The sequence below is a fragment of the Sphingopyxis soli genome, from assembly GCF_018682675.1.
GTDB lineage: Bacteria > Pseudomonadota > Alphaproteobacteria > Sphingomonadales > Sphingomonadaceae > Sphingopyxis > Sphingopyxis soli.
On the sequence record NZ_JAFMTR010000109.1, the window covers coordinates 1 to 57,671 of the forward strand.

Annotated in this window: 36 protein-coding genes (1 of these 36 running past the window's edge); 10 read left to right on the forward strand and 26 right to left on the reverse strand. The window is 66.8% G+C overall.

Features of this window, described 5'->3' with window-relative positions; genetic code table 11:
* Positions 1-73 precede the first annotated feature (73 nt).
* The 13 genes from J1N50_RS16185 to J1N50_RS16245 form a co-directional block, all read right to left on the reverse strand.
* A complete protein-coding gene (locus J1N50_RS16185) occupies positions 74-931 on the reverse strand; it encodes an ATP-grasp domain-containing protein (protein ID WP_215355605.1) in 858 nt (285 codons plus the stop codon).
* A complete protein-coding gene (locus J1N50_RS16190; RefSeq protein WP_215355608.1) occupies positions 931-5,622 on the reverse strand; it encodes an NAD-glutamate dehydrogenase in 4,692 nt (1,563 codons plus the stop codon). Before J1N50_RS16190 ends, J1N50_RS16185 begins: the two co-directional genes overlap by 1 nt.
* 242 nt (positions 5,623-5,864) lie before the next feature.
* On the reverse strand, positions 5,865-7,190 hold the full coding sequence (locus J1N50_RS16195) for a PAS domain-containing protein (protein ID WP_215355610.1): 1,326 nt from the start codon (positions 7,188-7,190) through the stop codon (positions 5,865-5,867).
* Between the two features lie 100 nt (positions 7,191-7,290).
* Positions 7,291-7,671 (reverse strand): OsmC family protein, encoded by a 381-nt coding sequence (locus J1N50_RS16200; protein WP_215355612.1) that lies wholly within the window; start codon positions 7,669-7,671, stop codon positions 7,291-7,293.
* A 157-nt stretch (positions 7,672-7,828) separates the two neighbouring features.
* Positions 7,829-9,106 carry a sugar MFS transporter gene (locus J1N50_RS16205; RefSeq protein WP_215355614.1) on the reverse strand — a complete coding sequence of 426 codons (1,278 nt, stop codon included), beginning with the start codon at positions 9,104-9,106 and terminating at the stop codon, positions 7,829-7,831.
* A gap of 85 nt (positions 9,107-9,191) precedes the next feature.
* On the reverse strand, positions 9,192-11,660 hold the full coding sequence (locus J1N50_RS16210; protein WP_246553663.1) for a glycoside hydrolase family 3 protein: 2,469 nt from the start codon (positions 11,658-11,660) through the stop codon (positions 9,192-9,194).
* A 112-nt stretch (positions 11,661-11,772) separates the two neighbouring features.
* On the reverse strand, positions 11,773-12,963 hold the full coding sequence (locus J1N50_RS16215; protein WP_215355616.1) for an MFS transporter: 1,191 nt from the start codon (positions 12,961-12,963) through the stop codon (positions 11,773-11,775).
* A complete protein-coding gene (locus J1N50_RS16220) occupies positions 12,953-14,005 on the reverse strand; it encodes a LacI family DNA-binding transcriptional regulator (RefSeq protein ID WP_215355713.1) in 1,053 nt (350 codons plus the stop codon). The genes J1N50_RS16215 and J1N50_RS16220 overlap by 11 nt, the downstream gene beginning before the upstream one ends.
* A 112-nt stretch (positions 14,006-14,117) precedes the next feature.
* On the reverse strand, positions 14,118-15,617 hold the full coding sequence (locus tag J1N50_RS16225; protein WP_215355618.1) for a tryptophan halogenase family protein: 1,500 nt from the start codon (positions 15,615-15,617) through the stop codon (positions 14,118-14,120).
* Positions 15,614-16,642 carry a cupin-like domain-containing protein gene (locus tag J1N50_RS16230; protein ID WP_215355620.1) on the reverse strand — a complete coding sequence of 343 codons (1,029 nt, stop codon included), beginning with the start codon at positions 16,640-16,642 and terminating at the stop codon, positions 15,614-15,616. Before J1N50_RS16230 ends, J1N50_RS16225 begins: the two co-directional genes overlap by 4 nt.
* Positions 16,635-17,354 (reverse strand): SapC family protein, encoded by a 720-nt coding sequence (locus tag J1N50_RS16235; RefSeq protein WP_215355622.1) that lies wholly within the window; start codon positions 17,352-17,354, stop codon positions 16,635-16,637. The genes J1N50_RS16230 and J1N50_RS16235 overlap by 8 nt, the downstream gene beginning before the upstream one ends.
* A gap of 10 nt (positions 17,355-17,364) precedes the next feature.
* Entirely contained in the window at positions 17,365-18,927 is a 1,563-nt protein-coding gene (locus J1N50_RS16240) for a tryptophan halogenase family protein (RefSeq protein WP_215355624.1), read from the reverse strand.
* 103 nt (positions 18,928-19,030) lie between these two features.
* The gene (locus tag J1N50_RS16245) at positions 19,031-22,036 is read right to left on the reverse strand and encodes a TonB-dependent receptor (RefSeq protein WP_215355626.1); all 3,006 of its coding nucleotides are present in this window, start codon (positions 22,034-22,036) and stop codon (positions 19,031-19,033) included.
* 348 nt (positions 22,037-22,384) lie between these two features.
* Between J1N50_RS16245 and J1N50_RS16250 the strand changes: the two genes are divergently transcribed.
* Together J1N50_RS16250 and J1N50_RS18040 are read left to right on the forward strand one after the other, a co-directional pair.
* Positions 22,385-23,530: a transglutaminase-like cysteine peptidase gene (locus J1N50_RS16250; protein WP_215355628.1), complete on the forward strand. Its 1,146-nt coding sequence runs from the start codon at positions 22,385-22,387 to the stop codon at positions 23,528-23,530.
* 629 nt (positions 23,531-24,159) lie between these two features.
* Positions 24,160-24,798 carry a LuxR C-terminal-related transcriptional regulator gene (locus tag J1N50_RS18040; RefSeq protein ID WP_215355630.1) on the forward strand — a complete coding sequence of 213 codons (639 nt, stop codon included), beginning with the start codon at positions 24,160-24,162 and terminating at the stop codon, positions 24,796-24,798.
* A gap of 121 nt (positions 24,799-24,919) precedes the next feature.
* Here the strand turns inward: J1N50_RS18040 and J1N50_RS16260 are convergent, their stop codons facing one another.
* The 8 genes from J1N50_RS16260 to J1N50_RS16295 all read right to left on the reverse strand — a co-directional run bounded on the left by J1N50_RS16260 (position 24,920) and on the right by J1N50_RS16295 (position 45,613).
* On the reverse strand, positions 24,920-26,191 hold the full coding sequence (locus J1N50_RS16260) for an HlyD family type I secretion periplasmic adaptor subunit (RefSeq protein WP_215355633.1): 1,272 nt from the start codon (positions 26,189-26,191) through the stop codon (positions 24,920-24,922).
* Complete coding sequence (locus J1N50_RS16265; RefSeq protein ID WP_215355635.1) at positions 26,188-27,252, reverse strand: cell wall hydrolase; 1,065 nt, start codon at positions 27,250-27,252, stop codon at positions 26,188-26,190. The genes J1N50_RS16260 and J1N50_RS16265 overlap by 4 nt, the downstream gene beginning before the upstream one ends.
* Complete coding sequence (locus J1N50_RS16270) at positions 27,249-29,417, reverse strand: type I secretion system permease/ATPase (protein WP_246553665.1); 2,169 nt, start codon at positions 29,415-29,417, stop codon at positions 27,249-27,251. Before J1N50_RS16270 ends, J1N50_RS16265 begins: the two co-directional genes overlap by 4 nt.
* Before the next feature lie 14 nt (positions 29,418-29,431).
* A complete protein-coding gene (locus J1N50_RS16275; RefSeq protein WP_215355637.1) occupies positions 29,432-30,829 on the reverse strand; it encodes a TolC family outer membrane protein in 1,398 nt (465 codons plus the stop codon).
* Positions 30,830-30,943: 114 nt separating this feature from the next.
* Positions 30,944-39,616 (reverse strand): DUF5801 repeats-in-toxin domain-containing protein, encoded by an 8,673-nt coding sequence (locus tag J1N50_RS16280; protein WP_215355639.1) that lies wholly within the window; start codon positions 39,614-39,616, stop codon positions 30,944-30,946.
* 487 nt (positions 39,617-40,103) lie between these two features.
* On the reverse strand, positions 40,104-41,087 hold the full coding sequence (locus J1N50_RS16285) for a M23 family metallopeptidase (RefSeq protein WP_215355641.1): 984 nt from the start codon (positions 41,085-41,087) through the stop codon (positions 40,104-40,106).
* A gap of 456 nt (positions 41,088-41,543) precedes the next feature.
* Complete coding sequence (locus J1N50_RS16290; protein WP_215355643.1) at positions 41,544-43,826, reverse strand: calcium-binding protein; 2,283 nt, start codon at positions 43,824-43,826, stop codon at positions 41,544-41,546.
* Positions 43,827-44,002: 176 nt separating this feature from the next.
* Positions 44,003-45,613, reverse strand: coding sequence for a TolC family protein (locus J1N50_RS16295; protein WP_215355645.1), 1,611 nt, complete (start codon positions 45,611-45,613; stop codon positions 44,003-44,005).
* 355 nt (positions 45,614-45,968) lie between these two features.
* Between J1N50_RS16295 and J1N50_RS16300 the strand changes: the two genes are divergently transcribed.
* The 5 genes from J1N50_RS16300 to J1N50_RS16320 all read left to right on the forward strand — a co-directional run bounded on the left by J1N50_RS16300 (position 45,969) and on the right by J1N50_RS16320 (position 53,377).
* Positions 45,969-47,171 carry a helix-turn-helix transcriptional regulator gene (locus J1N50_RS16300; protein ID WP_215355647.1) on the forward strand — a complete coding sequence of 401 codons (1,203 nt, stop codon included), beginning with the start codon at positions 45,969-45,971 and terminating at the stop codon, positions 47,169-47,171.
* Position 47,172: 1 nt separating this feature from the next.
* Entirely contained in the window at positions 47,173-48,960 is a 1,788-nt protein-coding gene (locus tag J1N50_RS16305) for a type I secretion system permease/ATPase (protein WP_215355650.1), read from the forward strand.
* Complete coding sequence (locus J1N50_RS16310; protein ID WP_215355652.1) at positions 48,957-50,321, forward strand: HlyD family type I secretion periplasmic adaptor subunit; 1,365 nt, start codon at positions 48,957-48,959, stop codon at positions 50,319-50,321. The genes J1N50_RS16305 and J1N50_RS16310 overlap by 4 nt, the downstream gene beginning before the upstream one ends.
* Before the next feature lie 55 nt (positions 50,322-50,376).
* Positions 50,377-52,443: a BamA/OMP85 family outer membrane protein gene (locus J1N50_RS16315; RefSeq protein WP_215355654.1), complete on the forward strand. Its 2,067-nt coding sequence runs from the start codon at positions 50,377-50,379 to the stop codon at positions 52,441-52,443.
* Positions 52,444-52,543: 100 nt separating this feature from the next.
* Positions 52,544-53,377 carry a ThuA domain-containing protein gene (locus J1N50_RS16320; protein ID WP_246553667.1) on the forward strand — a complete coding sequence of 278 codons (834 nt, stop codon included), beginning with the start codon at positions 52,544-52,546 and terminating at the stop codon, positions 53,375-53,377.
* A gap of 10 nt (positions 53,378-53,387) precedes the next feature.
* Here J1N50_RS16320 and J1N50_RS16325 read toward each other — a convergent pair whose 3' ends face one another.
* Entirely contained in the window at positions 53,388-54,296 is a 909-nt protein-coding gene (locus J1N50_RS16325; protein WP_246553669.1) for an arylamine N-acetyltransferase family protein, read from the reverse strand.
* 158 nt (positions 54,297-54,454) lie between these two features.
* Between J1N50_RS16325 and J1N50_RS16330 the strand changes: the two genes are divergently transcribed.
* The gene (locus J1N50_RS16330) at positions 54,455-55,300 is read left to right on the forward strand and encodes a hypothetical protein (RefSeq protein ID WP_215355656.1); all 846 of its coding nucleotides are present in this window, start codon (positions 54,455-54,457) and stop codon (positions 55,298-55,300) included.
* A gap of 58 nt (positions 55,301-55,358) precedes the next feature.
* Here the strand turns inward: J1N50_RS16330 and J1N50_RS16335 are convergent, their stop codons facing one another.
* Positions 55,359-55,766: a DUF1801 domain-containing protein gene (locus tag J1N50_RS16335; RefSeq protein WP_215355658.1), complete on the reverse strand. Its 408-nt coding sequence runs from the start codon at positions 55,764-55,766 to the stop codon at positions 55,359-55,361.
* A 12-nt stretch (positions 55,767-55,778) separates the two neighbouring features.
* The gene (locus tag J1N50_RS16340) at positions 55,779-55,937 is read right to left on the reverse strand and encodes a hypothetical protein (RefSeq protein ID WP_215355660.1); all 159 of its coding nucleotides are present in this window, start codon (positions 55,935-55,937) and stop codon (positions 55,779-55,781) included.
* Here J1N50_RS16340 and J1N50_RS16345 point away from each other — a divergent pair.
* Positions 55,936-56,490 carry a hypothetical protein gene (locus J1N50_RS16345; protein ID WP_215355662.1) on the forward strand — a complete coding sequence of 185 codons (555 nt, stop codon included), beginning with the start codon at positions 55,936-55,938 and terminating at the stop codon, positions 56,488-56,490. The genes J1N50_RS16340 and J1N50_RS16345 overlap by 2 nt on opposite strands.
* A gap of 78 nt (positions 56,491-56,568) precedes the next feature.
* Positions 56,569-57,153: a 2'-5' RNA ligase family protein gene (locus tag J1N50_RS16350; protein ID WP_215355665.1), complete on the forward strand. Its 585-nt coding sequence runs from the start codon at positions 56,569-56,571 to the stop codon at positions 57,151-57,153.
* Here the strand turns inward: J1N50_RS16350 and J1N50_RS16355 are convergent.
* The gene (locus J1N50_RS16355) at positions 57,150-57,578 is read right to left on the reverse strand and encodes an OsmC family protein (protein WP_215355667.1); all 429 of its coding nucleotides are present in this window, start codon (positions 57,576-57,578) and stop codon (positions 57,150-57,152) included. The two genes, J1N50_RS16350 and J1N50_RS16355, sit on opposite strands and share 4 nt — an antisense overlap.
* A gap of 45 nt (positions 57,579-57,623) precedes the next feature.
* Positions 57,624-57,671: the 3' portion of a DUF2061 domain-containing protein gene (locus J1N50_RS16360; RefSeq protein WP_215355669.1), read on the reverse strand. 156 nt of this gene lie beyond the right edge of the window; only the last 48 of its 204 coding nucleotides appear in the window; the start codon falls outside the window, past its right edge; the stop codon is at positions 57,624-57,626.

Sequence of the window (57,671 nt, forward strand, 5' to 3'; positions counted from 1 at the left end):
CCGGAAAACACTGAATCAGAACTCAAGCCGCTTGGGAATCCTGTTTATGGGTATGTGACCTAGGGTCGGAACCCTAGATCGCGGCGTAGATCGCCTTGCCGAACGCCGCGCCCTTGTCGGGCGCGTGGTGCAGGAACAGCGAGGGTTCGATCAGCTCCAGTTCCATGATGTGGAGCTTGCCCGTCGCATCGCCGACCATGTCGACGCGCGCATAGACGGGCGGCGCGGGTGCGGCGGCGAGCGCAGCGGCGGCGAGCGCCTGCGCCTCCGCGCTTGCATGCCAGTCGCTCTCGCGCCCGCCGAACTGTTCCTGCACGCGAAAGTCGCCCGAGGCGGGGCGCTTGACGATCGCGTGGCTGAACTTGCCGTCGAAGAAGAAGAGCGAAAATTCGCCCTCGGTCAGGATGCCGGGCATCAGGGGCTGGACGAGCCGGCGCTGTCCGAGCGCGTCGGCGGGAACGGCCGCGCCCGCCGCGATGCGGTGGGTGCCGTCGGCGCCGCCCGAGATCGCGGGCTTGATCACGACCTCTTCGGCATCGAGCTCGGCGCGCGCGGCGGCGAGAACTGCCTCGCCGAGCGCGGCGACCTCGATCGTCGGCACCACCGTGACGCCTTTCGCGCCCAGTTCGGCGAGATAGGCCTTGTCGCTGTTCCAGCGCAGCACCGGTACCGGATTGACCACCGGCAGGGCTTCGGATTCCAATCGGTCGAGCAGCGCGTACCAGACCGCCACATCGCGCTGATAGCCCCACGCGAAGAGCGGCAGGATCAGGTAGTATCCCGACAGGTCGCCCGGATCGGTCCACACACGCTGTTCGACGATCAGTCCGGCCGCGGTCAGCGCCGCCGCCTTGCGCGCAAAGGCGGGCTGCCATTGCTCGTAATAATCCGGTGCCGGGACGAGGATCGCGACGCGGGGCTGGAACGGCATTACCGCCCCAGCAGCCCGCGCGCCTGTCCCGCGATGTGCGACAGCATCGCGCCGTTCGGATTCGGGATCATCCGCGCGCGATCGACGGTGGCCCGGAATTGCGCGACGCGCTGGCTATTGTCGGCGAGCCATTTGATCACCGCCGCGTCGAGGTCGCCCTTCGGCAACCCGGCAAGGAAGGTCAGGCGCATCTGCTGGAAATCGCGCGCGAGGCTGTTGACGAGCAGGCGTTCCCACGGATCGGCGGGGCTCATATGCGCCGCGAGCGTTTGCGCCCAGTCGAGACCAAGCGCTTCGCCGAGGTGGGTGAAGGCGTGCGTCACGGCCACCTCGTCGTCGCCGCGCCGTGCCGCGAGATCGACGATCCCGATGGCGCCGTCGGTCTTGAACAGCCGCACGACCGCCGAGGTCAATGTCTCCGGCGCGCCCGCGTCGAGCAATTGCTGCGCCAGCATGTCCCACTGGCGCCGCACCGATGGACTGAGCAGGCTGTCGACGCCGCTCATCAGGCGCTCGACGCCGGGTTCGAGCCGCGCAACGACCGGTCCCGGCTGTGCGAGCGTCGATGTCACGCGCAGCAGGTCGGCCATCTGCGAGGTCATCGCCGACGCCGCCTGGCTGAAGAGCGAGAGGCGGATGCTTTCGTCGATCTTTGCACTGTCGAGCGCCGACCAGATTTCGTCCATCCCGAGCAGCCGTTCGACCGCGACGAACGCCGCCGCGACGTCGCCGAGCGAACAGCCTTCCTCTTCGACGAGCTCGAAGGGATGGGCAATCCCCATGCGGTTGATCATCCGGTTCGCGAGCTTGGTCGCGATGATCTCGCGGCGCAGCTGGTGATCGGCGATCGCCTGCGGAAAATCCCTCTGCATTTCGGCCGGGAAGGCCGACGCCAGATCGCTGCCGAGCGCGGGATCGTCAGGCAATTCGCTATCCTCGATCGCATCCTGCAGCGCAAGCTTCGCGGTCGAGAGCAGCACCGCGAGCTCGGGCCGCGTGAAGCCGCGTCCTTCTGCCGAGCGGCGGAGCAGTTCGTCGTTCGCGGCGAGCCCTTCGACCTTGCGGTCGAGGCGGCCCGTCGCTTCGAAATTCTCCATGATCCGCACGAGCGATGGCACCGCCGCGGCGCCGCCCTTTTCGGCGATCGACAGCGCGAGCGCCTGCAAGCGGTTGTCCTCGAGCACCAGCGCCGACACATCGTCGGTCATCCGCACGAGCAGCGCGTCGCGCGCTTCCTGCGGCAGACGCCCTTCGGCCATCTCGCGGTTCAGCGCGATCTTGATGTTGACCTCGTTATCCGAGCAGTCGACGCCCGCGCTGTTGTCGATGAAGTCGGTGTTGATCCGCCCGCCCCTCGCCGAGAAGGCGATGCGTGCAGCCTGCGTGACACCGAGGTTCGCGCCCTCGCCCACCGCGCGAACACGCAGATCCTCGGCATCGACGCGGAGCGCATCGTTTGCAGGATCGCCGACCTCGGCATTGTTCTGGCTCGCCGCCTTCACATAGGTGCCGATGCCGCCGAACCAGAGGAGGTCGGCGGGCGCCTTCAGGATCGCGGAGATCAGCGCGCCCGGCTCGATCTCCGCCTGCGACAGGCCGAGCACCGCCTGCACCTCGGGGGTCAGCGGGATGCTCTTCTGGCTGCGCGGGAAAACACCGCCGCCCTTCGAGATCAGCTTTTTGTCATAATCTTCCCAGCTCGACCGCGGGAGATTGAACATGCGTTCGCGTTCCTTCCAGCTTTTCGCCGGATCGGGATCGGGGTCGAGGAAGATGTGGCGGTGGTCGAACGCCGCGACGAGCTGGATCGCCTTCGACAGCAGCATGCCGTTGCCGAACACGTCGCCCGACATGTCGCCGCAGCCGACGACGCGGATGCTGTCGGTCTGCACGTCGACGCCCAATTCGGCAAAGTGGCGCTGGACCGAAACCCACGCACCCTTCGCGGTGATCCCCATCGCCTTGTGGTCATAGCCTTTCGACCCCCCGCTCGCGAAGGCGTCGCCAAGCCAGAAGTCACGCTCCATCGCGAGCGCATTGGCGACGTCGGAGAAGGTCGCGGTGCCCTTGTCCGCGGCTACGACGAAATAGGGATCCTCGCCGTCGCGGACAACGACGCCCTTCGGATGCACGACCTTGCCGCCGACAAGGTTGTCGGTAATCGACAGGAGCGAGCGGATGAAGATGCGATAGCATTCGGTGCCTTCGGCGAACCACGCATCGCGGTCTTCGGCCGGGCTCGGCAAGGCCTTAGGATAGAAGCCGCCCTTCGCGCCGGTCGGCACGATCACCGCGTTCTTCACGCGCTGCGCTTTCATCAGCCCGAGAATCTCGGTGCGGAAGTCGTCGCGGCGATCGGACCAGCGCAGCCCGCCGCGCGCGACCGGTCCGGCGCGCAGGTGGATGCCCTCGACGCGCGGGCTGTAAACCCAGATTTCGCGCCACGGCAGCGGTTTGGGGAGGCCGGGAACAAGGGCGCTGTCGATCTTGAATGCCAGCGCCTCGGCCGCAGCGGGTGCGAAAGCGTTGGTACGCAGCGTCGCGCCGATCACGGCATGGAACAGGCGCAGGATGCGGTCGTCGTCGATCGACTGGATGTCGGCGAAACCCGCAACGATATCGGCTTCGAGCGCCTCGGCGCGCGCGGCGTCCTTCGCTTTCGGATCGTGAAGCGCCCGGAAGCGGTCGATCAGCGCCGACGTGAGCGCCGGCGCATGACGGAGCGCCGCAACGACGGTGTCCATGCCGTAGCTCGCGCCGCCCTGACGCAGATAACGGAACCAGGCGCGCAGCCACACGATCGCCTGCGGATCGGTCTGGCTGACCAGGACGAGCTGGTTGAACGCGTCATTCTCTGCCTTGCCGTCGAGCACCGCGGCGATCGCCGTTTCGATGACCTCGGCAAAGGGAATCAGCCCGAGTTCGTCGACCGACGACGGCAGGCGCAACGAGAAATCGTGGATGAAGGCCGACCGGCCATCGTCGCCTTCGCCTTGCGCGCGCGCGACCTCGGTCGGGATTTCCTCGAGCACTTCGAAGCCGAAATGTTCGAGCGCGGGCACGACATCCGATAGCGCGAGCGGTCCCGCGGCGCTGTACACCTTCAGCCGCAGCTCGTCGTCGCCGTCCAGAGTCTGACGGACGATCCGGACCCCGCGTGGGCGATCCGCGTCGAGATCGCGAAGCTGGAGGATGTCGAGCGCCGCCTCCTCGGGGCTGTAGCTGTTGCGATAGTTCGCGGGGAACAGCGGCGCAAAGCGCGCGGCGAGCGCCGCCGCGCGGCCCGCGTCGCCATGGCGCGCGAGCGCAGCCTCGACCTCGGGCAGCCAGCCGCGGACCATCTGTTCGAGCTGCGCGTTGAGCGCGTCGATATCGGGAACGACGCCCTCGCCGCGCAGGTCGAGCGTGAAGCGCATCAGCGCCGCGCCCCCGTCTTCCAGCACCATCGTCCAGTTGATCACGCCGGCCTTCGCCGCGCGCACCAGCATCGCCTCGACATCCTTGCGGCGGCCGGTCGATACCTCGTCGCGCGGCAACCAGACGAAAACGAACAGGTGACGGCCGAGCGCACTTCGCACCGCGACAATCTTTGGCCGCGGGCGATCGGTGATCGACATCGAGGTGAGCACCAGATCCTCGAGCGCGGCGCTATCGAAGGCGATCAGCAGGTCATGCGGCAACGCGGTCAGCGCATGCGCGAGCGCCTTGCCCGCGTGCCCCGCCGGATCGAAGCCGAATTTCGCCATCAGCGCGTCGAGCTGCGCGCGCAGCATCGGCACTTTCGCCGGCGGGGTCGACAGCGCGGCGCTGGTCCACAGGCCCGCATGGATCGACAGGCGCTCGACCTTCTTGCCCTTGAATTCCGGGACGATGACGAGGTCGAGCAACACGCGGCGGTGAACCGACGACAGGCGGTTCGACTTGATCAGCAGCGGCGAGGGATGACCCTTGTCGAAATAGTCGAAGGCGGCGTCGAGTGCGGTCTGCGACAACAGTTGCTCGGTGCGCGAGGTCGAAATACCGAGCGCGTCCTGAACCGCTCCATCGCGGGTCCGCCACTCGTGACCAAGCTGTGTCAGGGCGCCGCCCTCGAACCAGCGCAGCAGTTCGGCGGCTTCGCCGTCGGCGCGCATCGCGGCGTCGGCAAGCATCGCGGCGCGCATCGCTTTCCAGTCGGTCACCGCGGCGCGCACGTCGGCGAGCGCGGCTTCGAGCGCATCGAGCAAGCGGCGGCGCGCGCGCGCATCGCCGCGTTCGAGTTCCATATAGATGACCGATTCCCGATCATCGCCCGTCCCCACGCCGGTCAGCTTGCCCTTCGCATCGCGGTCGACCGAGACGACGGGGTGAAGGATGCGGTGGATCGCAAGGCCTTGCGCGCCGACGATCTGCGAGGTCGAATCGACCAGGAAAGGCATGTCGTCGTTGACGACGACAAGGCGCATCCGCCGGTCGGTGCCGTCGGCGACCAAAGGCTCGAGCAGCAGCGAGGGCTTGCCTTCGCTCCGTTCCAGCGCCGCTCGCCCCGCAAATTCGCCCGCCGCCGCCAGCGCCCTGGTATCGAGGTCTTCGCCCTCGCCGGGAAGCGCACTCCCGTGCAGCGCGGCGGCGAAAGCCTTGGAAAATTTTGCCGGCACTTGCAGGGCCGGCGAGGCTTCGGCTTCGGCGGCGTGGGACAGGGTGGAAGTCATAGGGGGCAGCATCCCGAACCAAGAAAGGCGGGCCTCTGCGGGGGATTCGGCCAGCCCGTTTGCAGGGCTCTCCTATGCGCCTGTGGCGCGCGCGGCTCAAGACCCCGCGCAGCATTCACGTAAAATAATTTCAATTTTCAGTTTGACTATTACGCAGGGTCGCGGCGACGGGCCGGAGGCGACCGGCCCTCGCAGGAAGAACGCGCGCGCCGCACGCCCCATTCGACCTCACAGCACAATCTTTACGGCGTAATGGCAATCGCCTTTTTGGCCAGCTTGGCGATCAGCGCCGGATCGTCGGCCGCCTTGGCGACGATGCCGATATGTCCGCCGGGCATCGCGCGCGCGATCAGCACGACGAATTCGGCCTCGCCCGCATCATGTTCGAGAATCAGGGCGGGATGCGCATGGCGCAGCGCCTCGACCGCCTCCTCGCCCTTGCCGACGCCCTCGCCATCGGGTTTGCGACGTGCGCGCGCGTCCTTGACCAGTCCCTTGAGGCCGCCCGGATAGCGGTCGAGATAGGCGGCGAGTTCGCCGCGCGCCACGCCCTCTTGCCTCGCATGGCTCAGAACGCAGGCATATTCGGCAAGCCGCGTCTTGTCGTAATTCGCCCCGAACACGAGCTTGACGACGGGGGTCATCGGCGCGCGGTCCTGCGCCTGCAGCCCGGCGTCCTCCAGCATTTCGGCAAAGGCTTCGGGCTGGGCCTCGGCCGCGAGCGCGAAGTCCCACGCCTTGCCCACCGCCTGATAGAGCGCGGAGCGGCTGCGGCTGTCGGCGGCGATCGCACGCTCGGCCGTCTCGCGCGCCAGCGCCAGCCAGTCGGCGAGTTCGGCGTCGGTGCCCGGATCGGCCGAGACGGGCATGTCTTCGTCGGCGGTCTCGGTCAGCAGCATTTCGTCCTCGTCGCCAAGCGCCGCGAAGCCGGGCGCCGCGCCATCGTCGATATGCTCGGAATCGGGACCATCGGCCCATACCGGAACCGGCGCGGTCAGCGGCGCGGCGGTGCGCAGCGCCTGCTCGACCGAAAGCTGCAGTTCGGCCTCCTGCTCGGCGGGAACGCCTTCCTTCCAGTTGATCACGCCCATGATGAAATCGATCGTGTCGTCGTCGGACGAGAAGGGCAGCAGGATGCCGCGATACATGATCGTCACCCCGCGATCGTTGACGAATTCGGCCTCGAAGCCGATCGGCGCACGGTTGGCGATGATCTGCAGATAATGGTCGGTCAGCCGCGACAGCAGCGAGCGGCCGGGGATCTGGTTGATATAGTGGACGTCCTCGCCGATCTCCGACTCCTCGCGCAGTTTTTCGCCAAGGAAGGAAATGCCCGGATTCTCGATGCCGGTGGTGAAGTCGAGCAACACCGCGTGCGGCCCGAAATCGGCGCCCTCGAGGTCGACATCCTCGACCGACGGATAGGCGCGGTCGGCCAGCAGCGAAGCCCAGTAATTATAGGCCCTGACCTGCATCCGCCGTTCGTCGACCCCGACCACCGGCGGCGCGTCGATCGCGCCATCGTCCTGGTCGTGGCTGCCCGAAAGCAGTCCGCGCAAGCTGTCCATCACATGTCCCCAGTCGCAAACATCGCCCGATGTCATGCAACAAGAGTGGTAAAGGCCGCGTAAACGATGCCTTGCGGACCGCCCGCCGCGCTAGGGCCGGTCAGGCGAGGCGGGTCTCGATCGGCAGGCCGTTCTTGAGCGTCAGCGTCACCGGCGTGCGCTCGGCAATGTCGGCCATCCGCGCGCGCTGCTCGTCGTCGAGACCGACGATGGTCAGCGTGCGATCGATCTTCTTCTCCTCGATCCCGTGCAGCCGCAGCCCGACCTCGAGCGACTCCATCGGCCAGCCCTTGCGGTCGGCATACATGCGCAGCGTGATCGCGGTGCAGGCGCCAAGGCTGGCGAGCAGCAGATCATATGGCGCGAACCCCGCGCCCTGCCCGCCGAGAGCGGGCGGCTCGTCGGCGACGATGTCGCGGCCGCCGACGCTGATCTGGGTCCGATATTTGTCCTTGCCGATACGGGCGGTGCCTTGAGCCATGGCGTGTCTCCTTCGTGCGCGCCGGCCCTGATAGCAAAGCGCGGCACGGAAAGGAGGTTAATCTGCGCCCCGCCGCGGCATGGTCGAGCCGACGGAAACGGATCGCCGCGCCCCGAAACCCGCCCCCCTTGCGGGCGGGCGGGTCCCCCTTTTCGGGTCAGGCGAAGTGATCGACCGGGTCGGGCGCCGGCCGGCGGGCGTAGACGCCGAAGGCAGCAATAACCGCATAGCAGGCGGCCGGCAGCAACAGCGCGAGGCCGAGGTGCCCCGTAAGGTCGGCCAGCGCACCGGTAGCGAGCGGAACGACCGCGCCGCCGAAGATCGCGACATTGATGATCCCCGACCCGTCGGCCGCGCGCGGTCCGAGCTTTTCGGACGCGAGGCTGAAGATCGTCGGGAACATGATCGAGTTCATCAGGCCGATGGCAAGCAGGCTGTAGCCCGACACGCTTCCCGTCGTGCCGATCGAGACCAGGATCAGCGTGATCGCTCCAACCGCGACGCACGCAAGCAGCCTGCCGGGGCTGATGACGCGCATGGCCGCCGAACCGATGAAGCGGCCGATCATTGCGCCACCCCAATAAAGGCCGATCAACTTGCCAGCCGCCTGTTCCTGCAGCCCCATCACGCCCGGCTGCATGAGATAGCTGACGATCAGCGAGCCGATCGACACTTCGGCGCCGACATAAAGAAAGATGCAGAGCGCCCCGAAACCGAAGCGCGGGCGCCCCAGCAGGTCGAAGCCGGCCAGCCCGGCGCTCGCCTCATGCCTCTCGCCCTGCAGGCGGTTGCGGAACAGCCATACCGCGCCCGCCACCACCGCCAGCGCGACCGCGATGCCAAGATAGCCATGAACGATCGCCTGGCTCTCGGCCGTGCGATAGGCATCGAGTTCGGCGCCCGACAGCTGGTCGGCGCTCACTTTTGCCAGGCTGCCCAGGATCAGCGCCGACCCCGCGATCGGGAAGATCGTCGTGCCGAGCGAATTGAATGCCTGCGCAAAGGTCAGGCGGCTGTGCGCCGTCTCGGGCTTGCCGAGCATCGAAATGAGCGGATTGGCCACGACCTGCACAACGACCACACCGCTTGCCAAGACGAAGAGCGCGAGCAGGAACAGGCCGTAGGTCGCGGTCTGCGACGCCGGGATGAAGAGCAGGCAGCCGATCATCATCGTCAAAAGGCCTGCGACCGCTCCACGCATATATCCGATCTTCTTGACCAGCTTCGCACCGGGAATCCCGATCAGAAGATAGGCGGTGAAGAAACAGAACTGCACGAGCATCGCCTGCGTGTAGTTCAGCGTGAACAGTTCCTTCAGCTTCGGAATGATCACATCGTTGAGCGAGGTGATGCCGCCGAAGATGAAGAACAGCCCCATGACGAACAGACGCAGCTCGGGGGCATCGACATGCTGCCCGGCGCCCCCGCGGGCCATGGAATCATTATTGGTCAGATCTGGCGTGACGGCCACGATATCTCTCCCCGGAGAAGCTGCTCCGCCAACCCGTGCGCGGGTTTGGCTATTTCACGGTCGGCGGGCAAGCAAGATTTTCGCCTACCGCCTCGATCCGCGCCGACAGCAACGTCAGCGCGAGTCCCTTGTCGCCGTGCACCGTCGTCGCGTAGCCGACCTTGGTGAGGTCGGCACCCGCGTCGGCGAAGCAGCGCAGCGGAATCTTGATCGTCGAAACCTGCCCGGCCGGCGCGGCCATGACCCAGCCGCTGACGTCGAAGGGCTTGCCGCCAAGTTCGACTTGGGTCGGGCCGCTGCCGACGGCATCGATCCGCCAGTCGATGCGCAACGCGAAGCTGTTGTTCAGCTGGCGCGACATGTCGGCATTGGGGCCGGTCAGATGGAACGACGCCGGCCCGCTCCACACGAAGCTCTTGCCGTCCTCCTGCGCCGCGACATCGACCGAACGCGTCTTGAGCAGGCCATAGCTGCTCTCGACCGGCGCCGATTCGACCTGCCGCGACCCGCCCGCGTCGGTGACCGACAACAGCCACGGCGCGCGCGCACGGCCGCCCGAAAAGAAATTCTCGACGTTGAGAATTCCCTTGAGGTCGAGGCCGAGCTTTTCGGAAAGCGGCGGAACCTTCGTCTTGTCGCCATAGGCGAGGCCGTAGCCGACCGGGAACTGCGCCTTCTCGACCGGCGAGCGCGCGTCCGAGGGCCAGGGGAAGGGCAGCTTGCCGGTGAAGCCGCGCGCCGTCTTGCCGTCCTTGCCCGCAACCAGCACGTCGGCGACCCCGGCGCCCTGCGACCCCGGCAGCCACGCCGCGACGAAGGCGTCGGCGGCGTTGATCTCGGGGTTGGTAAACATCGGGCGCCCCGACAGGAAGACCGCGACGACCGGAATGCCCGCCGCCTTCAGCTTCTTGAGCGTCGCGAGGTCTTTCGCCTCGGCCGGCTGGTAGTCGAGCGTCGGGACGTCGCCCTGAAATTCGGCATAGGGTTGCTCGCCGAACACCACGACCGCGACGTCGGGCTTCTCCTTGTAAAAGCCGTCGTCGGACAGCGTCGCGATGCCGCCTGCTTCGCGCACCGCCTTGTCCATTCCCTCCCAGATCGTCTGACCGTTCGGGAAATCGGCGTGAGTCACATCGGTGCCCTGCCAGCTGATCGTCCAGCCGCCCGACTGGATCGCCATGCTGTTCGCGCCGGGACCGGTGACGAGTACGCGCGCGCCTGCCTTGATCGGCAGAACGCTGCCGTTGTTCTTGAGGAGGACGAGCGACTTCGCCACCGCTTCGCGCGCGACGGCAAGATGGTCGGGGGCGCCGACGGCGGCAAAATTGCCGCGATCGACATGCTCGACGTCGAACAGGCCGAGCTTGTATTTGACGCGCAGGATGCGGCGCACCGCGTCGTCGAGACGCGCGGCAGATATCGTTCCGTCTTTCGCCTGACGAACGGTGGTTTCGTAAAGACCCTTCCAGCTGTCGGGCGCCATGAACATGTCGAGCCCGGCGTTGATCGACTGCGGACAGTCGGTGACGGTGCAGCCCGCGACCTGTCCGTGGCCGTTCCAGTCGCCGACGACGAAGCCCTCGAAGCCCATCTTGCCCTTGAGCGCGTCGGTGAGCAGCCCCTTGTTGCCGTGGTTCTTCACCCCGTTCCAGCTCGAAAAGCTGGCCATCACGGTCAGCGCACCGGCGTCGATCGCGGCGGGATAGCCCTGGGCATGCCTGGCGACCAGTTCGGCCTCGCCGATCTTCGCATCGCCCTGGTCCTTGCCCTCGAAAGTGCCGCCGTCGGCAAGGAAATGCTTCGCGGTCGCGGCGACGTGGGTCGCATCGACCGAGCGGCCTGCGACGAGCACCCCCTGCAGGCCGATGACCATCGCCTTCGCATAGGCGGCGACGAGCGCCGGATCCGACGAATAGCCTTCGTAGCTGCGGCCCCAGCGCAGATCCTGCGGAACCGCGAGCGTCGGGGCGAAGGTCCATTCGATCCCGCTACCCGCAATCTCGGCCGCGGTGACCGCACCGATCCGTTGGATCAGCTCGGGATCGCGCGCCGCGCCGAGCCCGATATTGTGCGGGAACAGCGTCGCGCCCGGAATATTGTTATGGCCATGGACCGCATCGACGCCGAAGATGATCGGAATCGCGACGCCGTTCGCCTGCGGGCGCTGCGACACGGCGCGAAATTCGCCGACCAGCCTCGCCCAATCGGCAGCGCTCGACCGTTCGTTGCCGTTCGGGCCGCTGTTGCCGCCGGCAAGGATCGATCCGAGCGGATAGGTTTCGAGATCCTTCGGCGTGATCGTGCTGATGTCGGCCTGGACGATCTGGCCGACCTTCTGCTCGACCGTCATTTTCGCCAGCATCGCATCGATGCGCGCCTCGGTCGCCGGGTCGGTGATCGCGGCGGGACTCTTCGCGGCGGGCCAGAGATCGGGGTGGACGGCAGCAGACGCCGCCTCGTCCGGGGCCTGCGCAATTGCGGTCGCGGCGGTTCCTGCCAGCAGCAGCGCGGTCGCCATCGCTATCGCCTGTCGACGCATCTTCACTCCCATCCCATTTTTATGTGAACGTTATCAATCCATCTGTCGCACACGCCCCTCACGAAATCAAGGGGCCACGACGGAATTGCGATCAGGCGCGGCGCGGCAAGGTTGCGAGCAGCAGCACCGCGCACCCTGCGAGCCCCGCAAGCAACAGGAAAAGCGTACCGAATCCGAAGCTGGGGACGAGCGAGATCGTCAACCAGGGCATGATCAGCGACGGGATGGTGTTGGTGAGGTTGAAGAAGCCAAGATCGCGCCCGCGCCGTTCGGGACGCGGCAGGACGCGGAGCATCTGCCCAGAATGGAGCGACAGGAAAGCGGTGGTCGCGATCCCGAAGCCCAGATAGGCGGCCTTTGCCGATGCCGCGTCGCCCGCGACCGCCATGCCGAAGAGGCCGACCGAGGACAGGGCGGCGGCAAGGATGAGGGGCGCGAACGGCCGGTTGTTGCGGTCTGCCCAGCGTCCGGCGAGCAGCGCGACAGGGACCGCGATCGTCAGCGCGAGACTGAAGATGCCGGCCTTTTCATTATCTCCCATCGCGGGATCGATCGAGCGGAACCAGAAATAGAGATAGGCGAAGAGAGCGGCCTCGGCGATCTGGACGAGCAACCGGGCGAGCCACATGCGCACCGCGGGCTGGACCGGCCGTCGAGCCACTTCGCCGTCCGCCTCGCGTCGCATCAGTTCGGGAAAGGGCTGCGGACGCCCGGCCAGCAGCGCGGGCAGGATCGCAAGCGCCATCAGCGCGGCGATGAGAACGAGCCGCTGCTCGAGCGACGCGACCGCCGGCAGCGTCACCAGCGCTCCCGACCAGGCGCCGAGTGCGGGCGAGAAGGCAAGCAGCCCGCCGAGCAGGCCTTTCTGCCCGTCGGGCACGAGGTCGCCGCCCCACGCCGCAAGCGGGCCGAGCATCATGTTGAGCGCCAATTGCCACGCAACGATGATCGCGACCAGCGCCGTAACATCCTTCGCCAGCGGCACCGCGAGCAGCAGCAGGATGGCGAGCAGCAATCCCGCCGCGATCCAGCCGCGCCGGCCGCCCGTCCGGTCGCTGAGCCAGCCGAAGACGATGCCGCCGACGCTCGCCGCGACCGCGCCGAGGAAGGTCGAATAGCCGAGCCATTCGACATCGGCGGCGCCCGCGAGCTCGGCCATGCGCGCGGGCAGCAGCAGGGTCAGGAAGGGAACATAGGCGATCGCGCCGCCCGCCGAAGCGAGCGCATAGAGCAGCAGGAAGCGGGTCGACTGGCGCCGCGACGCCGCTTCGTCAGCCGCCATGCGGAGCCGTCGATCCGCGTTCGACCAGGCTGCCGCTGACCACCGTCGGACCATCGGGCTGCTTCTCGCCGCGCTGCGCGGCGATGATCAGTTCGACCGCGCGCGCGACCGTCGCCGCCACCGGCTGGTCGACTGCGGTCAGCGGCGGTTGGCTGAAATGGACGATCGGCGTGTTGTCGAAGCTGACGATCGACAGGTCGCGCGGCACGTCGAGCCCCAGTTCGCGCGCGACCTCGAGCGTCGCGAGCGACATCTGGTCGTTGCTGGCGATGATCGCGCTCGGCGGGTTCGGTCCGGCAAGCAGCGCGCGTGCGCCCGCCTCGCCCGAGGCATAGCTGAAATCGCCCTCGGCGAGCAGGCCGTCCACAGGCAGCCCGGCCGCCGCCATCTCGCCCCTCCAGCCGTCGATGCGCCAGTGGCTGAGGTCATATTCGACCGAGCCCGAGATGAAGCCGATGCGCCGGTGACCGAGGTCGATCAGGTGGCGCGTCGCGCGCGCCGCCGACCCCTCGTCGTCCATCGTCAGCGCGATCCCCGCCTCACCGCCGTGCGAGCCGATGCGCGCGAAGGGGATGCGCTGGTGATGAAGCAGGTTCACGATCAGCGGATTGTCCGAATGCGGCGGAGTCAGGATCACGCCATCGGGCTGCAGCGCGGCGATCGTCGCGCGCAGTTCGCGCTCGACATGGTCGCTGTGCGTGTCGACCAGCTCGAAGATCATGCGATAGCCATATTCGGCGCATTTCAGCATCCCGCCGAACAGCATCTGGTCGACCCAGTCGGTACCCTGCCGCGCCTTCCAGTCGGCGATCGTGCGCTCGCGGTCGTTGATTGCCAGGATCAGGTAGGATCGCGATCCGCTCATCCGCTGCGCGGCGATCGACGGGACATAGCCCAGCTTGTCGATCGACGCCTGCACCCGCTCCTTCATCTCCGCGCGAACATTGGGTTCGTTGTTGATGACACGGCTTACCGTCTGCAGCGACACGCCCGCGTCGGCCGCCACATGTTTGATCGTCACCGACTGCCGCCGCCGCCCCATCAGTCCTGCTGGCCCCTCGCTTCGCTGCATCGCAAACCGCTAGCGCTCCCGTCGGCGCATTGCCAGACGCGAACCCGATCAATTTCCATCTTTTTCATCGCGGGGAACCCGATCACGCCGCCTGCGGCTCCTCGGCGCCGCAATAGCGCGCGACATAGAGGTGATGCTCGGGCAGCGTCGCGGCGGTGCGCGCGACATTTTCGCGCAGGCCCGCCATGAATTTCTCGAGCTCGTCGTCGCCGAACTTCTCGGCGATCGGGTGCCAGCTTTGGGGGTCGACCCCCTGCCCCATCATCACCTGCACCCAGCTGTTCTCGGCGAACAATTCCTCATTCTTGCGAAAGGTGCGGCCGGTTTCGCGGAACAGCTCGATCTTCTGTTGCAGGCTGTCGGGGACTGGCATCGCTGCGACGTGGCGCCAGAAGGGGCTGTCGCGGCGCTCGGTCGCCTTGTAATGCAGGATCACGAAGTCGCGGATCTGTTCGATATCCTGGCGCTGCTGCTCGTTGAACTCGATCGCGTCGCGCTCGCTCACGCGCCCGTTCGGCATCAGGCGGATGAAGCGCAGCACCGCGCGCTGGATGAGGTGGACCGTGGTCGCCTCGAGCGGCTCGACGAAGCCGCCCGCCAGCCCGACCGCGACGCAGTTGCGATACCATTGCTTGCGCCGCACCCCACCCTTGAACTTGATGTCGAAGGGTTCGATCCGCGGCGTCCCGACGCTCGACATCAGGCGGTTGAGCGCCTCGTCGCGCGACAGATAGCCGCTCGAATAGACGATCCCCGCGCCCATCCGGTGCTGGAGCGGAATGCGCCATTGCCAGCCGGCATCGTGCGCGATCGCCTGCGTATAGGGCATCGGCGGGCCGAGATGGTCCGACTGCACCGCGATCGCGCTGTCGTTGGGCAGCCAGTGCGACCAGTCCTCGAACCCCGCATGCAGCGCGCCGTCGATCAGTAGCCCGCGAAAGCCGGTGCAGTCGACGAACATGTCGCCCTCGATCCGGCGGTCGCCGTCCAGCAGCAGCGCGGCGATATTGCCGGTCTCGCCGTCGAGTTCGACCTTCTCGATCCTGCCCTCGACGCGCTTCGCGCCATCGGCCTCGGCGAGCTTGCGCAGGTAGCGGCCATAGAGCGTTGCATCGACGTGATAAGCGTAATTCATCCGGTCTTCGGGCAGATGCGCGAACTTGCCCTGCAGCCCGGCGACGAGCTCGAGACAATAGTCGTCGTAGCTGTGCGGACAGCCCTTCGCGCGCGCCGCGAGCCAGAAATGCTGGAAACCTGCCGACCAATGGTCCTTCCCGCTGAGGCCGAAGCTGTGGAAATAGCTGTGTCCGTCATATTTCCAATTGTCGAACAGGATGCCGAGCTTGAAGGTCGCCTGCGCCGCGCGCATGAATTCGGGCTCGGCTATGCCGAGGATGCGATTGAAATTGACCAGCGGCGGGATGGTCGATTCGCCGACGCCGATCGTGCCGATCTGTTCGGACTCGACCAGCGTCAGGTCGACGGTGTGCCCCAGCGTGCGCGCGATCGCCGCCGCCATCATCCAGCCCGATGTTCCCCCGCCCGCGATCACGACGCGGCGGAGCGGCTTGGTATCGTTCATCGGCTGAGTGTCCTTAACAAGAAAGCGCGCAGCCGGCCCGCCGTCTCGGGGGTGAGCGGGGCGAGAATGCTGCGCGCGGATTCGGGAATATGGTCGGTCACGCCGCCATCATTTTCGAAGACATAATGGTCGAACAGGTCGCGCCAGATCGCCTTGTCCTCGGGCGGCAGATCGCGGATCGCGAGGATCGCGTGGTTGAGCGCCTCCTGCGGCTGGCCGAGCCAGGCCGGTGTGCGCCGCCACCAGTAATTGACGAGGATGTTGAAGTCGGCGAGCCCCTCGACATGGTGCCACCACATCGACGGGATGAAGATCGCATCGCCCGGCTCGAGCTCGACCGTCAGCGCGTGCGCCATCGCGAGGGCGAAGCGCGGATGGGCGGCGAGATCGGGGGTCGCGAAATCGACCATGCTGACCACGCGGCCCGCGGGGGTATGGTCGATCGGCCCGAGATAGAGGTTGCGGAACTGGTCGGGCGGGAAGAGCGTGAAGCGCCGTCGTCCCGCCGCGCAGCAGGCGAGATTGTCGGGGAAGTCATTGTGCGCGGCGATCCGCGTGCGCGTCCCGATCCAGATGCTCTTCAGCGGATCGCGCGCGCCGAGATCGAGCGGATTGGCCTCGTCGAGCCCGTCGAAATGCGTCGGGATGTCGATCGAGGCGAGATAGACGGTCCGAATGTCGCCAAGCTGTTCGCCCTTGTCGATTCCGGCGAAGATGTCGGCGAGCTTGCCCGTCCCGGACCGGAAATTCATCGCCATATCGTGGTCGTAGAACAGCCGCCCGTCGTGTCCGGGCGGCCCGATCGACACCATGAACGGACGGTCGCGCGCATGGTCGACCAGATAGCCGCGCACGTCGCGCGCCGAACGTCTCGCCGCCGCGACGAGCGGCCAGTCGGCGACGAGTCCGCGCAGCACGAAGGGTTCGCGCGCATCGTCGAGCAGCGAATCGAGCCCGGCGCCGCGCCATTCGCGCTCGGGTACGCGGGCTAGGCGGTCGTAGATCGGGCCGTCGCGGTCAGCCATGGCGCCGCCTGCGGTTCTTGCGGTCGACGAGCGGACGAATCTGCGACAGCGAGGCGAGCGCCATGAAGATCGGCATCAAATGGCCGTCTTCGTGGAGCTTGCCGACCGCCGCTGCGTCGAGCGCGCGCAGCTTCGGCTCGTTGATGATGTGAAAGCCGACGAGCGAATTGACCGACCCGTCGTCGAGCGTCACCTCGAGCGTGAAGGGTTCGAGCAGCTCATGCGCGGCGAGCGCGTCGAAGAAAGCGGCGCTCTGGCGATAGCCGAGGTCGAGGTCGCCGAGCTTGCCCGCGATCTCCTCCAGATACGGCGTCGCGAGCCCCGCCGTGTCGAACAGCCGCACCCCCTCGTCGCCCGACGCGATGCGCGGGTGGGCAAGGTCGACATGCACCTGCGCGGGGCCGTCGCCGCCCGCGGGCCGGCCGACGAGGAAGGGCTGGATCGCGAGCGACAGCGGCCGGTATCCGGCATCCCAGCGCGCGCCGTCGAGGAACAGATTCTCGCCCGATTCGAAACCGAGCAGCGCGACCGCGAAAAACTGGTCCTGTCCGGCCTCGCGGCGGAACAGAATCGGGAAATGGCCCTGAATGTTGCGGAATTCGGACGGCACGGTCAGCGTCGCCATCACCCCGTCGCCAAGGTCGGCCCCTGCATCGACACGCACTCGCAGATCCTGGTGGACAGTCTGGTCGAGGATGGCGTGGTTGGTCATGCGGGTCTTTCTATTCGGCGGCAGCTTCTGCTGCGGCGGGGCGCTCGGCGGCGAGCGCGTCGAGATAGGCGCGGTTGGTCGGCAGACCGGCGGCGAGCGTGCGGGCGCGCTGGCGCATCTCGGCAAGCGCGGCCACCGCGCCGTCGCTGGCGGGCCAGCCCGCGGGCGGCGGGAAGCCCATGCCGTAGAGGATATATTGATGGCTCTGCGCCGAGAAAATCTCGTCGATGTAGGGGAAATCCGACGATGACGGCGGCTGGTCGCGCCACAGCGTCAAAAGATCGGCGAGGTGCGGCGGAATATGGTCGGGGTCGCGGTGGGCGCGCCAATAGGGCTCCTCGCGGCGGCTCAGCACATAGTGGAGCTTCAGAAACTCGATGATGCGATCCCAGCGATAGCGGAACAGCTTGTTGAAGCGCCCGGCATGGATATCCATCGCGGCGCGGTCGGCCGGGAAATTGTCGGTCAGCGCGCGCAGCGACAGTTCGATCAGGACGATCGCCGAGGCTTCGAGCGGTTCGATGAACCCCGCCGCCAACCCGATCGACAGGCAGTTCTTTTCCCAGAAGCGCGCGCGGTGTCCGGTGCGAAAGCTGATATGCTTGAACGGCACGCCGAACGCCTTGGTCTCCGGAACCGCACCGGGCAGTTCGCGCGCGATATAGTCGCGCAGGATCGTCTCGGCGCGTTCGTCATCGATGAAGCGGCTCGAATAGACGCAGCCGATGCCACGCCGCGACGGCAGCCCGATGTCCCAGATCCATCCCGCCTCGTGCGCGGTCGCGATCGTCTGCGAGGCGATCGGGCTGCCCGGTGGCACCGGCACTTGCGATGCGATCGCGCGGTCGTTGAAGGCATGATCGCTGCGGTCGACCCACTCGACCCCCAGCGCACCGTCGATCAGCAGCCCCTTGAAGCCGCTACAGTCGATGAACAGATCGCCTTCGATCTCGCGGCCGCTGCGTGTCGTCAGGGCTGCGATATCGCCATTTTCGGCGTGCCGGACGCCGGTCACATGGTCGAGGATATGGGTAATCAGCGGGTTCCGCTTCGCATGGGCGCCGAGCAGCGCGCCGAATTTCTCGGTCGCGAAATGATAGGCATAGTTGGTCGCGCCCTGATAGCCGGGCATCGCGCGCTGGCGCGGCGCGAGGTGGAGGTCGCAGACCGCGGCCTGCGCGCTCATCGCCGCCGCGAAGGGCTGGTCGGGCGCGGTCGCCTGCCAGGCCGCGAGCAGTTCGCCCATCGGCAGCGGCGGCGGGGTGGTGAAGGGATGGAGATAGCTGTCACCCACCGAGCCGTCGACCCAGCCGTCGAAGCGCGACGCCTGCTTGAACGCCCCGTCGCACGCCGCCAGAAATTCGGCCTCGTCGAGCCCGATGGTCTGGAGCGTCGTGCGCATCGTCGGCCAGGTGCCTTCGCCGACCCCGACGATCGGCACATCGGGCGCCTCGACCACCGTCACCGACAGCGGCGCGGCCTTGGCGCGGCGCGACGTCGCGATCAGCGACGCCGCCAGCCACCCGGCGGTGCCGCCGCCCACGATCACAACCCTCTCGACCTTTTGCGTCATTGGGAACGTTCCTAAGCCACTCGCGGCGATCCGTCACGCAAAAGAGCCGCACCCCGTGGGAGGCGCGGCTCTCTCGCCAACGGGCGGACGGGGGACGCCGCGCCTAGAAGGTGAACCGGACCCCGGCGGCGTAGCGGGCGTAGCCCGGCGACACGAAGCTCACGTTGTTCTTGCTGCGGAGATGCCCGCGGCGTCCTTCGCCCGTCAGGTTGATCGCCTCGACGAAGCCCGTAAGGCCGGGGATGAACTCGTAGCTCGCACTGGCGTCGATCTGCCAATAATCCTCCACATAGAAGGGGTTGGGACCGGTGCCCGAGAGATATTCGTCGCGCCAGTTCCACGCCACACGGCCCTGGAGCGGCCCCTTGTCGTAGAAGAGCACGGCGTTCGCGCTGTCGCTGAGCCCGGTCAGCGCGAACTGCGGAACCGACGATGGCTGCGTATTGTCGTAGGTCGCATCGCCGTTGACGATCGTATAGTTCAGGATGACGCCGAAGCCGGTGTCCCAGAAACTGTGCTGGAGCGCGAATTCCCAGCCGTTCAGCGACGCGGTCTGGTCGCTGTTGATCGGGGTCGTGATCTCGAAATTCAGCAACGGATCGCCAGGGGCGCTGTTGATGATGTTTCCGGTCACCGTGCTCGGGAAGTTGGTGATGATATATTGGCGGATCTGCGCCACCGTCGCGTTGGCGCCGAGCGCGGCGATCGCCGCGTTCCAGCGCGGGCCGCCGACCGGGGTCGTCAGTCCGAACGCATTGGTGTCGATCCGCGTCGACGAGATGAAATTGCTGACATCCTTGTGGAAATAACCGACCGACAGATAGCTTGCCGGGGCGTAATACCATTCCGCCGACAGGTCGATATTCTTCGACTTGTACGGGATCAGGCCCGGGTTACCCTGCGCGCCGGTGCCGCCGCCGACGCGGAACAGCGTATCGATGGTGCGGCCGCCCTGCATACTGGCATAGTCGGGACGCGTGATCGTGTGGCTGTACGACGCGCGCAGCTTCACATTCTCCATCGGCGAGACGTCGAGGTCGAACGCCGGCAGCCAATTGTCATACGAGCCCTTGAAGCGCGTGAACTGGCTGTCGCCCGAATAGACGACGTTGAACTCGTTGTCGCCGACCCAGCGCGTGTCGACCGGGACCGGAACAAGCGCCGCCGACGAAATGTCGGTCGTCTCGTAGCGGATGCCGGCGACGAAGTGACCGGGGTTGCCAAACAGGTCGAACACCGCCGCAGCCTGCAAATAGGGCGCCAGCGTCTTCTCGGTGATACGGCGATCGGTGTTGAACTTCGCAAGGCAGGTGCCGGGCACGCCCTGCGCCCCCGTCTGCGGGCTGCTGCAGGTGCCGTAGAGTCCCTCGATCAGGTCGACCATCCGCTCGAAATCGAACTTGTAGAAGCTCTGGATCATCCCCGGCTGCGCCAGACCCGGGAATTTGTCGGGAAGGGTTTCGAGCTCGAAGATGTCGTCGGGAATGTCCGACGCCGGACCCGCGCCGCCCCAGGTGTCGTTCTGGATCGTGCCGAATGCCGAGCGGACCTTGTTCTCGACATAGGAGACGCCGAAGTCGATGCTGTCGAGCAGACCATTGTCATGATCGTAGCGGCCGCGCAGCTGGACCTGGTTGATCTCGTCCCGGAAATAGGCGTTGCGGAAGGCGTTGCCCGTCGGGGTGATCAACGCACGGTTCAGCGGGTCGATTCCGGGATGCATGTTGTACGAGATGACCGGCAGGTCATTCTCGAAATTGACCGTCTGGTTGGCGACGCCGAACACCGCATTGCCGACCGAGATGCTCGACCCATAGTCGTTGACCGGCTTCACCGTCGCGGTCGAATGATGCGCGTCGAGCTCGAAGCTGACGCCATCGGGACCTTCCCAGTTCACATTGAAACCAAGCGACTTGTTCTCGGCGCGCGTCTCGGTGAGCGCGCCGCTGTACGACAGATCCTTGCCGATCGCGCACTGGTTCGGCGGCGGCGGCGACGGCGCGGCGCAGCCCGGTCCCGGGGGACCGAAGCGTTCGGTGTAGAAGATCGGGCCCGCCACCGGACCATCGGTCCACGCGCTCGACGTATCCTCATGGTTGAACCAGACGCCGACGTTGCTGTTGCGGGTCTGAACCGTGTTGCGCGAATAGGTATAGTCGATCGTCGCGGTCAGCCCGTCGGTCGGGCGGAATTGCAACACGGCCTGGCCGTTGATACGCTCGCGATCGATATCGTTGAGGTCGTAGGACGCGTTCTGCGGCACCTGATAGACGTCGGTCGCGTCGGGACGATTGGTGATGTTCGGGAAGCGCGGATCGCCCGGCTGGGCGAGCGAACCCCAGTTGTTTTCGCTGCCCAGATAGCCGTCGCGCCAGCCGACGTTCGCGGTGTTCGTGCTCGACTTGCGCTTCTGGTAGGAACCGCTGATCGCGAAACCGATGGTGTCATCGGCAAAGGTCGTGCTGAAGATGCCCGACACTTCGGGGGTGACCGAATCGCCGCTGTTGCGGGAGGAATCGACCACCGCCTTCGCCGACAGGCTGCCGTACATGCCCGGCTTGTCGAGCGGGCGCGGTGTGCGGATGTTGATCGACGAGCCGATGCCGCCCGATTCGATCGTCGCGCGGCCGCTCTTGTAGACCTCGACCCCCGAGATCGATTCCGAGGCGAGGTTGGCGAAGTCGAACGAACGCGACGAAGGCGCGCTGCCGCCGTCGCCGATGAAGGCGGTCGGCATCTGGCGCCCGTTGAGCGTCACGAGGTTGAATTCGGGTCCGAAGCCGCGAACGGTGACCAGCGAGCCTTCGCCGTTCGACCGGTCGATCGAGACACCGGTGATGCGCTGAAGCGATTCGGCGAGGTTGGTGTCGGGGAATTTGCCGATGTCTTCGGCCGAGATCGCGTCGACCACGCCCTGCGCATTGCGCTTGATATCGGCCGACGCCTCGAGGCTGGCGCGAATACCGGTGACGACGATCTCGTCGCCCACGCTGTCGCTGCTGTCCGCCGGAGCTTCCTGCGCCATAGCTGCCTGGGCCGCGCCCATCAGCGACAGCGCCGACGTGCCGACCAAAAATTTGGCGAGCCAATGCTTATGCGAAGCCTGCATCCCGTAACCCTCCCAAATGCGCCGTTCTGGTGACGGCATTCGAAAAATGTGAACGTTCACCTAGATGATAACGTTCTCTTTGTCAATGCACATGCGGGCATTTCTTCTGTTCGACACCGATCCCGACAAGAGGGTTCCGCAGCGACGCCCCGCCCGGTTTCCGGCCGGAAACAGCGGGAAATGCGATGGGCCGGAGCAGCGGGAGATACCGGCTGCTCTCGGGTGCGAAGCTCCATTGACTACGAATTCCATCCCGCCCGTGCACCACTGCCGCCCGGCATTCGCAAGACGCGATCGCAGGGTCCATTAAGCCAATCCTTACCTTGTTCGGGCACCTGTCGCAGCATGATGAGCCGGCTTCTCTCATCCTGCCCGACGCTGACTCGCGCCGCAATCGCGGCGGCGGCAATGCTCGCGGCGACCGCCGCGCAAGCCGCGATCGACACCGACGTCGCGAAAACCGGCAACCGAAAACCGGTCTGGTTCGAAGCCACGGCATGCGGCGACCTCGCCAATGCCGCCATCCCGGCGTCGATCGCTCGGCCGGCCGGCGAGCCCTACCGGCAATTGAGCGCGCTCGACCGGATGCGCCTGCGCCAGGAGGGCGCCTTGCTGGAGCCCGCCGCGGCAGACCGCGCTTCGTCGACCGGCCCGACGCTGGCGATGTCGCCGGCAAGTCCGGCCACCTGCTCCGGGCGTTCGGCCGTACCCGGTCGGCTCTCGGACTCCGCGACCTTCGAACCCGCTGCGAACGACCGGGAGTCCGAACTCGGCACGGTGGCGCTCCCGGTCGCTCATACCCGCTTCGACGCCCGCTGGGACCGCGTCCGGCGGGCGGCCCCGGCGCCGCTGATGCGCGCCGAACTGCGCAAGGCCGGAGTGACCGCCGGGATCGACGAGCGCGATTTGCTCCAGCGTGTGAACCAGGGAGTCAATCGCAGCCTCACCTATGTCGAGGACGAGCGCAATTACGGCCAGCGTGATTTCTGGGCGACCGCCGGGGAAACGATCGCGCGCCGCCGCGGCGATTGCGAGGATTTCGCGATCCTGAAAATGCAGATGCTGCGCGCCGCCGGGATCGACGACGCCCACATGAAACTCGTCCTGCTGCGCGATCTCGCGCTGGGCGCCGACCATGCGGTGTTGCTCGTCCGGTCGAAGGATGGCTGGTTGGCACTCGATAATATGACCGACCGTCTCTATGGCGGCCCGCAAGCCGACGAGATGCGGCCGATGCTGTCGTTCAGCGGCGCGCAGCGCTGGGTCCACGGCTATGCCGACCGCCAGCCCGCGCCAGCGCGGCTCGCTGTTCCGGGACATTCCGATGCCGCGTCGGCGCGGATAGGAAATTGGACGATGGCGAGGCTTGACCGACGGCCCGAAAAGACCGCAGCAACGCGCGACGCCGCGACCGGCTTCGTGCTGGCCAGCCTCACGGCCGCGCGGACCGTGCGCGACATGGTCGGTCGGCGGCGGCTGTTCGAAACGCGATAGCAAGGCACGCGGCCACCCTAACGATACGGGCCGCAATATCGTGCCAGTTCGGCAGTATCGCGCGCGACGCGACTCGCCGCGTATCGACTCTGCGCGCGACTCGGGCCATGGCCTAAATGATTAAGGATTGCGCCCGAACCGATCATATTCTGGGACACTTAGCCCGCACGTCGGCGGCGGGCGTTCTATCCATAGGGGTAGCACCGCATTGCTCGGTCCCGCACCCATGCATCATTTAACATTCTGCATTTCATGTGTTAAGCAGAGCCCACTCGCCGGAAGGGCCGGCAGGGGAGAAGGGGAGCGGGAACCGGCGCTACCTCTTTGGGGGTAGAGGGCTGAATCCCGATGGAATCCCTAAGCAAATTGTATAACCATATTTGCAGTAAATCGATCACGAATCGAAAAAGTTAACGCGATTTAACAAAACAAACGATCCGGGTTTGATGATCGTCGGGGACATGCGGTTCGAGTGAGGTTGAAAAACAAAATGGGTTGCCTTGACTGAACTTTCAGGGAGGCGGGTGATGTTGGAGGTGGTTCAAATTTCGCTGGTGGCGAAAAACGAAATCGCAAGGGAGGGTTTGCGAAACATACTTTCGAGTGACAATTTTCGGATCGAAGCCTCGGTGTCGGATGTATCGGCGCTTCTCGATCCGGACGGGAATATCGAACGCGACGACGACCATCATGTGATCGTCATCGACAGTGGAAACGCAGGTTTCGGGCTCGACGCGTGCCGCAGGCTCGCCGCGAAGCGAAGCAGGACGCGGCTGGCGCTGCTCATGGACCATTATTCCTTCGAGGACGTGGTCGAAGCGTTCCAGATCGGCGCCGACGGCGTCATCATCAAGGAAATTTCCTGCGCGCCGCTCACCGAATCGATCCGGCTGGTGGCGCTTGGCGAAAAGGTTTTCCCGTCGCAGCTGGTCAACAATCTGACGAGCTGGATTCCGACCGCGATGGCGGGCGACTGGAAGGTCAGCGCGGCGTCGGTCGGCCTTTCCGACCGCGAGATCGAGATTCTCGAAAGCATCATGGCGGGCATGGCGAACAAGGTCATCGCGCGGCAGTTCGGGATCTGCGAAGCCACGGTGAAGGTGCATGTGAAGGCGATCCTCCGCAAGCTGGGGGTCGAGAACCGCACCCAGGCCGCGACGTGGGGAGTGAAAAACGGTTTAGGTGAACCGGTGCAGCTCAATTTGCGGGAGGTACGGCCGGCGCGGGCTCTCCCCAAGCTGTCACCGGTCACGGGACGGTCGGCCTGATCGCCCCGAAAAGCCGAACGGGACGACGCGCAGCCTCCCGTAGCTTGCGACAAGCACAACAAAAGCGGGCTCCGGATCGAAATCCGGAGCCCGCTTTCATTCCGGTCCCGACCGGCGGCGATCAGCGTTCGGTAAAGGCTTCCGAGCGCGCCCGCAGGAAAGGCTTGAACAAGTAGCTGAGCACGCTCTTCTTGCCCGTGATCACCTCGACGTCGCAGATCATGCCGGGGCTGATCGGCAGCTTGCGCTGCCCGCTCTTGAGATAAGCGACGTCGGTCTCGACGACGACGGTGAAATAGGCCTCCTTCGCGACCTCGTCATAGATGCTGTCGGCCGAGACCTGCACGACGCGGCCCGACAAGGCGCCATAGATGGCGAAGTCATAGGCCGTGACCTTCACGTTCGCGCGGTCGCCGACCTTGATGAACGCGATGTCGCGCGGCGCGACGCGCGCCTCGACGAGCAATTTGTCGCCGACGGGCACGACCTGCATGATCTTCTGCCCTGCCTGGACGAAGCCGCCGACCGTCGTGACCTGCACGTCGTTGACGATCCCGTTGACCGGCGAGCGGATTTCGCTGCGATCCCGGCGCCCGGCGGCCCCGCGCAGCGATTCCGAATTCACCGCCATCTTGGCGATCAGCTGGTTGCGTTCGTTGAGCGCCTCCTGCCGGAACTGCAGTCCCGCCTCGGACATCTGCGCGCGCGCCTCGCTGATCGCCGCCGAGGCGCGCGAGGCCGCCTGTTCGGCGGCGGCGAGCTTGCCGCGGATTTCGGTCGCCTCGCGCCGGGCGTTGAGCAATTCGGTCTGCGGAACGATCGATTTGGCCGCGAGCGGTTCGAGCAGGTCGACCTGATTCTGCGCAAGGCCGAGGCTGGACTTCAGCGACGCGATCGTCGCCTGCGCCTCGTCATAATCGCGGCGGCGCTGCTCGACCGCGGCCGCAAGCGCGGCCTGCCGGCTCTTCAGCGCCGCAGCGCGCACCGATTGCAGGTCGGCCTCCTGGCTGCATTCGGCCTGGCTTTGCCCGGGGCCGCAAGCGGCGCCCGCGCCGCTGCCGCTCCCCTCGCGCCCCAGCCGCGCCGCGCGCGCGGCAAGCGAGCGGTTCTCGGCCTCGATCTGGCCGAGCTGCGACGAGGATTCGGTGTCGTCGAGCCGGACCAGCAACTGGCCCCGGCGCACCGGCTGACCCGGCCGGACGACGATGTCGAGGATCGTCGCCGGTTCCGACGACTGGACGACCTGCGCCTTGCTGGAGGGGATGACGCGGCCCTGTCCGCGCGTCACCTCCTCGACCTTGGCGAAGCTCGCCCAACTCACGAAAACGAACAGCCCGACAGCCGACGCCAGGATCACCCGGCGGGTTCCCACATAGGAGCGCGCCCTGATCACAAACCGCTCTCCTTCAATCCGATGTCATAGTCGCCGCCCTGTTGCGCCGCGATCATCCGCGACGCGCGGCTCGCTTCCTCGGGCGCCGGGATCGCGAGCTCCCAGCCCTTGGCGGTGTCGAGACGGCCGCCATTGTCGTTTTCGGCGCGCCGGTCCTGCAGCGCGGCGGTCGGGTCGCCCGCCGCCGCGAGCGTCCGCCCGTCGCCACCTGCGCCCCCGCCGTCCTTCGCCAGCGACGCGCGCGGCAGGATTGCCGGGATCGCCTCCATTCCGCTGTAGCGGCCCGAAAAGGCGCCCGGCGTGCCCCAGCGGCCCGGCCAGCGATAGAAGATATGCGCGCCGATCTGCGCGAGCTTGACCAGCTTGGGCGCCCAATAGGGCGACACATAATTGGCGTGATAATGGGTCGCATAGCCGACCGCGGGCTCGACATAGCCGTTGAGGGCGGCAAGCGCGACCTCCTCGGCTTCCTTCCACGCCTCGGCATTGGGGCGCCGCTTCAGCGAGCCGTCGCAGGTGAAGCTGAACTGGCACACCGGCCGGTTCACGCCCTGATAGACGACGCCGCACACCGATTTCGGGAAAGCGGGATGCATCATGCGATTGAGCACGACCTGCGCGACCGCGCGCCGTCCCTTGACCGGTTCGAACCCGGCCTCGAAATAGACCGCCTGCGTCAGGCATTTGAGCGCGGTCAGCCGCGCGATCTGGTCGGCGGCCACCGGCTCGAAGGGCCGCGCCTTCACGACCGGGCCGTGGGCGAAGGGAATCGCCTCGTTGCGCGTGATCGCGGTTTCGGGCGCCTCGACGATCATCTGCGCGGGGTCTTCGGTCAGCTTGATCAGCTCGACCATCTCGCGATCGAGCTTGGGCGGCGGCGCCGCGTCCTGCGCATGATAGTCGGCATCGCCGACGCCAAACAGATCACCGAGCTGCGCCCACAGCGCGTTCGAAGTCAGCAGCGACACGACGACGACGATCCCGACGAGCCATAACGCCGTGCGACGATTGTCGTCGGCAGCGACGGTGCCATAGCGGCGGGGGGCGACGACTGCGCTCATGGCAGCGTCCGCTGTGCGAGGATTTCGTCGCGCGGGCCGTCGGCGACGATCCGGCCATTGTCCATCACGATCAGCCGGTCGACGAGGTTCAGCACCGCCATCCGGTGCGTCGCGAGGATCAGTGTCTGGCCGGCGGGGATCGCGGTCCGCAACCGGTCGACGAACATTTGCTCGGTCTGGCTGTCCATTGCCCCGGTCGGCTCGTCGAGGAAGAGCAGATGCGCCGGGGTCACCAGCGCACGCGCCAGCACCAGAAAGCTGCGCTGGCCGCCCGACAGGCGCGAGCCGCGTTCGCCGATGTGGAAATCGAACCCGGTGGCGTCGCGGCCGATGAAAGCATCGGCGCCCGACCGCTTCACCGCCTCGATGATCGCGGCGTCGTTCGCTTCGTTCGCGCCGACGAGCAGATTCTCCCGCACCGTGCCGCTGAACAGCTCGGCGTCCTGCCCGACGAAGCGCAGCGTTTCGCGAAGGTCGTGCGGATCATATTGTCGGCTTTCGAGGCCGTCGATGCGATAGCTGCCGGCGGTGGGGTCATAGAGACCGCAAAGCAGGCGGCCGAGCGTCGATTTGCCCGACGCGACGCGGCCGATCAGCCCGATGCGCTCGCCGGGCTCGATCGTCAGGCTGATGTCGGCGAGCGCCTCGCGCTCGGTCTCGGGATAGCAGAACCCCGCATGGTCGAGCTGCAGGCGCCCGTCGCGAATTGCCGGCGTGATCGAGCGGCTGCCTTTCTCGCGCTCGTCCTCCTGGTCCATCAGCAATTGCAGGCTGTTCAGCGTGACGAAGGCTTGCCGCCCGCGCGTCATCAGGAAGGCGAGCTGTCCGACCGGCGCGAGCGAGCGGCTGGCGAGCATGACGATGGCGATGATCGCGCCCATCGAGATGATGCCGGCGTTGAACAGATAGAAGCCGCCGATGATCAGCGCGATGCTCGTTCCCTGCTGACAGAGCGTGGCGAGGTTGACCGCGGTCGCGGTCAGCTTGCGCATCTCCTCCTGCGTATAGGCGTTCGAGGCCGAGAGCCGCCGCCACTTGCCGAGCATTCGCCCTTCGGCGCGGCACGCCTTCACCGTTTCGAGGCTGCCGATCGATTCGATCAGCGTCGTCTGGAGCAGGCTGGCGTCGACCTGCGCGTCGGCGACCGCAAGGCTCATCCGCCGCTGGAGCACCCAGCCCATGACGAGCATGATCGCCATCGAAACGATCGGAATCACCGCCAGCCAGCCGCCCAGCAGCGCGATCAGGCCGACGAAGACGAAGAGGAAGAGGATGTCGGTGACCAGCACCACGGTGGTCGAGGCGAAGAAATCGCGCACCTGCTCATATTCGGTCACGCGCCGCGCGAGCGCGCCGGTGCTGCCGCGCTGTGTCGCGAGCGGCAGGTTCAATACCTTGTCGAGCAGGCGCTGCGACAGCCGCGCGTCGATCCCGCGTCCGACCTCGTCGATCAGCCCGGTGCGGGCGAGCCGCAACCCATATTCGACCGCGATCGCGAACATCGCGCCGAGCGCGAGCACCCACAGGCTCGACGCCGCCTTGTTCGGGATGATGCGGTCATAGACGTTCATCGTGAACAGCGGCATCGCGAAGGCGAGCAGGCTGATCAGGAACGACGCGAGCATGACATAGGCATATTGCCCGCGCTCCTTCCACACCTCGCTCCAGAACCAGTGGTGCTTCGCCGCCTCGTCCCACGGCCGCTCGCGCGCCGCCTCGCTCGACGGATCGTGGCGCACGATCACGCCCTGCCCCGAATAGGCGGCCTCGAGCTGCGCCCGGTCGACGCCGATATCGACGCTTGCCCCCGGCAGGCGCACCGAACAGGCATCGCCATCGAGATCGGTGAGGATCAGCGGCCGTTCGCCATCGACGAGCAGAATCGCGGGCACGTCCTGCGTGTTCCAGCCCGCCAGCGGCCGGCGCACGAGATGGCAGCGCAGCCCGACGGCGTCGAGCGCATGGTCGATCTGGTCGAGCGGGACGAACCCGTCCTCGTCGAGCGCCAGCCCCTTCTTGACGCGTCCCTCGGCGAAGGGGCGCTCGAACATCGCCGCGATGCCGGCGACCGTATCGAGCAGCTCGTCACCCGCGGCAGATTCCGCCCGCCAGCTTTCGAACCCCGTCATCAGCGAAACGTCGCGAAGGCGGCGGGCTCCACGCATATGACCCGGAAAATTCACCGCGGTTCCCGCATCGACGCCGGGTCGGTCTGCGGCGCGGTCCGGACCTTGAAACGCTCGCGCGCGTTCGCAGTCGCGGCCTTCGGCGGCGCGACCTCCATCGCGGCGAGCAGGTCATTGAGCGCCGCCAGCAATTTGAACTCGGCATAGAATTGCGCGAATTTGGCGGTCTCGGCGCGCACCTGGACATTGTAGCGCGTGTTTTGCGCATCCAGCACGTCGAGCAGCGAGCGGCGGCCGACGTTGAACTGGGCGCGGTACGACCGCAGCAGTTCGTCCGAGACGCGGCTCTGCTCCTCCAGCTCCTTGACCAGCCTGCCCTGCGCGTCCCACGTATTCCAAGCGACGCGCACATCCTCCTCGGCCTCGCGCACCATCTGGTCGACGCGGAAGCGCGCTTCGCGCTCGCGGCGGTACATCTCCTGCACCTTCGCCTTCTTGATCCCGCCGTTGAATATGTCCCAGCGCATCACGACGCCCGCCTGCAGGTCGTTGGTTTCGCCGCGGAAGCCGTCGATATCGTCGCCGATCCGCGCATTGCCCTCGAGCGCGAGCGTCGGCATCTGCTCGGCCTTCGCCTTGCCGACCATCGCGTGCGCTGCGTCGAGATCGGCCTGCGCCTCGCGCACCCGGGGGTTGCGTTCGCGCGCGCGGGCGAGCGCTTCTTCGAGCGAGGCGGGGATATTGCCCGCGAGCGACGGCGGCAACGAGGCACCGTCGACGAGTTCGAGCCCGGTCAGCGTGCGAAACGACGCCCCGGTGTTGACGAGGTCGAGGTTGGACTCGGTCAATCGCGCCTGCGCCGCCTGCTGGCGCTCCTCGGCCTGCTGCTGGTCGGCGATGCTGAGCGAGCCCTTGGCGACACCCTCACGCAGGTCTGCCACGAGCCTGGAGTGGAAATCGATATTGTCCTGCGACGCCGCGACGATGCGTTGCTGCAGCAGATAGTCGAGATATTGGCGCGTCACCTGCAGCGCGATGAACTGCGAGCGTTCCTCGACGCGAAAGGCGGCGCCGTCGGTGCGCGATGCCTGGCGCTTCACCTCCTTGCTCCGCACGCCGCCGTCGAACAGCATCTGTTCGATGCGCAGGCTGCCCTCGACCGGATAAAGCTTGTCGTCGGCGATGCCGAGGTTGCGCCGGGTGCCGTTTTCAAGCCGGCGGATTCCCGCCGATCCCTCGACCGAAACGCGCGGCAGGAACAGGCCTTGCGCCTGTTCGCGCTCGAACTCGATCGCGGTGCGGTTTTCGACCGCCTGGTTGATCTCGGGGTTGGTCTGCATCGCCGTTTCGACCGCGGTCTTGAGCTCGACACGCTGCGCGCGCGCTGGTCCCGATATCGCGACGACAGCGACGGCGGTGAGCAACAAGGCTGCTGTACGGATGTTCGGCATCTTACTTCCCCTGCATTTCCCTCGGCTGTCTTCGGAGGATCGCGGTGCCTGCCCTTTCGGCCTGCGTTGCTTCCCCCATTGCGCCCTTTTTCTTTTGGTCCGTCTTCCCTTTGGTCACGCGTGAACCGCCGCCGCCTGTTCAAGCTGCGCGGCGATATGCTGTTCGGCGAGACCCGCCATGAAACCGTGCCCCGTGCCGATCATGCCGCCGTCGCCGAGCAGCCCCTCGGTTGCGCTCGCGAGCACGGGCACCTGCGGGAGCGCCTGGTTCGACGCCGGCGCCGCGCCAAGCAGCGCGTCGAGATCGACCTGCGCCCCTTCGAGCGCCCCGGCGACGATCGCCTTGACGTCGTGGGCTCCCGCGTCGGGCGCGACGGCCTGCGCGGGCAGCGCCATCTGGACCTGATCGACCGACGGCGCCGCATCGGCCCTGGGCGCCGCAGCCTCGGCGCGGTCGACCTGCGTCTCCTCGAGCAGGCTTGCATAGCTGCGCTCGGGCGCCGGATCGGCGGCATGGCTCGCCGGCGCGCCGTCCTCACCGCCACGATCGATCGCCTGCCGCGTCGGGGCGTCATCATGGTGGCGGTCGCTGTCCGCTTCATCCGACGCGAGATGCGTGGAGAGGTCGGCCTTGCTCGCCGGTTCGATGTCCCGCTGATACGGCGCGGCACCGACGGGTGCCTCGCCATCGAGGCTGGCCGCGAGCGGTTGCTCGGCCGGTGCCGGCGCCGGCTCTTCGGCGGCGAGCGGGGTCGCCGCGGCGAGCCCAGCGACGAGCATCGCGGTCGACAGGCCCGCCGCGCTCCGCTGCTGGTCGGCGGCGAAATTCGTCGCGAAGGCGGCGTCGGCGAGCTTGCCGGTGCTGCCGTCGGCGCGGGTATAGGTCGCCTCCCCGCGCACGACGACCTGGCCGTCCGCAGCCGTGTAGCCACGATTGTCGGAGGCCAGCGCTATGCTGACGATCCCGGCATCGATCAGCGAGCGATACTCGCCGGGGTCGGTGACACCATTGCCGTTGGCGTCCTGCCAGACGCCGAACTTCGCGAAATCCTTGTCGGCCGCGTCGAGCTTGCCGTCGCCATTGCTGTCGTAGGCCGCGGCGAGTCCCTGCAGGTCGGACAATCCCTTGCCGCCGAAAACGAGCTCGGACCCGTCATTGACCTTCCCGTCGCCATTCTTGTCGATCGCGAGCAGTGCGTCGTCGCGGCCGACCCATGCGGTCGTCTCCGCCACCCCGTCGCCGTCATAGTCGAAGCGGACCGCCGCATCGGACGACACGAACTCGACCCCGTCGCCATCGAGATCGAGCGCGATCGGCGGCGCGAGCGCGTTGATCGTGACCGACAGGTTCGCGGTCGCAGTGTCGCCGTCGCGGTCGGTCAGCACATAGGAGAAGACTTCGGTTGCGGTGACGGTGATCGGCGTCGGCGGCTGGTAGGTATATTGGCCGGTCGCAAAGTCGAGTGTCAGCGTGCCGCCCATCGGGGTGGCCACGGCGTTGAGACTGGTGCCCGCGATCGACCCGCCGGTGGACACCGATATGCTCGATGCGCCGTCCCAGCTGTAGGTGGTCGTCCCGATCGTGATCGACAGCAAGCGGCCGCCGTCGGCACCGAACGCATCGTTGACGTCGAGATCGCCGACCACCGCCGACGGCACGATGACCGACAGCAAGGTACCGACCAGATCCTGGAAATCGTCGACGAGGATCGGCTGGTTGTTGGGCGCGTCATTGACGTCGACGTCGCGCAGCCGCTGGATATTGAGCGGCTGAAGCGGGTTGTTGTCGATCCCGATCGCCGTGACGTTGACGTGGTTGCTGTCGACGAAGCTGTTCCACGCCGCCGCGGTGGACGCGGCCAGCGAATTGACGACCTGCGGCGGGATGCCGCCGAACTGCACGCCCTGGTTCGGGTTGCCGTCGCTCAGGAAGAAGACCTGGTTGCTGGCGCCCGAAATCGCCGTGAAATTGGCGAGCGCAGTCTGGATCGCGCCGGTATAGTTGGTGTTGAGCCCGATCTCCTCGTTCGACGGACGTTCGCCGCCCGCCGCCGGGTTGAGCGAGTCGAGATAGGCGTTCGCATCGGCGGCGCTCGCAAAGGACGGCGAGGCGAAGGAGCCCGACGAGAAGATCACGAAGCGGATCGTCATCACGCCCGACGCCGCGTTGTCGAGCTGGCTGAGCGCGCCCTGCACCGCGCTTATCATCGTGTTCAGCTCGCCATTGTCGATGCTGTCGCTGAAATCGAGGATGAAGAGCGTGTTCACATCCTGCGTCGGCTGCGAGGTCGATCCGGCTTCGCCGACCGCGTTCGGCGCATCATCCTCGATCACGACCTGGATCGCCGAGGCGTTGGTTGTCGTCGTCGTCCCGTCGGAGACCGAAACGGGAACCGAGAAGCTCTTGAGATCCTCGATCGCGACGGTCGGGTGGTCGACCGCGTGCGACAGCGTCACCGTATAGGCGCCGTTCGGCGCCAGCGTGACGCGGATGACTTCCGCACCCGCCGCCGAACCGATCAACGTTCCGGTGCCGACGCCTGTCCAGGTCACCGGCACCCCGCCCGCCGTCAGCACGGCGCCGGGATCGCCCAGCATCGCGGTCAGCGTCTCGCCGGCGTCGGCATCGCCGATCGCAAGCGTGCCGCTGGCCATGGTGCTGTTCGTGGTATCGAGCGTCGCGTCGGGCAGCGCATCGGGGATCCCGCCGACCAATCCCTCTTCCGACACGCGCGCGATCGCCGTGCCGATTGTCGGCGCGTCGTTGGTCCCGAACACGGTGACCGACAATGTCGAGGCGACCGAAAGCGCGCCGTCGCTGATCATGTAGGGGAAGGTGTCGACCAGCGTCTGGCCCGCGTCGAGCGCGTTGACCGCCGCCTTGTCCTCGTCGAGCGTATAGGTGTAGCTGCCGTCGGCGGCGATCACCAGCGTGCCGTAGAGGCCGACATAGGTGCCGGCCGAGGTGACGGTAATCGGCTCGAGGTCGGGGTCATTGTCGGCGACATCGGCGAAGAGCCCGAAGGGCGCGCCGGGGTGCGCGATATCCTGCAGCACATTGCCGCTCGCGCTCGGGTCCGACCCGCTCGGACCGTCGATCACCCAGTTGGTGTCGGCGCGCGCGACGGGGAAGTCGTTGGCGCCGGTGATCGTGATCGTGATCGTCGCGGTCGCGCTGTCGCCGTCGGCGTCCTGCACGGTGTAATGGAAGGTCTCGGTCAGCGTCTCGTTCGCGCCGAGCGCGATGACCGCCGGGTCGGCCGGGTCGAGGTCATAACGATAGCTGCCGTCGGCGGCGATGGTGATCGCACCATAGTCGCCTGCCAGCGCCGCGCCGATCGAGCCCGTCGTCGCGCCGAAGGCGACGCCCGTGACGTGCAGCCCGCCGTCGGCGCCCCCGTTGTCGGCCGATCCGTCCATGCCGTTCTCGTCGGTGCCGCCAATACCGGTGAGCAGGTTGCCATCGGCAAAGTTCTGGCCGTCGCGTGCGACATTGTCATCGTCATGGACGGCAAGCGGAGCGTCGTCGCGGATCGCGAACCGGCCGGTAATGTCGGCGGTTGTCCGCGCGGTATCGCCGTCGCCGTCGGTGACGATCGCGGTCAGCGTGATCAGATTGCTGCCCTGAAGGAACAGCGTCTGGTCGGGTCCGCTGTCGGGCGTATGAAGCACCGCGCGCGACTGGTCGAAGGTGACGAGGCCGCCGGCGTCGACGGAAATGCGGAACACCTCGTGCGTCGCGGTGCGGCCATAGACCACGCCGCCGACGATCGAGAGGATCACCGGCTCGCCCGTCAGCGAGTCGATCAGCCCGCTCGGTCCGGCGGTCACCCCCAGCTCATAGGCGGTGGCGCCGGGGCCGTCGGCGCCGAAATCGGTCGTTGGCGCAAACAGGCTCGACAGGTCGGCCGTCGCATCCACCGCGAGATTGCTCTCGTCGAGCACCAGCACCGGTGCGCTGCCGCCTGCCGATACGGTCGGACCATCGTCGGCAAAGCGGATGTTGCCGCCCAGATCGACGGCGACCGTGTCCGATGCGCTGTCGCCATCGCGGTCGGTGATCGTCGCGGTGCCGCGCAGCTCGATCAGGTTCGCACCCAGTTCGACGAGCTGCGCCGCATAATTGGCCGGAGACCCGGGCAACGGATGGTCGATCTCGGCGAACTGGGTGAGCGTGACGATCCCCGTCGCCGCATTCACCGCCACCGAAAAGACCGGCGTGCCGCCCGCGCTGCCTACAATCTGTCCGGATACAAGGGCAAGCGTGACCGGCACGCCATTGCTGGTCAAGGCGGTGGTCGCAGCCGCCGTGCCCAGCGCAAGCGCATAACTCCATGTGACCTGACCCGCACCGGCGGGGCCGTCGGCGCCGAATTGCACCGATGCCGCCGAGAAGGCCGATGACAGGTCTGCGGTCGCGGTGTCGAAGGCCGCGCCGCGCGTGTCGGCATCCTGTGTGGTGAGCAGGACGCTGTTGGTGTCGACGTTCGTCGCGTCGATCGCCGGGCCGTCGTCCCGGAACGCCAGCGTGTTGCCGACGAACGCGATCGCCGTCGCCTGGTCGCCATCGCCGTCGGTGATGGTCGCGACGAGACGGATCAGCGTCGACGACAGCGTTGCAATGTCATCGGGATTGGTCGCATCGCCATGTTTGATCGCGCGCATCTGGTCGAGCGTCGCCTGCCCGTTGGCGTCGATCGTCAGCCGGAAGGCAACGGTCGAGAGCGAGTCCTGCAGCCGGCCTTCGACGACATTGCCGTTCGCCTGGAGGATGATCTTCGATCCCGTCGCGACGTCGACCAGCCCCGAAGCCGTAGTGACCTCGAAGGCATAGCTGACCTTGCTCCCCGAGGCGTCGGCCCCGGTGACGACGTGGAAGAAGGTCGCGAAATCGGCTGTCGCATCGACCGCGAGATTGGTCTCGTCGACCATCAGCGCGCCGGTGGAAGAGGTCACGGCCATGATCGAGGGAACATCGTCGGACACCGAAAGATCGACCGTGCCCGACACCTTGTCGCCGTCGGCGTCGGTCGCAATCACCTCGACCGAGCCCAGTTCGGCAAGGTCGTCGGCGAGCGTGTCGGGGTGCATGCCATAGTTGGACTCGAGCGTCATCGTGACGGTCGCGACATTCCCCGCGACGCTGAGGTCGAGGATGACGACGACAGTGTCGTCGGCATCGCGGCCGATGATCTGCGTGTCCGACTCGAGCGTCCAGATCAGCCCGCCGTCGAGGCCCGAGGGATCGCCGAAGCCGATCGACGCGATCGCATCGGACCCCGGCGTGAAGGCGATCTGGCCGCTCGCGGTGACCGGCTGGAAGATCGACGGCGTCGATCCGCTCGCCAGATGCTGGTCGTCGACGGTCAGGCTGATCGGCGCGCCGGCCTTTGGCTCCGTGCCGTCGGCCAGCCGGATCTGCTGCAGCGCCGAGGACTGGTCGCCGTCGCCATCGGTGATCGTGTAGGTGAAATCGGCCGCAATGGGGAACTGGCTGGTCTGGGTCACGGGATCGAAGGTCCACGCGCCATCGGCCCTGAACGTATAGGTGCCGTTCGCGTTGGTATAGCTCGTCGTTCCGCTCGCCGCGACCGTCACCGCCACGCCGCCGATCGTCACCCCGGTCACCACCGCGCCATCGGCGCCGCGCGTGTCGTTCGCGAGCAGATTGCCCGAAATCGGCGGCGCATCCTCGGCGACGGTAATCGACGGCGCCGACCGCGCGACCGGATTGTCGTCGAGAACGCGAACATCGAGGCTGGCCGTCGACGTCGTTCCGTCGCTGTCGGTGATCGCCACGGCGAAGCTATCGGTCAGCGACGCCCCGTTGGCGCCGCTGTGCAACAGGCTGTTGTCGACCAGTTCGTAACTGTAGCCGATCGTCCCGCCGACGATGTCGCCGGCATTGTCATAGACGGGTTCGAAATCGGTGATCGTCAGGATACCGAGCGCCGTGGCGATCGACGTGCCGACGATGATGTCGCCGTCGAAGAGCGGCTCGCCCCCGACGGTCAACCCCGCGATGCCGTCGGGTGCGTCGAAGCTGAAGCTGCCGGTGCGGACGAGCGCGTCGCTGTTCGGGTCCGACCCGTCGGCAAGATTCGCCTCCGACACGGTGACTTCGCCGCCGTCGGCATTCAGGCCGGTGAAGGTGATCCCGTCGTCGCGGCCGCGAATCGTGATCGTCAGCGTCGCCGTCGCCTCGTCGCCGTCGCCGTCGGTGACGACATAATCGAAGCTCTCGGTCAGTTCCTCGTTGCCGTTGAGCCCGATCACATCGGCGTTCTCGGGATCGACGACATAAAGATAGCTGCCGTCGGACGCGATCTCCAGCGTGCCATAGGCGCCGAGCGTCTGGCCATCGACGTGGCCCTCCTGGCCCGCGAAGGATACCGCCGTGACGGTCGCGCCATCGGCGCCCTGCACGTCGGCGGCGCCGTCGGTCGCATTCGCATCGTCGCCGCCGCTGCCCGTCAGCACATTGCCGTCCGCGCCCTGTTCGCTGCCCGCGTCGACCGAATCGACATCGTCGGTCGCGGTCGGGACATCGTCGACGATCGCGATTTCGAGCGACGCATTCGCGCTGTCGCCGTCGCTGTCGCTGACCGTGATGCCGAAGCTGTCGGTCGCATCGTCGCCATAGCTCGCCGTGGTCAGTACATAGGAGTAGCCGATCGCGGTCGGGCTGAGGCTGGTGATGGTCAGCGTCCCGAAGCTGCCCTCGATCGCCTGGCCGACACCCGTGACCTCGACACCGTTGATCCGGATTGACCCCAGCCCGTCGGGGGCCGAGATCGCAATCGAGCCGCTGGTCGCGGCGCCGCCGCTTTCGGGCGCCGAACCGCCGGGCAGCCCGGCCTCCGCGACCGTAACGCCGTCATCAGAGCCGCTCGGCACGCGAATCCGGACCCCGCTGTCGGCGATATTGATCGTCAGCGTCGCGGTCGCGCTGTCACCGTCGCCGTCGGTCAGGCGATAGGTGAAGACATCGGCGACACCGCCCGGCGCCTCGGGATCGCGGACATAGCTGTAGCTGCCATCGGCCTTGAGCGTCAGGATGCCATAGAGACCCGCGACCGGCGTTCCCGCGGGGACCGGATCGCCGGTGCCGGTCACGAACGACACCAGCGCGCCATCGGCGCCGACGGTGTCCCGGCCGCCGTCATTTTCGGCGTCGGTGATCACATTGCCCGTCGCGGTGTCACTGCCGCTGACGATCGTGTCGAAATCGGCGATCGCGACCGGCGCATCGTCGATGATGTCGATTTCGAAACTGGCGGAGACCGCATCGCCGTCGATGTCGGTGATCCCGACCGTGATCGTCTGCGACGCCGGATCGCCGATCACATTGTCCTCAAGCGCGAAGGCATATTCGATCGAATCGGGGTTGATTGCGACAATGTAGAAGGTGCCCGTCGGCAGCGCGATCGCCTGCCCCTCTTCGGTCACCAGTATCCCGTTGATCGTGATCGCCGCCGGCCCGTCGGCCGCGCCGAACTGGATCGTGCCGAAGCTGAAATAGGAATCGTCGCCGGTGCTCGATCCGGCCGGTTCGCCGGGCCGTTCGGGAAGCCCCGCCTCGTTGACGAAAGTGCCCTCGCCGCCCGCGACCGGAACCGCCAGCGTCGGTGTGCTGTCGGCGATGTTGATCGTCAGCGTCGCGGTCGATGTGTCGCCGTCGCCATCGGTCAGGCGATAGACGAATGTGTCGGAGACGCCGCCCGGCGTCCCCGGGTTCCGGACATAGACATAGCGGCCATCGGTGGTGATCAACAGTCGGCCATATTGGCCGTCGATCGGCGCGCCCGGCGCCACGAAGTCCGTTCCCGCCCCGGTGCGGAAGCCGGTGACGAGCGCCCCGTCGGCGCCCAGCGTGTCGGCGCCGGCTGCGCCGCTGGTCGTACCCTCTCCGGTGATGACATTACCGGCGGCCGGATTGCGGGTGCCGGCTTCGGTATCGTCGACGTCGGGACGCGCCGTCGCGACATCGTCGGCGATCGTCAAGGTCAGCGTTGCCGTATCGACGTCGCCGTCGGCATCGGTCACCGTCACCGTCACGACATCGCGCGCATCGGGGACGGTCGCATTGTCGGTCAGCACATAGCTGTAGCCGATCGCATCGGGCGTGATGCTGGTGATGGTGATCTGGCCGTAAGTCGTCGCGACGGTCTGGCCGACCGCGGTGATCACCGTGCCGTTGACCGATACACTGCTCGGCTGGTCGAGGGCGGTGATCCGGATCGCGCCGGTGATCGTTTCCTGGCCCGACGCCTCGTTCGATCCCGGCGGTTCGGTACCGCGCGCCGGCAGCGCAGCCTCCGACACCGTGGCGGTCGCGTCGGCGGCACCGGCAGGCTGATCGGGGGTAATGATGACGATGTCGGGCTTGTTGTCGACCGCATCGGGAATGATTTCGCGCGCCTCGCGGTCGGGCAGGCCGAAATCGGTCGGCGGCAGCAGGTCGCCGATCGCGAAGGGGTCGCCGATGTCGCCGGGCGTCTGGGCGAAATTTCCGCCCGAGCTTTGCAGCGTTCCCGCCGCGGGCTCGGGCTCCTGCGTCGCGATGAGTGCCGCGATCGTCGGCGCGGGAATATTGATCGGGCCGATCCGGAACTGGGGAATATGGAGCGCCCCGTCGACGATGACGAGCACTTGTCCGTCGGGTAGCGTGATGACGAGATCGTTTCCCGACAGTTTGATGGCGTCGAGACGCGTTCCCGGCGGCAGCTGTACAACGTCGTTCGCCGGCACGATGCGCGTCGCACCCGCCGGGACGGCTCTTGCCATGCCAGCCACCTCCCCGGGTCGCTGAATTGCCTGTCGCTCCATCGCCTTTCGGCCCCCCTGCACTTCATCCCCCGCCCCGACGTCCGGCGAAGACCTGTACGGAGGTCACACCGGACTAAGGCGAGCGGCATCGCGTTCGCGCCAGATGGCCGTCCGAATGCGCAATGTTCGCTTTGTGATCTGCTAGGTTCTCTTTGGCGACCGATGCCCGCGCGTCATCACTGACCCCGGAAATACAGACCCAGGTCACTGATTCTGCAATGGCAATTTCCGGTATGCGGCCCTATACTTTGGGGTAGATCGAATAACTTAAGGGTTAAGATTTCCTTAAATTTCACGGATGCGGAGATACAAATCAATAAAAATAGGGACCGTTCGCCTGCAAATCAAAATTTCCCGGATAATATCGGCCCAATCGGCGAAGTTTTTATGGTTTATTTTTCAATCCGATGAAGGCGATACTTGATCTGTCAAGTACGACGCCATCTTATTCGATGACGCCTTCCGCCTCGAACGTTGCGACGATATCCGGCCCGCGCCGCAGAATATAGCGCCCGGTATAATGTCCTGTCGTCCAGCCGCCGGGCGGCGCGCGCTTGCCGCTGTATGCGAACCAGCTGAGGCCGCCTCCGGCCACGACGCCCTCCTGGCTGTGCACGATCGCGCCGTCGGGACCCGCGATCGCGAACGACTGGCGGTCGCCCGCCTTCGCACCCATGGCGTCGACCCACAGGATCAGCGGAGCGTCGCGGCCCGCGAGCCGCGGGGGCGGATCCCGCTCGGTGACGGCCTTTGCCGGCACGGCGGAGGCAAGGCCTGCGGCGATGACGGCCGTCGGCCGGTAACCGAGCTGCAGCGCGGCGGCGGGCGCCCAGAGGCCGGAGGGCGCGCCCGTAGCGATGCAGGATGCGTCCGCCGCCCCGCCGGTGAAGGGATCGATCGCCTGACCGCGATGGCGGACCGCGAAATGCAGGTGCGGAAACTCGCTGTTGCCCGACAAACCGATCAGGCCGATGCGTTCGCCCGCCGCGACGCGCTGCCCCGGACGGACGGCGACGCTGCCGCGCTGCAAATGGCTGTACTGTGTTTCCCATCCGTCGCCATGGTCGATCACCACGGCATTGCCCGCCTGCTTGTCGGGTGGCGCGGCGCGCTCGGTCACGCTGATGTCGGGCTCGCCATCGCGGGTGCGCAGCACCAGTCCGTCGCGCGCCGCGAGCACGGCATGGCCCGCCCGCATGTCGGCCATCGTCCGCAGCCGGATGTCGATCCCGTCGTGGCCGTCGGTCGTCAGTGTTCCGCAACGATAATCGCTCCGTCCCGGCCCCGGATCATGGTCGACGAGTTTCTGGATCAGGCACGTATCGCCCACGCGGCAGTCGGCGGGAAACATGAAAGTCGGCTCCCCGGCCGGGACCGACACCGCGAGCAGCGCCATGGCGAAGGGAAAGGAAAGCAGGGTCGCGATCATCGGGATGGGGCGTGCCTCGCGGCTATGCTTCGAGGTCCGTCACCGAACGGCTCCGCGGCCCGACGCCGGCCGCCGCCCGGGGGGTCTGGGCGGCGGACACGGCTAGCCGGCCGAGGGACCGACTGAACTCGGGAACCTGCCAGAAGCCAGAGAATGGTACGGAATTCCCTCGATTTGCCGGCAGAAATGCCGTTGACGTTTGCTCTGCAAGCCCGCTTGGCCAAAGCGAGCGTCGTGTGGATGATTCTGTCCGCCACCCTGCAACCGGAATGGCGGAAACCCACGTTTCCCGCCATTCCCAGATGGGGACATTGGCAAATTCGAGGAAAAAAAGATGGCGCCGGCGCCTCGCGAGAGGGGTCGTCGCCACGCATAAAAAGGAGGGCAGGCCGCGGCCTGCCCTCCAGTCTGCAGAGGTCCGTCGAGGAAACGGGCTCCCCGTACGAAGCCTTGTCCTCAGACGAACGTGATCATGTCATAGGACGCATTGCCCTGGCTGTACGCGTTGATCGCGGCAACCGAGTCATAGGCGCCCAGTGCAGCGAGAGCCTGGATCGGAGCCGAGGCGCCTTCCCAGAAGTCTTCGATCAGCACCGCACCGGCCGAGGTGAAGACAAAGACATCGAGTCCGTCGCCCTGGCCATCCCAGTCGCCGGTGATGACGCCCATGTCGTTCGCCGGGTCGAAGCCCGCGTCGACATCGAACACCAGCGTGTCACGGTTCGCGAGGTTGAAGTCGCGGCCGTCACCCAGGTTGAACGGAGCACCGATCACGTCGTTGCCAAATCCCGGCGAGTTGTCGGTCGAGTCGAACTTGAACAGGTCCTTGCCTGCGCCGCCCGACATATGATCGTCGCCTTCGCCGCCGGTGATGGTGTCGTTGCCCGATTCACCTTCGAGGTTGTCATCGCCCACGCCACCATTGATGGTGTCGTTGCCGGTGTCGCCGCGAATGGTGTCGTCGCCTTCATCGCCGTTCATGTTGTCGTTGCCGAAGCCGCCCGACATATAGTCGTTGCCATCGCCACCGAACATGGTGTCGTTGCCGCCACCCGGGTTACCCAGGTTTTCGTACAGCGTGTCACCATACATGATGTCGTCGCCGTCACCACCGTACATGGTATCGTTGCCGGCATCACCGGCGAGCTGGTCGTCCCCGTCGTTGCCGCTGACGACATCGTTGCCGGCACCACCATAGATCAGGTCGTTGCCGTCATCGCCCGACAGATTGTCGGCGCCGTTGTTGCCCTGGATCAGGTCGTCGTCGTCGCCACCCGAAACAACGTCGTTGCCGTTGCCGCCGGTGATGTTGTCGAAGCCCGAGCCGCCCGAGATGACGTCGTTGCCGTCGTCGCCCGACAGGGTGTCGTTGTCGTCATTACCTTCGATGACGTCGTCGCCTTCGTCACCGTTGATGATGTCGTCGCCGCTGCCGCCCGAGATGAAGTCGGCATCGGTGTTCGACGGATCGAGCGGATCGAAGAAGGGATCCCCGTTGCCGCGGATCACGTCGTCGCCGGCATCGCCATACAGGTCGTCGTCGCCGCCTTCGCCCCAGATCACGTCGTTGCCGCCGTCACCATGGACCAGGTCGTTGCCGTCGTTGCCGTTCAGCGTGTCATCGTCGGCTCCGCCGCCGATGTCGTCGTCGTCGGCGCCGCCCTGGACGAAGTCGAGACCCGCGCCACCACGGATGTAGTCGGCCCCGGCATCGCCGTCGATTTCATCGTCGCCGTCTTCACCGAGCAGGACGTCGTCGCCTTCTCCGCCGTCGAGCTGGTCGAAGCCGGTGCCGCCCAAAACGGTGTCGTTGCCGTCATCGCCCCAGAGCAGGTCGTCGCCCGAGCCGCCGAGGATGGTGTCGCCGCCGCCCTGGCCGAAGACCTGGTCGTCGCCTGCGCCGCCCTCGATGTAATCGGCATGGCCGTTACCCGGGTTGTAGCCGCTCTGGTTGTAGGCAAAGTCCGGATCGGCCTTGCGGTTGACACCATTGTCGCCGAAAATGACGTCGTTGCCGTCGCCACCATACAGCTGGTCGACACCGTTGCTGTTGGTGCCGCCTTCAATATAGTCGTCGCCCGTGCCGCCGAGGACCACGTCGGTTTCGGTGCCGCCATAGAGGTTGTCCTGGCCGCTGCCGCCGTCGATAAAGTCGTTGCCGGCATTGCCTTCGACACGGTCATCGCCCGACTGACCATAGAGCGTGTCGTTGCCTGCATCGCCTCGGATATAGTCGTTGCCGCCACCGCCGTAGCCGGTGTCGTCGCCCGCGCCGCCGAGCAGCGTGTCGTTGCCGTCGGCCGCGCCATTGTCGATGCCGACATATTGGACGTTTCCGGGGCCGATGACGACGAAATCGGCCTGGTCGCCGACCAGCGTGTCGTTGCCGGTTCCGCCATCGATACGGTCGTTGCCATAACGACCGATGACGGCGTCATTGCCGGCGTCGCCGTACAGGTCGTTGTCGAGGTTGTTGCCGTAGACGGTGTCGGCACCGCCGTTGCCACGCGCATTGTACGGCAGCGTGGCGGTGGAAACGATTGCGTTCAGATCGATGAAGTCGACCGCATTCGTTCCCAGAACCTGACCGCGAGCGGTCGGATTCTTCGCCGCATTCGGTGCGTTCGAAGGAGTCACAGTTGGCATTTCGCTATCCTCTTCATTGTTGGGTCGCAAAGATGCGGTTTCACCGAGTCGGGCAAAATCACACCCCCATGGCCCGATCGGACGCCGGGCCATGAACCTTGGATATGGCGGGGGTAGAGGGGGGCATATTCCTGCTTGGGGACATGGCCGAAGATTTTCCGAACTGCTTCATTTTGGAGCAGTTCTTGTCTTGAAACAGCAAAGCGCGCGGCGGCGACCGGACCACCGCGAAGGGCGGCCCGACCTGCCATTTCGACGAGGTCGTGGCGCTATTTCGACCGGCGTCCGAGGGCCGATGCGGACGGCCGTCCCCCGACCGATGCGGCGGACGTCGAGGCTTCCCCGCCCGCCGGCCCGGCGGCAGGACTCGCCGCGGCGGGCGCGCTCCCGAGGGCGGACCGCTCGGGCCGGGCAGCGCCGGCGGGAAGCGCCGCAGCCGCATCTGCGCGCGCAATCGTTTCGCCCACCGCCACCGCCGGACGGCCGAGCAGCGACGCGCCCGGACGCAGCGCTGCCGCGCTGGCGGTACAACACCGCCCCTCGAGAATTGCATTTGCGTCGAGCCGACCGATCGCCGCGAGAAGTCCCGCGCGCGCCACGAACTCGTTGCGATTGGCGCGTTCGAGCGTGACCCGCGCGGTCAGCAACTCGTTCTGCGCGTCGAGAACATCGGTCAGCGTCCGGTTCCCGCCGAGCGCCTCCTTCTTCAGCCCTTCGGCCGCCTGCTCGATCGCGGCTACCGCCGCCGTCGCGGTGACGATCGTGCTCTTCGCCGATTGCCACCTTGTCCAGTAACTCGCGACCTCCTCGCCGACGGTACGGGCGGCGATGTCGGTCTGCGACAGGCGCTGGTCGCGGACAGCGCGTGCGCGGCCGATTTCGGCATGGTCGCGCGGCACGAAAATCGGCACGCGAACCTCGAGCCCGCCATAGAGCGAGGAGCGATCGTCGGGCAGCTTGCCGGTGAACAGGTTCGCCACCCCGCCGGCCAGATATTCATAGCCGCCGACCGCATCGACCTGCGGAAACAGCGCGCCCGCCGCGAACTGCACGCCGGCCTTTCCGGCCTCGGCATTAAGCCGCGCGGCGCGCAGTCGCGGCGCGTTCTCGAGCGCGATCTTCTGGGCCGAGGCAAGCGAGTCGGGCACGGGCGCAAGCGCGGGAAGCGCGGGAAGCGTCGTCGCCGACTGCCCGCTCACGGTCCGGAACTCGTAGCCGTTGACGTTGAGCTCCTCGGTCGCGGCGAGGACGCCGGCCTGCGCCGTGGCGAACCGGGCCTTCGCCAGCTCCTCATCGGTGCGGGTCGCCTCGCCGAATTCCAGCTTGCGCGACGTCGCGCGCAGCTGTTCGCCGATCGCGTCGCTTTGCTGCTGCGAATATTCCAGCACCTTGCGCTGGAGATGAACGTCGGCGGCGGCGGTGAGCAGTTCGAGCAGCGTGTCCGAAATGGTCGCATCGAGTCCCGCTTCGGCCGCCGCCATCTCGGCGGTTGCGATCTGCACCGAATTATAGGTGCGATTGCCATCGTAGAAGCGCAGACGCGCCTCGACCGCTCCGTTGGCCGACGTATATTTCGCATCGCCGCGGCCGCCATTCTTGACGTCGATCTCGCGCCGCTGGACGGTTCCGGTCGCCTCGACCGTCGGGAAATAGCCGGCCTCCGCGGTGGCGAGTCGCGCCTTGGTGATTCGCACCTGCTGGCGCTGCGCTTCGATGTCGGGATTGGTTTCGATGACGGTCCTGGCAAGCGAGGCCATCGTGCTCGACGGCGCGCGTCCCGGGGCCGGAGCCTGCGCCTGCAAAAGCGCGGGAATCGCCGCTATCGCGAGTGCGCCGGACGCGCATAGCAGGCGCGCGCTTCTGGTCGATGGTCCCTGCATTTGCCCCCTCCTGAGACATCGTCGATGCGAGCGGCGACCCCGGCGATCTCGATGGCCGAAGGATAAGCCGCGGGGGGAAGGCGGGAAACTACCCAAACGGATATGTCCGAGTGGATAATAGACTCGGTCCGCCGAATCGAAATAGACAAGGCTCGTCACCTGCCGCCGTCACGGCAGGGGCGCTGCCCGCGGATGTCCGTCCGTCGGCGGCAAAGTCAAATGCTTAAGGCATATCGGCAAGGCGCGTCGTCCCATCCGTACCGGGACAGCGCGCCGGACATCATGGTCGCGCGTGCATTTCCTGTTGCGGGATTCTTACCCCCGCTACGGGTCCAATGTTTCATGGGGGGCCATAATGTCTTCGGATGCCGAACTTTCGACCCTTTTCGCCGAGGCGGGCGGCGACGTCTTCTACCCCGCCGGGCCCAGTTTCGAACCCGACCGTGGCGAGCCGATCGCCGGGCAGCAGCGCGACGCCGACATCATGGCGAACACGCGCAAGGTGTGGCACGATTTTCTGGGCCAGTTCGAGATCAGTTCGGCGATCCTGACGGTCGCATTCGCGGCGGGCGGTGCGCAGCGGCACGCTTTCCTGCTCGGTTTCGACCATGTTCGCGGCGACGCGCAGGCGACGCAGCGGCTGCTCGCGATGATGGACGACCTGTGGTCGCGCATCGGCGAACAGCCGGTCCATCATTTCCAGATCGCCGGAACGGGCTTCGGCGCCGAACTCGGCGCACATGACGCGCGCGACGATACGGCGGCGGCGCTTTATGATTGCGGCATCGCGCTGCAGATGAAGCGCGGCGGCGCCAGCATCCGCGCGCTCTTTTTCCGGCAGGGCGGATCGGCGCGGTTCAGCGAGCGCGATGTCGCCTCGCTGCAGATGGTCGCGCCGCTGCTCGCCGATTCGGCGACCCACGCCGCACAGCTCGCGCGCCAGTCGCGCCGCTCGGCCATGCTCGAGGCAATGTTCGACCGCGTCTCGCTGTCGATGGCGCTGCTTTCGGCGGACGGACGCCCGCTGTTCATGAACAGCGCGGCGACCGCGCTCGTCGGCCAGCGCAAATGGCTGATCCGGTCCGCCGACGGCGCGATCGTCGCCGCCAATCCGCAGCAGGCGAAGGAACTGCGCGAAAGCATCCGCCGCGCCGCGACCGCACCGCAGCCGGTCGAGGATGTGTTCCGGCTCGACTGCAGCACCGGCGAATGGCGCCTCGCCTACGTCGTCTCGGCGAAGTCGCGCTCGGGCGATGTCACCGCGCGTTGCGCGATGCTGATCCTGATGGGTCCGGGCAAGGTCGACGCACCGAGCTCGCTGCTCGAAGCGCTGGGGCTGCTGCCGTCCGAACAGCGCTTCCTGGGCCAGTTCCTGAAATCTAGCAGCCTCGGCAACGCCGCCGAAGGGTGCGGACTGTCGGAAGAGACCGCGCGCACCTACCTCAAGCGCGTCCGCGCCAAGCTGGGCGTGCATCGCCAGATGGAGCTGGCGGGCCTGATCTCGGGTCTCGTCCTGCCGCTCCACACGGGCGACGGCCCGGCGCTGCGGGATCGCTGACATGGCGTTCAATGCCCTGACTGCCGCCTTCGGCCGCGAGCGGACCGGCAACATCCTGACCGACAGCCTGCTTCCGCAGCGCGCGATCGCCGGCAAGCTCATCTTCTTCTCGATGATCACCAACCTGGCGGCCCTCGCCATGTCGTTGTTCATGATGCAGATTTTCGATCGCGTGCTGTCGAGCCAGAGCAAGGACACCCTGTTCTTCCTCGTCCTCGCGGTGACGATGGTGATCGGGCTCGGTTCGATGCTCGACGGCATCCGGCAGCAGGTCGCGAACCGGGTCGGGACCTGGCTCGCGCAGCGGCTCGGCCCGTCGCTTCTCGTCCGTTCGCTCGAACAGCGGCTGATCGCCCCGAACACGCGGCTCGAGGCGCTTCGCGAACTGGCGCAGGTCAAGAATTTCATCTCGACCCCGACGGTCTTCAGCGTCGTCGATATGCTGTGGGTGCCGCTCTACCTGTTCATCGTCTTCCTGCTCCATCCGCTTTTCGGCCTGATATCCGCGGTCGGTGCAGTGACCCTGTTCGGGCTGACCTGGTATAACGAGCGCATCACCCGGGCTGCGATCAGCGAGGCGCAGGCGCTTGGCGCGCGCAACATGCAATATGCCGAATCGCTCGTCCGCAACAGCGAGGCGATCGACGCGATGGGGATGGCCGACGACACCGTCGCGCACTGGGCGAACCGATATTATGAAGAGACCAATTCGGTCGACCGCACCCAGTTCCAGTCGAGCAAGATCCTCGCCTGGATGAAGTTCATCCGCAATTTCGTCCAGATCGCTCTGCTGGGCACCGGCGCGCTGCTCGTGCTCGACCAGCAGATCACCGGCGGCGCGATGATCGCCGGCTCGATCCTCATCGCGCGGCTGCTCGCGCCGATCGAAGCCGCGATGAGCTATTGGAAGCAGTTCGTCCTCGCACGCGAGAGCCTGCGCCGCCTGTCGCGCTTCTGCGACCTGCCGCGCCCGCGTCCCTCGCAGATGTCGCTTCCGAAGCCGACCGGAGCGATGGCGGTCGAACGGTTGAGCTATGCCGCGCCCGGAATGAAGGGCGCGATCCTGAAGAATGTCAGCTTCGCGATCGATGCAGGCACCGCGCTGGCGATCGTCGGTCCGTCGGCGTCGGGCAAGACGACGCTGTCGCGGCTCCTTGTCGGCGTCCTCAAGCCGAGCGCGGGGCATGTCCGCCTCGACGGGGCCGACACGTTCGACTGGATGCGCAGCGACTTCGGCCCGAACGTCGGCTATCTGCCGCAGGACGTCGAGCTGCTGCCCGGCAGCATCCGCCAGAACATCGCGCGCTTCCGTCCCGGCGCGAGCGACGCCGATGTGATCGCAGCAGCGAAGCTGGCCGATTGTCACGACATGATCCTTCAGCTCGACGGCGGCTATGACTGCGTGCTGACCGACGGCGGCCACCAGCTTTCGGGTGGGCAACGCCAGCGCGTCGGCCTGGCCCGGGCGCTGTTCGGCATGCCGCCGCTCGTCGTGCTCGACGAACCCAACGCCAGCCTCGACGCGCGCGGCGACGCAGCGCTGCTCGGCACGATCAAGAAGCTGAAGGCGATGAACGTGACGACGATCATCGTCTCGCACCGATCGAACCTGCTCGAGCTTGCCGACAAGATCCTGCTGATGATCGACGGGCAGGCCGCGAAATTCGGCGACGCGCGCACCGTGGTCGAGGAGATGGCCGGGAAGCGGCGGGTGATCCAGCCGGGCGGCGCGCCGGGCGGTCCGAAGACGCCTCCGGCAATGGCGAACGAAAAGGGGATGGGGGCGTGAACATTCCGGTGCGTCTCGACGCCGGCAGCGAGGCCGGTCCGCTCGCCCTCCCTGCACCGGCGGCGGATTTCACCGCGCCAAAGGTCGGGGGGTCGATGCGACTCGCGATGGTCGCGATCGGGCTGTTCGCCGTCGCCTTCGGTATCTGGAGCTGGGCGGCACCGCTCAACAGCGCCGCCATCGCCTCGGGCTTCCTCGAAGCGGCGGGCGGCGGGCGCCGCACCGTGCAGCATCTGGAAGGCGGCATCGTCAGCAAATTCCTGGTCGTCGAGGGGCAGCAGGTCCGCGCCGGCCAGCCGCTGGTGCTGCTCGACGCGACGCAGAACGACGCATCCGACGCCGCGCTGCGCTCCAGCTATTATGGCCTCCTCGCGCAGGACGCGCGGCTCACCGCCGAACGGCTGCGGCTCGACCGGATCAGTTACCCGGCCGAACTGCTCGCGGCCGCAAGCGATCCCGAGGTCAAGGAAATCATCGCCGCATCGAACGCCGAATTCATTTCGCGCCGCCGCGGGCTGTCCGAACAGTCGGCGATCCTGTCGCAGCGGATCAGTCAGGCGAACGCCGACATTCGCAGTGCGGGCGCGCAGATCGTGGCGCTCGGCGACCAGGCCAAATTGCTCGACGAAGAGGAAATGGGCGTAAACATGCTCGTCGACGAGGGGCTGGAGCGCAAGTCGCGCTTGCTCGCGCTGCAACGTCAGAAATCGGCGGTTGCCGGCGAACGCGGCAAGCTGACCAACAATATGGACCGGCTGCGCGACGCGATCGGCGAAACGCAGGCGCAGATGACGTCGCTGCGCGGACAGATGGTGCTCGACGCGGCGCAGCAGCAGCGCGAGGTTCAGCTCAAGATCGCCGAGGCGCGCGAGCAGCTCAAGGTCAGCACCGACGTCCGCAACCGCAAGCAGATCCTGGCCCCGATCGACGGACGAGTCGCGAACCTGCGGCTGATCACGCCGGGCGGCGTGCTGGGATCGGGGCAGCCGATCCTCGACATCGTCCCGACGTCGGAAAAAATCGTCGTATCGGCGCGGCTGCGTCCCACCGACATCGACATGGTCCATGCGGGACTGAAAGCGGAAGTGAAGCTGACGCCCTACAAGGCGCGGGTGATCCCGAACCTGATCGGCACGGTGCGCGAGGTGAGCCCCGATGCGATCTACGACCAGGACGCGCACCAGCTATATTACAAGGTGATCGTCGAAATCTCTCCCGAGCAGCTCAAGCGCTATCCCGACGTGCGGCTCATGTCGGGGATGCCCGCCGAAGTGTTCATCGATCTCGGGTCCAGCTCGCTACTGCAATATCTCTTCCAGCCGATGATCGACAGCTTCAACCGATCGTTCCGGGAATCATGACCCGGGCGGCGGCAGCGGCCGGTGGCTAGCCGGCCGCGAAAGGGGGGAAAAACAGTTGTACGGTTACGGAATTCTGTTCCGGGGCGTCGGCTACGCCGTGCAGGGAACTGCACTGGGCGTCGCGGCCGCGATCGGGATCGGCGATTCCGCACCGCTGGACCCGCCGCCGCGGTTCACGCCCGACCTTCCGCGTCCGTCGCCGGCGATCGATCGGCCCTCTGTCGATCCGTCCGATACGGGTGGGCCGGGCGCGATTGCACTGTCGGCGACGCCGACGCGCGTCGGCCCGTTCCTGTTCGAACCGGTCGGCGCATTGCAGCCGCCACATCGCTGGCGGACTTCGGCGTCGCCCAGCCCGCCCGCGGATGCCCCGGCTGCGGTCGCAGCGGCGTCCGAAACGCTGGTCCACGCCGCGCCTCCGGCTGCGCCGGCCTTTGCGGCACCCGATCTGCCGCAGCCTCCGCCCCCGGCCGCCACATCCCCCGAGCTCCCCGTCCCGGCCCTCCTCCCCGCTGCTCTCCCACTTCCCGCCGCCATCGTCCTTGCCGCTCCGGCGGCGGACAGCGCGCCTTCGGGCGCGGTGCCCCTGGCCGATGCCCCCTTTGCAGCCGAACAGGAAGCGCACGCCATGGACGCGGGATTTCCGGCTTTTGACGCCGATATATCCGCCGTGTCCTGGCTCGGCGATCAGGGGACACAGCGACAGGCGCTCGCCGCGCCGCCCGACCTGGAGCGGCCCGGCGGCGAAGCCTGCCCCGAAACAGCCTGCGGGCCCGACGGCGGCAATGGCCCAAGCTCGCTGATCCCCGACAGCGCGGGCGGCGTCTCCCCGATGCATGCGCCGCTTCTCGATCTGCCGGCGGGGCATGGCGAGGGGGGCGTGACGCTCGCCGCGGCAGCGCCGCGGCCCGAGGCGTCCGAACTCGGTCAAAGCGCCCCTGCCGCCGAGGCGCCGCCGCCCGAAATCGGCCCCGAGGGCAGCACGGTAGAAGGCGAGGCACAGGCCAAGGAAGTCGACCTGCTGAGCCCCGAACCGCTACCGCGCGGCGGGCTGGCGCTGTCGGGCGGCTATTCGTCGATCGAGGGGCCGGTCGGATCGATCAAGCTGTCGCGCACCAATATCAGTGGCCCCGGCCGCGACATCACCGCACTGTTCCGCTATTCGGACATCCAGACACAGGCCGAGGTCGGTTATTCCGACGCCAATTTCATGGGCAGCCGCTTCGCCTTCGCGCCGACCCTGTTCTGGTCGCGCTCGTCGGCGATCGGGTTCGGCAGCGACAAGCAATCCTCCGAATTCCGGCAGGATGCGCGCGGCGCGAATATATTGATCGGCAAGGCGATCAAGGGCGGCTTTCGTGCGACCGCGAACTATCGCTTCGCGAAAGAGAATTTCCGCATCAAGGACAAGGATACCGTCTGCGATCCGGCACTGCTCGGCGGCGCCTTCTGCAACGCGCTCGGCCGCTCGCGCAGCTCGATCCTCAGCCTCGCGCTCAGCCTCGACCGGCGCAACAGCGCGGTCGATCCGACGCGCGGTTTCCAGGTCCGCATCGTGCAGGATCTCGCCGGACCGGGCGGCACATCGCGCTATGCCAAATGGCGGATCGGCGGCACCGCCTACGCAGGCCTCGGCAGCGACCTCGTCCTCTCGCTCGGGGTCGAGGGCGGGTTCCTGACCTCGCTCGGCGGGCGCGAGGTGCCGCTGTTCGACCGCTTCTACATCGGCGGCAATGCGATGCGGGGTTTCGATCTGCGCGGCCTCGGCCCCAAGGTCGTGCCGACCGCCGCGGCGCCGGGCGAAACCACCGCGATCGGCGGTCGCGCATACTATGTCGCGCGTTTCGAGGTGTCGGTCCGGCCGGGCGCAGGGACGAACCGCTTCGGCATCACCCCCAGCCTGTTCGTCGACGCCGGATCGGTGTTCGGCGCGCGCAAGTCCGACCTCGCGCCCGGCGAAATGCTGATCGGCAATTCAGCCAAGCCGCGGGTCGCGGTCGGCATCGGCGTGTCGCTCAACACGCCGGGCGGCAAGTTCCGCATCAATTTCGCCGAACCGGTCGTGCGGCAGGAAGGCGACCGCTCGAAGCGCTTCTCGATTTCCTTCGGTACGGCTTTTTAGCGTCGCGACGGGCAAAGGTACGGCTGTTCGCGCAGAGCGAGGTCGTTGCGCCAGGCCACCGCTATCATTAGCAAGGCGACCCAACGGACAGGAGACCGGGATGCCCACCGCCAAACTTGCCGCCATGCTGCTGCTGACGCTGCAGGCCGGATCGACGCCCGCCCCGCCCGCGGCGGTACCCGACCCCCGCCGCCCGGCGCCGACCTTCGACACCGTCGCGCCGGCGCTGCCCGAACTGAAACACCCCGCGGTGCTGATCGTCAGCAAGACCAACGGCTATCGCCACGACAGCATTGCCCAGGCGGTGCCCGCGATCGAAAAACTGGTGAAGGCGCGCGGCTGGAGCAGCTTCGCGACCGAGAACGCCGCGGTGTTCAATCCAGAGAGCCTGGCCAAGTTCGACGTCATCGTCTTCGCCAATGCCAGCGGCGACATCTATACCCCCGAGCAGCGCGCCGCCCTTCGGGCGTTCATCGCGCGCGGCGGCGGTTTCGTCGGCCTCCACAGCGCGGGTGACGGCAGCCACCCCGACTGGTTCGTCCGGATGCGCGGCAACGGCAATTTCATCGGCCACCCGGGCGGCGCCGACCAGTTCCAGGCGGCGTGGCTGAGCGTCAAGGGGCGCGGCCATCCCGCGACCCGGCACCTGCCCGAACGCTGGCGCTGGACCGACGAATATTACAGCTGGGACGCCCCGCCCGCCGCCGACGCGCATGTGGTAGCGTGGCTCGACGAGGGCACGCTGCGGCTCGATCCGAAACTGCGGATGGGCGACGGCCATGCGCTGATCTGGTGGCGCTGCGAGGGCCGTGCGCGCATCTTCTACTCGGCGCTCGGCCACCGCGCCGAGGCATGGCGCGACGCGACGCACCTGCAGATGGTCAACGGCGCGATCGGCTGGGCGGCGCGCAAGGAAGGAACGGGCTGCAACTAGGGTCCTGACCCTAGGCGACGACCTCCGCCGTCGCCGCGCGCTCGATGACCCGGCGCCAGCCCGGTTCGGGGATCAGCAGAAAGATCTCGCGCAGCGCCGCCTCGATCGCATCGGCCGACAGGTGGCGTTGATCGATGCCGCCGTCGGCGCGGCGGATCGTCAGCCGGTTGTCGCGCAGGCCGTACCGCGCCTCGTCCGTCGTCCGTGCCGCAATTAGCTGGTGGCGGAAATGCGAGGCGGGATGCTGCGATGTGTACCAGTTGCCGACCTCGTAATCGATCGCGGGCGCGGGCGCATCTTCAAGGTCGTACAGCACCCGCCACTCGTCCGCGACCGCGGCCTCGACGCGGTGGCCGCCGCCGTGCGGCGTGACGCGATAGGTTTCGTGCCGCGTCGGCTGCGCCGCGCCGGGCAGGTCCATGGCCAGCGGCTGCGGCGGCACCGTCGCGCCGAAGCCGACGTCGACCAGCCACGGCCGTCCGTCGAGCCTGACGCGGATGGTCATGTGGGTGCGCGGGGTCGCCGGAGCGTCGTCGGGCAGCATCCAGCGCACCCGCCCGATCAACCCCTCGGCGTCGAAACCCAGTTCGGAGAGGACGCGAAGGAACAGCGCATTCTGCTCGAAGCAATAGCCGCCGCGCCCACGGTCGACCAGCTTCGCCTCGATCGCCTCGGGGGCAATGTCGACCCCCGCGCCGGTGAGCGCGTCGAAGGATTCGAACGGAATCGCGGCCTGGTGCGCGGCCTGGAGCCATGCAAGCCCCTCCTGCGTCGGCGCAGGCCGTCTGGCGAGCCCGATGCGCGCCAGATAGCGCGACAGGAAGGATGGCCGTCCCGCACCGTCTTCGGGGCGATCTTCGGCCGGAAGCGGCGGCTGGCTGTGGTGCAACATCGGCAAAGGCTCCTCGAAACGAATCATCTGCCGACCCTTGTGAAAGCTCAACCAAGGTTGAGATCAAGACAAAGAGGAGGATTCCCCCGATCGCCTAATCCATCATTATATGAGGGGGTTACTCATTGCCATCGCGCATCGGCTGGGGCACATTGTCCGCTGCAACATAAACGTCAGGAGACCCCATGACCGCCCTACGCCTTGCCGCTGCGTTCGCCCCCGTTGCCCTGCTGCTCACCGCCACGCCCGTCCGCGCCGCGACCTGCGAGGAAGCCTTTGTGAAAAAGGGCAATGCGATCACCGGGCTTCGCTTCACGGCCGCGGTAACCGTCGCCGACCTGCCGCCCGCGGTCGCGATCGGCCAGATGCGCGGAATCGCCGCGGGCAAGGGCTATGACATCATGGCCGATGAGGCCGAGTTCGGGTCGATGCTGATCGAACAGCCGATGACCGGCGGCGCGCGCGCCTTTCCGATCCAGATCACCGCCACGCAGACCGGCGGTATCGGCACGGTCGTGATGGAGGCCAAGCTGCGCGCCGGCCAGTCGACGAAGACCGAGCTGGCGATGGCCGAAATGTGCGGCATGCTGAACGCGATCAAGGGCGGAAAGGCGGGTGCAGCCGCCGCGAAGAAGGGCGCGACCGCGACGACCGTCGCCGCCGCCCCGGTCAAGATCAGCGCGCTCGGCCTGTCGCAGCAAGTGTCGAAGGACACCGAGCGCAACGCCGCGGGCGTGTTGACGCGGTACAAGGGCAAGCAGTTCACCGTCGACGGCACCGTCGCCTATGTCACCAAGGACGGCAATGCCTTCCGCATCGGCTACAAGGTTCCGAACCCTTGGGAACAGGCGATCCGCCTGCCCAACCAGGCGCCGTTCAAGACCGACATCGTCTGCTATATGGCACCGGGCCAGGCCGCCTATTCGCTCCAGCTCAAGCCCGACAAGGCGATCAAGCTGACGGGCACCGTCGAGGATTTCGACGAGTATAAGCATGTCCTCTGGCTCAAGGATTGCCGACCGGCCCAATAGCGCGGCGGAGGGAGCGTCCGATGCGGGGCGCCCCGCAGCGACGCGGGGCGATCGAACGTTACGACTTGGTGCGTGCAGGCTTCGCAAGATTCGCTTCGACCGCGCCGCGAACAAGCGCCCTGAACGCCGCGGCATCGACCCCGTCGCCTTCGAACAGATCGATCGCACGCCGGACATTGCCGTCGAGGCTCGCATTGAACAGGCGCGCCGGATCGTCGATCGCCGCCCCCTTGGCGAAGGTCAGCTTGACCTTGTCCTTGTAGGTTTCGCCGGTGCACAGCACCCCCGCATGCTCCCATGTCGGCACCCCGCCGGGATTGGTCGGCTTGCGCCACTTGACCGTTTCGACGACGTCGGGATCGGCCTCGCGGATCAGGGCGCGGAGCTTCGCCAGCGTCGCGCCGCGCCAGTCGCCAAGCGACGCGATCTTGGCATCGATCAGCGCCGAGGGATCTTCGTCAGACATCCAAATCTCTCCTCACATCTGCTCGCCCGACAGCAATGGTACCTTTTCCGTCATCGCCTCGGCCCGGTAGCGTCGTGCCGACGATGACATGGCGGGCGCAACGATGCTAGGCTGCGATTCGCGCACCGCCGTGTCCGCTATCGGAAATTCGTGTTTCAGGGGGAAAGCCATGACCATCCGCCGTTTGACGATATGCCTGCCCGCCGTGGCGCTGATGCTCGCCGCCTGCGGCGAAAAGGCCGGGGAGATGCCCGCGGGCGCCGCCACGACGACAGCTCAGGCCGCCCCGCAACCGACGCCTGCCCCCGCGCCCGCAACCGCCGCCGCAAAACCGGCCGAGACGCCCTCGCCGCTGCCACCGACGGCCGGGTCGAAGCTCGCCTCCTATGTTGGGAAATATCCGTTCGACAAGGTCGACGGCGTCGCGTGGAACGACCATGCGCTCGTCAAGGCGGGCATCGCAGCCAGCGTCAAGGACAAGGCGGCGCTGAAAGCGATCACCACGCTCGATGGTCCGGCGGGCCCGATCGAGATGCGCGGCGGCAAGGTCATGTCGTGGGCGTGCGAGGCGCATAATTGCGGCCCGCATCAATGGGCGGTGCTGGTCGACCCGCGCACCGGCGCGACCGACGTCTGCTATTATGACGAGGAAGCCGACGCCGCGAAATCGCGCTGGTTCCTGTCGACGGGCCAGGAGGAAAAACGCGACGGCAACTGCCAGTAGCGCGCGCTCCCGCGATGATTCGACTCTTACGCCCAATGAGAACATAATAGGAACATTGCCCGATTCGGAGGAAAACCGATGACGCCGATGTTCCGCTATTTCCCGGGCTTTCAGGTTCCGGCCGACCGCGCCGGCTGGCTCGCGCGCCAATTGCCGCCGGTGGCGGGAGACCTGTTCGCCGGATTGAAGCCGCAGAATTACCACCTCACGCTCTGCACCATCGACGAAACCGCGGCGCCGCATCCCTTCCTGCGCCAGCGCGTCGCCAAGGCGTTCGAGGCCGGGCTGCCCGCCGCAGCGGCGATCCCCTTCGGCCGCATCGTCAGCAAGGACGCCGGCGCCGAACTAACCACCGTCGGAAGCATCGCCGGCATCCGCCAGCTTTACGAGGCGATCGTCGCGCTGCTCGCGCCGGAGGGGATCGAGCCCCGGTATCGTCAGTCGGGCCTGCGCCCGCACGTCACGCTGGGCGTTGGCCGACACCCGTTCGATCCGGTCCAGGTCGCCTGGCACTGGATCCCGCGCGAGCTCGCCCTGATCGAAAGCCATGTCGGCCACAGCCGCCATCGCGTCCTCCAAAGCTGGTCGCTGCTTGCTCCGGCGCAGGGCGCGTTCGACTTCATGGCCGACGAACTGCCGTCGCCGCTTCGCCGCGCGGCCTAGCTTTCGAGCGTGTGTTCGAGCGTGATCTCGCAATCGAGCAGCTTCGACACCGGGCAGTTCATCTCGGCCTCCTTCGCGATCGCCGCGAACTCGTCGGCCGATATCCCCGGCACCTTGCCGGTCAGCGTCAGCGCCGATTTGGAAATTTCGAACCCGCCGTCGACCTGATCGAGCGTCACCTCGGCGCTCGTCTCGAGCGAACCACCGCTATAGCCCGCGCGCGCGAGCCCGAAGGACAGCGCCATCGTGAAACAGGCCGCATGTGCCGCGGCGATCAGCTCCTCGGGGTTCGTCCCCGGCTGCCCCTCGAAGCGCGTCCCGAAGCCATAGGGCTGCGCGTTCAGCACCCCCGATCTGGTCGTGATCGCCCCCTTGCCTTCCTTGCCGAAGCCTTCGTAGCGGGCGGATGCGCGATTGACGGTCATGCGGAATCTCCTTCGGTTGAAAAGGCGGGACTCGGGAAAGGGCGCTCAGGCCGCAAGCAGCCTACGCCCGGCCCCGGCCCGCTTCCACGCCTT

Excerpts from the sequence above, each read along its gene's own strand:
- J1N50_RS16185 (WP_215355605.1), bottom strand. The coding sequence starts at position 931 with ATGCCGTTCCAGCCCCGCGTCGCGATCCTCGTCCCGGCACCGGATTAT.
- J1N50_RS16190 (WP_215355608.1), bottom strand. The coding sequence starts at position 5,622 with ATGACTTCCACCCTGTCCCACGCCGCCGAAGCCGAAGCCTCGCCGGCC.
- J1N50_RS16195 (WP_215355610.1), bottom strand. The coding sequence starts at position 7,190 with ATGGACAGCTTGCGCGGACTGCTTTCGGGCAGCCACGACCAGGACGAT.
- J1N50_RS16200 (WP_215355612.1), bottom strand. The coding sequence starts at position 7,671 with ATGGCTCAAGGCACCGCCCGTATCGGCAAGGACAAATATCGGACCCAG.
- J1N50_RS16205 (WP_215355614.1), bottom strand. The coding sequence starts at position 9,106 with ATGGCCCGCGGGGGCGCCGGGCAGCATGTCGATGCCCCCGAGCTGCGT.
- J1N50_RS16210 (WP_246553663.1), bottom strand. The coding sequence starts at position 11,660 with ATGGCGACCGCGCTGCTGCTGGCAGGAACCGCCGCGACCGCAATTGCG.
- J1N50_RS16215 (WP_215355616.1), bottom strand. The coding sequence starts at position 12,963 with ATGGCGGCTGACGAAGCGGCGTCGCGGCGCCAGTCGACCCGCTTCCTG.
- J1N50_RS16220 (WP_215355713.1), bottom strand. The coding sequence starts at position 14,005 with ATGGGGCGGCGGCGGCAGTCGGTGACGATCAAACATGTGGCGGCCGAC.
- J1N50_RS16225 (WP_215355618.1), bottom strand. The coding sequence starts at position 15,617 with ATGAACGATACCAAGCCGCTCCGCCGCGTCGTGATCGCGGGCGGGGGA.
- J1N50_RS16230 (WP_215355620.1), bottom strand. The coding sequence starts at position 16,642 with ATGGCTGACCGCGACGGCCCGATCTACGACCGCCTAGCCCGCGTACCC.
- J1N50_RS16235 (WP_215355622.1), bottom strand. The coding sequence starts at position 17,354 with ATGACCAACCACGCCATCCTCGACCAGACTGTCCACCAGGATCTGCGA.
- J1N50_RS16240 (WP_215355624.1), bottom strand. The coding sequence starts at position 18,927 with ATGACGCAAAAGGTCGAGAGGGTTGTGATCGTGGGCGGCGGCACCGCC.
- J1N50_RS16245 (WP_215355626.1), bottom strand. The coding sequence starts at position 22,036 with ATGCAGGCTTCGCATAAGCATTGGCTCGCCAAATTTTTGGTCGGCACG.
- J1N50_RS16250 (WP_215355628.1), top strand. The coding sequence starts at position 22,385 with ATGAGCCGGCTTCTCTCATCCTGCCCGACGCTGACTCGCGCCGCAATC.
- J1N50_RS16265 (WP_215355635.1), bottom strand. The coding sequence starts at position 27,252 with ATGAGCGCAGTCGTCGCCCCCCGCCGCTATGGCACCGTCGCTGCCGAC.
- J1N50_RS16270 (WP_246553665.1), bottom strand. The coding sequence starts at position 29,417 with ATGCGTGGAGCCCGCCGCCTTCGCGACGTTTCGCTGATGACGGGGTTC.
- J1N50_RS16275 (WP_215355637.1), bottom strand. The coding sequence starts at position 30,829 with ATGCCGAACATCCGTACAGCAGCCTTGTTGCTCACCGCCGTCGCTGTC.
- J1N50_RS16280 (WP_215355639.1), bottom strand. The coding sequence starts at position 39,616 with ATGGCAAGAGCCGTCCCGGCGGGTGCGACGCGCATCGTGCCGGCGAAC.
- J1N50_RS16285 (WP_215355641.1), bottom strand. The coding sequence starts at position 41,087 with ATGATCGCGACCCTGCTTTCCTTTCCCTTCGCCATGGCGCTGCTCGCG.
- J1N50_RS16290 (WP_215355643.1), bottom strand. The coding sequence starts at position 43,826 with ATGGCCCGGCGTCCGATCGGGCCATGGGGGTGTGATTTTGCCCGACTC.
- J1N50_RS16295 (WP_215355645.1), bottom strand. The coding sequence starts at position 45,613 with ATGCAGGGACCATCGACCAGAAGCGCGCGCCTGCTATGCGCGTCCGGC.
- J1N50_RS16300 (WP_215355647.1), top strand. The coding sequence starts at position 45,969 with ATGTCTTCGGATGCCGAACTTTCGACCCTTTTCGCCGAGGCGGGCGGC.
- J1N50_RS16305 (WP_215355650.1), top strand. The coding sequence starts at position 47,173 with ATGGCGTTCAATGCCCTGACTGCCGCCTTCGGCCGCGAGCGGACCGGC.
- J1N50_RS16320 (WP_246553667.1), top strand. The coding sequence starts at position 52,544 with ATGCCCACCGCCAAACTTGCCGCCATGCTGCTGCTGACGCTGCAGGCC.
- J1N50_RS16325 (WP_246553669.1), bottom strand. The coding sequence starts at position 54,296 with ATGATTCGTTTCGAGGAGCCTTTGCCGATGTTGCACCACAGCCAGCCG.
- J1N50_RS16330 (WP_215355656.1), top strand. The coding sequence starts at position 54,455 with ATGACCGCCCTACGCCTTGCCGCTGCGTTCGCCCCCGTTGCCCTGCTG.
- J1N50_RS16335 (WP_215355658.1), bottom strand. The coding sequence starts at position 55,766 with ATGTCTGACGAAGATCCCTCGGCGCTGATCGATGCCAAGATCGCGTCG.
- J1N50_RS16345 (WP_215355662.1), top strand. The coding sequence starts at position 55,936 with ATGACCATCCGCCGTTTGACGATATGCCTGCCCGCCGTGGCGCTGATG.
- J1N50_RS16340 (WP_215355660.1), bottom strand. The coding sequence starts at position 55,937 with ATGGCTTTCCCCCTGAAACACGAATTTCCGATAGCGGACACGGCGGTG.
- J1N50_RS16350 (WP_215355665.1), top strand. The coding sequence starts at position 56,569 with ATGACGCCGATGTTCCGCTATTTCCCGGGCTTTCAGGTTCCGGCCGAC.
- J1N50_RS16355 (WP_215355667.1), bottom strand. The coding sequence starts at position 57,578 with ATGACCGTCAATCGCGCATCCGCCCGCTACGAAGGCTTCGGCAAGGAA.